The organism is uncultured Allobosea sp. (genome assembly GCF_945957345.1).
GTDB lineage: Bacteria > Pseudomonadota > Alphaproteobacteria > Rhizobiales > Beijerinckiaceae > Allobosea.
In genome coordinates, this window is the sequence record NZ_CAMFKW010000004.1 from 109,921 (window position 1) to 166,451 (window position 56,531).

Here is a 56,531-nt window from a genome sequence, read left to right on the forward strand (position 1 = left end):
GTCGCCGCGCGACGAAGTACCGGTGATCTTTGTCACGATGTTCCCGTGGATCGCCAACTGGGCGCTGACGCTGGTCAACAACACGCTGGGCGCCGCCGGCACCGCCGCCAAGACCGTCGGCGTCGAGGCGCTCTCCAAGAAGGGCGTCTACTATCTCGGCCTGTCCAATCTCGGGAACGGCGCGCCGCTGAGCAGCATGACCTGGGGCTGCATCACGATCTTCGCGATCACCGACAAGCCGATGCGCGGCGCGGTCGCGGCGCTGGTCGGCGGCTTCCTGACGCTGTTCGGCGTGATCCACGCTCCGGCGGTCGGCTTCGCGCAGCCGCAGGCGATGCCGCTGGTCTATGCCTATTGCATGATCGCGGGCGTGTTCGTGCTCAAGCACTACCTCAATCTGCGTGAGACGGACCGCTCGATGCAGGCCGACTCCGGCGCTGCCGCCCAGGCCAGCAAGGCATGAGCCTGCGGCGCGCGCCCGCTCGCACGGGGTGGACTCGCGCCGCCATTGCCCTTCATGCCCTTCGCAGCGTCCGTCCGGACGCTGCACCACCGATCCACAGGAAGACCCGATGAACGCCCCGTCCGCCAACCCGCCTCTGATCGCTGCCGCCGACAAGGGCGACATGGCCGCCATCGAGCGCCTCCTCGCGGAGGGTGCCAAGGTGGACGCCAAGGACGAGGCCGGCCGCACCGCGCTGATGGCGGCGACGCAAAAGAACAATCTGCCGCTGGCGCGGCGCCTGATCGCGGCCGGCAGCGACGTCAATGCCCGCGACATCACCATGCTCTCGCCCTATCTCTGCGCCGGGGCGAACGGCTTCAACGAAATCCTCAAGCTCGCCATCGCCTCGGGCGCCGATCGCAACAGCGTCAACCGTTTCGGCGGCACGCCGCTGCTGCCGTCGAGCGAGAAGGGCTTTTTGCGGACCGTGCGGGTCTGCCTGGCGGCGGGGATCCCGGTGGACCGCGCCAACGACCTTGGCTGGTCGGCCCTGCTCGAAGCGGTGATCCTCGGCGATGGCGGCAGGCTCTATGGCGACGTGATCGAAGCTCTGGTCCAGGCCGGCGCCGACAAGAACCTTAGGGACCGCGACGGCAAGTCCTCGCTGGAGCATGCGCAGGCGCTCGGCCAGGAACGCGTCCTGAAGATTTTTCGCGGAGAAGGCGCTGCGGCTGGAGCGGGCGCAACGGCGATCCGCCAGGCGAAGCAGGCCGAGAAGGCGGAGCGCTACGAGGAAGCGCTCGCCATCGTCGAGGCCGCGCTTGCACAGCATCCCGGCGATCCCGACCTGGCCTATTACAAGGGCTATTACCTCTACGAGCTCGGTCGCAACGAAGAGGCGATCCGCGCCCTCGAGGCCGTTCTGGCCGCGAACGCCGAGGCGATCGAGTTCCATTTCTACATCGCCTATGCCTGGCGGGCGATGAAGCAGCCGGAAGCCGCGCTGGCGGCCTTCGACGCAGGTATCGCGAAACAGCCGAAGGCGCGGTTCCTGCGCTATCACAAGTCGAATTACCTGCGCGAACTCGGCCGCCACGAGGCTGCCGTCGCCGTGATGGACGAGCTGCTCGCGCGCGATCCCGGCCGTTATGATTTCGCCTTCCACAAGGGCAACAGCCTGCGCTCGCTCGGCCGTCATGAAGAGGCGATCAGCGCTATCGAGATCGCGATCGCGTCCGATCCCGGCAACCCGCTCTACCGCCAGCACAAAGCGCAGTCGCTGCGGCTGCTTGGGCGCGAGGCGGAGGCGCAGGCTGTGCTCGCTGCGGCGGGTCGGCCTCCGGCCGCCCGCGCCAGCTAAGTCCGACCGGTCCGGCCGCGATGCGCGCGCATGTCACCGTGCAGGCAAGGTCCGGCGACGGCGCCTTCCTGGCGCGCGTGAACGGGGCGGCCTTCGTCGGCGTGGTCCACAGCGCCTTCCGCCGGGCGGTCAATATCGCGTGCCTGGCCGATGGCGAATTGCACACGCTCGTCACGGACGAACTGGATGACGGGCCGAATTCGCTGGTTGTCGCGGCGGATGATTTCCTCGCCATGGGCATCTGCCAGGGTGATAGTGTCAGGGCCGGAGGCGGCGGCCTCGCCATAGCAGGGAAGGCAACGGTCAGCGTCGCGGGAGCCACGACTTGGCGCACGCCAGTGCCGGATAAGCATTGCACGACCGGTTTGCTGCGCCGTCGGCTGCTGGAAGCGGAGGCGGCGATCTGGCGCAACGGCACCCCCGGCGGCTTCATCGAGGGCATGGCCGATACCGAGATCGCGCGGCTGACGACCCGGATGCTGCATGAAGGTGCGGACGGGCTCGTGCTGGCGCTGGGGCGGGGCGATACCGAGGCGGCCCTGGCGCATGCCGGCCGGCTCCTCGGCCTCGGGCCGGGGCTAACGCCTTCGGGCGACGATTTTCTCACCGGGCTGCTGGCTTCCCGCGCGCTTTGCCGGCGGCTGGGGGATACTCGCAGCGATGCCTTCGCGCTCGGCGTGATCAGGCTCGCCAAGACCGCGACCAATCCGATCGGCTATGCGGCGATCGCCAAGGCGGCGCGCGGCGAAGTCCGGGAGCGGGTGGCGCGTCTCGTCATCGTGCTCGGCAGCGCGACGGCGGAGCCCGTCTCGCCCGCGCTCGCACAGGTTCTCGCGATCGGCTCCTCATCCGGGACCGAGATCGCTTTCGGCGTCATCCGCGGGCTGGCGTCGCTCATTGACAACGGAGACTGGAATCATGGCCATCAAGACCGCCATTAAGCGGAACACGTATTTCGACTCGGTCTCGCTGATGTCGGTGACCGGGCGGGCCAATGCCGTCGCCGGTGTCGACCAGGCGATGATCGGCATGGGCACCGCCATGAACAAGGAGGTGCTCCAGAACGTCGGCATGCTGACGCCGGAGGCGGCAGAGGCCCAGAGCGGCGACCTGATGATCGTGGTGCGCTCGGCGTCCGACGAGATCGCCGAACAGGCACTGGTCGAGATCGACGAGTTGTTCAAGCAGAAGGGCGGCAGCGAGAGCGGCCGCAAGATGAACTACGCGACGATCGAGTCCGCCGTCGCCCATGTGCCCGGCGCCAATCTCGCGATCATCGCGGTGGCCGGCGAGTTCGCCAGCCGCGAGGCGCGCCGCGCTCTGGAGAGCGGCCTGCATGTCATGATGTTCAGCGACAACGTCTCGATCGAGGACGAGGTCGCCCTCAAGACGCTCGCCCATGACAAGGGCCTGCTGATGATGGGGCCGGATTGCGGCACCGCCTATATCGGCGGCATCGGCCTGTGCTTCGCCAATGCGGTGCGCGCCGGCAATATCGGCATCGTCGGCGCCTCCGGCACCGGCAGCCAGGAGGTTGCGGCCCGTATCCATGATTTCGGCGGCGGCATCACTCAGATCATCGGCACCGGCGGCCGTGACCTCAACGAGAAGGTCGGCGGCATCATGATGATCGACGGCATCAACGCGCTCGCCCGCGATCCGGCGACCGAGGTGATCGTGCTGGTCTCCAAGCCTCCCGCGAAATCGGTGCAGGACAAGGTGCTGGCGGCTGCTGCGGCCTGCGGCAAGCCGGTCGTGGCCTGCCTGCTCGGCGGCCCGGAGGAGGCCGTCACCAAGGCCGGTCTCCAGTTCGGCAAAACCACCAAGGAGGCCGCGCTGAAGGCGGTCATCCTCGGCGGCAAGAAGGAGGGGGAGATCAACAAGCGGGCGCTCAACCTGCCGCTGATCGCCGAGACCCGCGCCAAACTGAAGCCGGAGCAGCGCTATATCCGCGCGCTGCTCTGCGGCGGTACGCTCTGCGAGGAGATGATGCTGATCGCCAAGGAGAGCTACGACAACGTCTACAGCAACATCGCCAAGGACCCGGCGCGCAAGCTGAAGGACGTCTCCACCAGCATCGAGCATACCTTCATCGATTTCGGCGACGACGACTTCACACGTGGTCGGCCGCACCCGATGATCGATCCCTCCCAGCGCCTTGCGCGATTAGTGCAGGAGGCGCGCGACCCGTCGGTCGGCGTCATCGTGCTCGATTTCATCCTCGGCTACGGCGCCCATGAGGACCCGGCCGGCGTGATGATCCCCGCCCTGGTCGAAGCCAAGCAGATCGCGGCGGCGGAAGGCCGCCATCTCGAGATCCTCGGCTATGTCCTCGGCACGGATCTCGACAGCCAGTCGCTCGCCGAGCAGACGGCCAAGCTTTCGGAAGTCGGCGTCACCATCGCCAGCAGCTGCACCAATGCCGGCCTGTTGGCGCGCGGTTTCGTCTCCAAGGAGAACTGATCATGTCCAGCATCAACGACCTGTTCAGCAAGGTCAGCGTCATCAATGTCGGCCTCGAAATGTTCAAGGACGACATCGAGAAGCAGGGCGGCACCGCCGTCCATCTCGACTGGCGCCCGCCGGCCGGCGGCAAGCCTGAACTGATCGACGCGCTCGAAGCGCTGGCGCGCCCGGAGATCGCGGCCCGCATCGCGAAGGCGAACCAGGAGGCTGTCGAGCGCATCCTGAAGTCGCAACCCGTGCTGGTCGGCTTCGGTCCGGCGCTGGAGGTTGTGCCCGGGATGACCAAGACCACCATCCTGCATGCCGGCCCGCCGATCACCTGGGAGCGGATGTCCGGCCCGATGAAGGGCGCGGTTACCGGCGCGCTGGTCTTCGAGGGGCTGGCCAAGAACCTGGAGGAGGCGGCGGCGCTGGCGGCTTCCGGCGAGATCACCTTCTCTCCCTGCCACGAGCATAACTGCGTGGGCTCGATGGCTGGCGTGACCTCGGCCTCGATGTTCATGCACATCGTCAAGAACAAGACCTATGGCAACGTCGCCTACACCAATCTCAGCGAGCAGCTCTCCAAGATCCTGCGCATGGGCGCCAATGACGAGACCGTCATCGCCCGATTGAACTGGATGCGCGACGTTCTCGGCCCGATCCTGCGCGAAGCCATGCAGATCGCCGGCGAGATCGACCTGCGCCTGCTGCTCTCGCAGGCACTGCACATGGGCGACGAGTGCCATAACCGCAATGTGGCGGGCACGACGATCCTGATCCAGAAGCTCGCGCCCTTCATCCTGGAGACCTCGTTCACGACGGCCCAGAAGCGCGAGGCCTTCGATTTCGTCGCCAGCAGCGACTACTTCTCCGGCCCGACCTGGATGGCGATGTGCAAATGCGCGCTCGACGCTGCCCATGGCGTCGAACATTCCACCATCCTGACGACCATGTGCCGCAATGGTGTCGAGTTCGGCATCCGCATCAGCGGCGTACCGGGCTTCACCTGGTTCACCGGCCCGGCGCAGAAGGTCATCGGTCCGATGTTCGCCGGCTACAAGCCGGAGGATTCCGGCCTCGATATCGGCGACAGCGCGATCACCGAGACCTATGGCATCGGCGGCTTCGCCATGGCGGCGGCCCCGGCCATCGTGCCGCTCGTCGGCGGCACGGTCGACGAGGCCATCGGCTTCTCGGTCCGCATGGCCGAAATCACCACGGCCGAGAACCCGAACGTCACGGTGCCCCTGCTCAACTTCAAGGGCGTGCCGACCGGCATCGACATGCGCAAGGTGCTGCAGACCGGGATCATGCCCGTCATCAACACCGCCATCGCCCATAAGGAAGCCGGCATCGGCATGATCGGCGCCGGCATCACCTATCCGCCGATGGAGGCTTTCGAGAAGGCTCTGCTAGCTTTCGCGCGTCAGGAAGGCATCACCGACCAAAGCGTCGCGGCCTGAAGACTGCCGCGGGCCGTCTCCAAGCGGCCCGCGTTCCACGCCAACGAACAATACAGCATGCGTCGCGACCTGCCGGCCGGCGCGTGGGAGGAGGATTCATGACTTCGATCGACGCCGTTCCGGATCGCCTGATCATCGCCATCGGCGGCAACGCCATCCATCCCGAGGGCATCCGCGGCACGGCCGAGGAGCAGGAAAAGCTCGCCGCCGAGACGGGCGCGGCCCTGCTGCCGCTGATGGAGCTCGGCTCGCAGCTCATCATCACCCATGGCAACGGGCCGGTCGTCGGCAAGATGCTGCTGCGCCATGCCATCGCCCGTCAGCGCGTCGCGCCGATGCCGCTCGACATCTGCGTCGCCCATAGCCAGGGCGGCATCGCCTATCTGCTGACGCAGGCGCTGGAGAACGCGCTGCGCGCCAAGGGCAATCCGCGCGAGGTGACCTGCGTGCTGACGCAGGTCGAGGTCGACCCGAACGACCCAGCCTTCCAGAACCCGTCGAAGCCGATCGGCTATTTCTACTCCGAGGAGGAGGCGAAGGCGCTGAGCGCCGAGATGGGCTGGCTGATGAAGGAGGATTCCGGCCGTGGCTACCGGCATGTCGTGCCCTCGCCGCTGCCGCAGCACATCGTCGATTTCGACCTCGTGCAGATCCTGGCGGAGCGCGGCGCGGTGGTGATTGCGGGCGGCGGCGGCGGTGTGCCGGTCGTGCGCCAGCCCGACGGCCAGAGCCATGGCGTCGAGGCCGTGATCGACAAAGACCGCACCACCGCCAAGATGGCGAATCTGCTGGGGATCCAGGACATGATTATCCTGACCGCCGTGCCGCGCATCGCCGTGCATTTCGGCAAGCCGGAGCAGCGCTTCCTCGACCGCGTCAGCCTGTCGGAGATCAAGCGCCTGCATGAAGAGGGGCATTTCCCGCCCGGCAGTATGGGGCCGAAGGTCGATGCGGCCGTGCAGTTCATCGAGGGCGGCGGCCGGCGCTGCATCGTGGCGCGCATTGAGGACGCGGTTGCGGCGCTGCGCGGCGAGGCCGGCACCCAGATCGTCTCCGACGAGGCTTTCGCGGCGGCGGCTTGAGGTTTTTCCGGGCCTCTCGCGCCTTCAAAGAACGCAGTCATCCCGGGCGAAGCGAAGCGCAGACCCGGGATCCATGCCAGAACCTTTATCGGAAATGTTCCGGCATGGATCCCGGATCAAGTCCGGGATAACGGCGTGTTTCCGAGGGAGATGAACTGGCTTCCGTAAAATGTGCTGAAAAGGGCCGCCGGGATAACCGGTGGCCCTTTTTTACGCGCCCATGTACGGAGGCAGGATCGGCCCGTCAGGCGATCGGCTGGGTCAATTCGCCATGGCGGGCGACGATCCTGCCGCGCTTGACGACCGTGCGGTCGGCCGGGCGCTCGACGATGGCCTCGCAGACGGTCTCGCCTGGCAGGATCACGAAATCAGCCTTGCAGCCAACCGCGACGCCGTAATCCGCGATCTCCATCACCTTGGCGCCCTGATAGGTGCAGACGTCGAGCGCCAGCTCCATCTCCTCGTCGCGGCGGAAATTGTTGCGCAGGCCGACCAGCGTCGCGCGCTCCAGCATGTCGCCCATGCCATAGGGATTCCAGCTGTCGCGCACGCCGTCCGAGCCGCCGGCGATGACGATTCCGGCCTTGAGGCAGGCCATGACCGCGGGAGCCGGCGAGGAGGCGGGCGCCGTGGTGACCAGCGCGACGCGCTCCTTGGCGAGCTCGTCGATCAGGCGGCGGGCATGGTCGACATCGGGCATGCCTAGGCAGAAGGCGTGGCTGATCGCGACCTTGCCCTGCATGCCGAGCGCGCGGATGCGCTCCAGGATCAGGTCCATCGAGAAGGCGCCCATCTCGCCGCGCTCATGCAGGTGGATGTCGAGCGGGCGGCCGTATTTCTGGGCGAGGCCGAAGATCGCATCGAGATGGCCCTTCGGGTCGCGGTCGACGGCGCAGGGATCGAGGCCGCCGACGACTTCGGCGCCCATCGCCATCGCCTGGTCGACCAACTCAAGCGTGCCGGGCCGGATCAGCAGGCCGGATTGTGCGAAGGCGACGATCTCGACATCGATCACGTCCTTGAGCCGCTCACGCATGGCCATGACGCCCTCGATGCCGGCGAGGCCGGTCTCGGTGTCGATATCGACATGGCTGCGGATATGGGTGGTGCCCATCTTGACCATCTGGGCGACGAGGCGACCGGACTGGCGGTCGGCGTCGATGCCGAATTCGCGGCGGTTGCGGCGCTCGGTCTCGATCTTGTCAATCAGGGCGGGGCCGGCGGTGTGCTTGTGCCAGCCCATGCCCCAGAAACTCTTGTCGAGATGGGTATGGGCCTCGACGAGGCCGGGGATCATCAGGCGCCCGCCGGCATCGCAGCTCGTGTCGCCGCCGTTCGCACCGGCGCCGATCGCCGCGATGCGCCCGTCGCGGACCAGCACATCGGTCGCGGCGCCGCCGGCCGGGCGGACATTCCGGATCAAGAGGGTATCGGACACGAGGCGTCTCCTTCTTCCAGACCGGCCTATGCCGGCTTCTCAACGTCGATGACGGCTTTGACTGCCTGACCATAGGATCAGATCGTCGCAGCCGTCGGCATAAAAGACGCCCCGCCGGTGTCGCGCGGCGGGGCGAGTTGTCCACGGAGAGTGGGGCGTACCGAGCTTGACTCCCCGTGGAGGCATTCGGGCCACATACCCGCTTGCGTAGGTATGCGGCGGGGGAAGGGCATAGGGCCGGTCTCAGCCCTTGGCCGTCATCGTGAAGAAGAGCGGCCGCTGGAGCTGGATATCCGTGATGTTGCTCCGGTAGCCGCTGACGGTGGCGAAGCCGCCGAGCGGGATATAGGGCACGTCGATCAGCGCCTGCTTCTGGATCTCCTCGCAGATCTTCTTCTGCGTGGCTTCATCGGGCGCATCGAGCCATTGCTGGCGCAGCTCCTCCAGGCGCGGCGCCGTCGGCCAGCCGACCCAGGCTTCGTTGCCGTTGCCGCGCAGGCCGATATGGCCGACCGGGTTGAAGTTGCTCATGCCCGACAGCGCGGTGAGGAAGACGTTCCAGCCGCCCTTGTCCGATGGCTCCTTGCTGAGGCGACGCTGCATCAGTGTGCCCCAGTCCATCGCCTGGATGTCGACGTTGAGGCCGACCTGCTTCAGCGTGTCGGCGGCGAGCAGCGTGCAGGGATGCGTCCAAGGATAATCAACGGGATCGAGCACCACGACGCGCTCGCCATTGTAGCCGGCCGCTTTGATCTCCTCGGCGGCCTTTTTGATGTCGCGCGGGCTAGTGAAGACGTCGAGCCCGACATCGGTCGCCATAGGCGAATCCGGGCTGAAGAAGCCGACGCCGGACTGCCAGAACTCCTTGTTCTCCTCGCCGAAGGTGCCGGCCATGATCGCCTTCTGGTCGAAGGCCTTGAGCAGCGCGCGCCGGATCGCCGGGTTGTTGAAGGGCGGCTGGAGATGGTTGAAGCGCATCACCGCGAAATTCGGCGTCGTGCGCGGCAAGAGCTTGATATTGGGATCGGCCTTGAGCACCGGCAGAAAATCGGCGCCGACCATCTCGATCATGTCGATCTCGCCGGCCTGGAGGGCGGCGGCAGCGGTCGAGGCGTCGGGGATGATGTTCCAGACGATGCGCTCGAAATGCGCGATCTTGGGGCCTGCGGTATAGGTCGGCGGGAACGCGTCGCTGCGCGGCTTGTAGCCGGCGAATTTTTCGAAGACCGCCTTCGAGCCGGAAACCCACTGGTCTTTGGCGAAGCGATAGGGGCCGGAGCCGATGCTCTCGCGGATCTGCTCGGTCGGCGACGTGTTGGCGATGCGCTCCGGCATGATCGCCGGCATGTTCGAGCCGCTGGTGGCCAGCGTCATCGGCAGCAGCGGGAAGGGTTTCTTGAGCTTGAACTGAAGCGTGCGGTCGTCGACCGCGGTCATCGTGTCGACCACGCCGAGCAGGGCCGCACCCATGAAGTCGCGCTTGCCCCATCGGTTGATGCTGGCGACGCAATCCTTGGCGAGAACTGGCTTGCCGTCATGGAACTGCAGGCCGTCGCGCAGCTTGATCGTCCATTGCAGCTTGTCGTCCGAGATGGCGTGGCCCTCGGCCATCTGCGGGTGGACGTTGTAGTCCTTGTCGAAGCCGTAGAGCGTGTCGAACACCAGATGGCCGTAGACCTGGACGATGGTCGAGGTGCTCCAGACGGGGTCGAGGATGTTCAGGTCCGCCTCGGGAATGTAGCGGAGTTCCTTCTTGCCGGCGGCATACGCCGGGGCAGTAAAGAACGGGGCCAGCTGCGTAAAGACAGCCGACCGCGCGGCGAGCTTCAGGAAATCGCGCCTATTCATGTTTCGTCCCTGGTGTTGCCGAGTGATTTGTCTGGCTTCGACCGGGATCGCGAGGCTATGCGTCGGCAGCTTCGACTGTCGACGGCATAGGCATCGTCAAAGGGAGTCGAAGTATTATGCCCCGGAATTGTTATATTGTTCGGGCATTATGATGAGACGCTCTCTCGGATTTTCAAATTAAATCATCCAATTATTATCATGCAGGAATCGAATGATGCGGCGTGGCGACCCGCGTTGTCATTCCGGGTTCACGCCTGCGGCGCGCCCCGGAATGACAAGGGTGTGGCTTGCACCGGCTATAGCCAAATATCGATAGCGCCCTAGAAAGTCGGCGGGGTGCAGGCGCTGACGATCTCGCAGGGAACCGGGCCGACGCAGCGGAAACGGTGCGGGCGGGTGCTCTCGAAATAATAGGCGTCGCCGGGGCCGAGGATGCGGCGTTCCTCGCCGACGGTCAGCTCCATGCGGCCGCTGATGACGACGCCCCCTTCCTCTCCCTCATGGGTCAGCATCACGCGGCCGGTATCGGCGCCGGGCTCGTAGCGCTCCTTGATGATCTGGAGCGCGCGGCCGAACAGGTTTTCGCCGACCTGGCGGAAGGAGATGCCGCCCTTGCCGATCTCGACCAGCTCCTCGGCTTGGTAGAAGACCTGCCGCGGCTTCTCCGGCTCGAAGGCGAAGAACTCAGAGAGGCTGATCGGAAGGCCGTCGAGGATGCGCTTGAGCACGCCGACCGAGGGGTTCACCTCGTTGGCTTCGATCAGCGAGATCGAGGAATTGGTCACGCCGGCTTGTTTGGCGAGCGCGCGCTGCGACAGGCCGCGCTGCATCCGGACATATCTGAGCCGGGCTCCGACATCGATATTCATCGCAGGCCTGTTCCTGATGTTCTCGATTTCAAACGTTTCCCAGATCGCCTCAAATTTTTCAAGGTGTTAAGCAATCACTGAAACAGACTTGTTGCGAAGACGAAAACATGAGCACTGACGGGCGACACAGGGAGGCCGTCATGACCGTCAACACCAAGCCGTCCGCGCTGCAGAACGCCCGCTCGCTCGATGCTTTCTGGATGCCGTTCACGGCGAACCGGCAGTTCAAGCAGGCCCCGCGCCTGCTCGCCAGCGCCAGCGGCATGCACTACGCCACAGAGGACGGCCGCAAGGTCCTGGACGGCACGGCGGGCTTGTGGTGCTGCAATGCCGGCCATGGCCGCCGGCAGATCAGCGAGGCCGTCTCGCACCAGATCGCCGAGCTCGATTTCGCGCCGGCTTTCCAGATGGGCCATCCGATCGTGTTCGATTTCGCCGAGCGGCTCGGTGCCATCGCGCCGGGCGAGGGTGCGGCGAAGCTCGACCGCGTGTTCTTCACCGGCTCTGGCTCGGAATCGGTCGACACCGCGCTCAAGATCGCGGTCGCCTATCAGCGCGCCATCGGCCAGGGCACGCGGACCCGCCTGATCGGGCGCGAGCGCGGCTATCACGGCGTCGGCTTCGGCGGCATCTCGGTCGGCGGCCTCGTCAACAACCGCCGCGTTTTCCCGCAGCTGCCGGGCACCGACCATCTGCGCCACACCCATGATCCCGCCCGCAACGCCTTCACCCACGGCCTGCCCGAGCATGGCGCCGAGCTTGCCGACGATCTCGAGCGGCTGGTCGCTTTGCATGGTGCGGAGACGATCGCGGCCGTTATCGTCGAGCCGATGGCCGGCTCCACCGGCGTGCTGCTGCCACCGAAGGGCTATCTGCAGCGCCTGCGCGAAATCGCGACGAAGCACGGCATCCTGCTGATCTTCGACGAGGTCATCACCGGCTTCGGCCGTCTCGGCACGCCTTTCGCCGCCGATTACTTCGGGGTGATGCCGGACCTGATGACCACGGCCAAGGGCCTGACCAACGGCGCGGTGCCGATGGGCGCGGTCTTCGCCAGCCGCAAGGTGCATGACGGCCTGATGACCGGGCCGGAGGGCATGATCGAGCTGTTCCACGGCTACACCTATTCCGGTCATCCGGTCGCCTGCGCGGCAGGCCTCGCCACGCTCGACATCTACGCGGCCGAAGGCCTGCTGACGCGGGCGGCGACGCTGGCGCCGGCCTGGGAGAATGCGATGCATTCGCTGCGCGATGCCCCGCATGTGGTCGATATCCGCAATCTCGGCCTCGTGGCCGGCATCGAGCTCGCCTCCCGCGACGGTGCTGCCGGCGCCCGCGCTTATGAGGTCTTTGTCGACTGCTTCGAGAAGGGGCTGCTGATCCGCGTCACCGGCGACATCATCGCGCTGTCGCCGCCGCTGATCGTCGAGGAAGGCCAGATCGGCGAGATGGTCGAGACGCTGCGGGCCGCGCTGAAGCGGGTGGCCTGAGCTCGCCGATTTGGCGAAGTCGCCGGGCATCGTGTAACCCCGCCGGACCGGGCCGATGGCGAGTGCCCGGCGGCAAGACGGGAAAGACATGTCCGACGACGATTACATCTATGACGAGGCGACCGGCGAATGGCGCCCGGCCTCGGAAGTGAAGTAGACGGCAGCGGCAATCGCTGCGCCGGTCGTGCGCGATGCCGCAGGCAACGTGCTCGCCGACGGCGATTCCGTCGTGCTGGTCAAAGACCTCAAGGTGAAGGGTGCCAACCAGACCCTGAAGCAGGGCACGGTCATCCGTTCGATCCGCCTGACGGAAAACGTCGAGGAGATCGACTGCCGTCACGACACGATCAAGGGGCTCGTGCTGCGGACGGAATTCGTCCGCAAGCGTTGAGGTCTTGGATTGCGCCTACCAGGGGCGCGGTCCCTCCATCGTCGAGACATGGGCCGAGACGACCTTCCAGCCCAGATCCGGAAAACGCACCCAGCTCTGGCTCTGCCTGCCGACGACATCGTGCCCGCGCACCTTGAACTCCGGGTTCACAGTGGCGATGTCGCGGCCCAGCGTCAGGATTTCCAGCCGGATCCGCTTTTCCTTGATGCCGGGGCCGGGCGGCCGGGCGACACGGTGGCCATGGATTTCCTTGAAGCCGTAGCCGTTCTCGTGCAGCGCGTAGCGGATCGTGTAGGGGCTGTTCCAGAACGAGGCGTCGAGGACATCGACATTCTTGTCGATCAGCGCCTGCTCGTAAGCCTCGAAGAGGGCGCTAATCTCCGCCACGATCTCGGGAATGTTCGGGGTCAAGTCGGTCATGATGCGGCCTCCATGGCCTGTGCGACGGCGATCAGGCTGGCATCGCTGCCTCGCGCGCCGATGATGGACAAGCCGATTGGCGCACCGTCGACGAGGGCGCCGGGCAGGTTGACCTGCGGATGGCCGGCGAGCCCGCCCTGGGCGCAAAGGCTGGTGATGCGGTCGCGCATCGGCCTGAGAACCGGCATCGGCAGACCGCGCAAGGGCGCGGGGAAGGGTGTCGTCGGCAGGCACAGGATGGTGCTTGGCGGAAGCAGGTAGCGCAGGCGGGCGCGAGCCTCCTCGCGCATCAGCGCGGCCCAGTTCTGCTCGGATGCCGGAACCTGCGAGCCGGCAATCAGCCCGGCCGCGACGGTGAAGGCCATGCGCGGGTTGTCGCGCTCGATCCAGGGGCGGAAGGTCTGCCAGGCCTCCACCGGCTGCAAGCTGCGCTGCGCTCGCGCCCAGACGGAGAGGCCCTGCGGCGCCATGATCTCGTCGCGCGGCGTGGTGCCAAGTACGCGAGCGAGCCGCTCGACCATCGGCTGCAGCGCCTCTGCCACCGCCGGGTCGGCGAAGCCGAAGGCGTCGACGGCGACGAGCAGCTTCGTCGGCAGCGGACCGGGAGCTTCGCCGAGCAGCGCCGTGCCGACGCGGGCGAAGGTCGCGGCATCGCGGGTGAACCAGCCGGCGGTGTCCGAACTCGGCGCCTGCGGCATCAGCCCGGTCAGGTCGAGCCGGCCATGGGTCGGGCGGATGCTGTAGAGTCCGCAGAAGCTGCCGGGCACGCGCATCGAGCCGCCGGTATCCGTGCCCAATGCAGTGTCGCAGAGCCCGGCGGCGACGGCGGCGGCCGAGCCCGAGGAAGAGCCTCCCGGCACGCGGTCGGGCGCGGCGGTGTTCAATGGCGTGCCGTCGAAGGCGTTCTCGCCGAGGATGCCGAGCGAGACCTCGTCGGTGATGGTCTTGCCGACCAGCTCGGCGCCGGCATCGAGCAGGGTCTGCACCGCCCAGGCATGACGCTCCGGGATGGGATTGAACATGGCCCAGTCATGGTTGCCGCCGCCGGTTGGCGTGCCTGCGACGTCGAACAGGTCCTTCACCGCGAAAGTGAGGCCCGCGAGCGGCCCGCCTTGCCGGCCGGAAATGCGGATGCGCGGGCCGGGCACGAAGGCGTTGACGCGATCCTCCATCACGGGCTCGGTGATCGTGCTTCGCCTGGGGAGGTCGGTCGGGTCGGCATCGGCACGGCGTCTGTTCCTGTTTGCTGTTCGACTCATGGACGAAGAGCAGCCTAACAGGTTTGCCGCGGTAGCAAACGGCAGGGCACGGGCTCGCCGCACGCCGATCATGGAAGGTTTCGGCTATGCCTCCGGGGCCTTGGGTCAGGGCGCGCGTCGTGCCCCTGCACGCCTGACTGCATCCTGTTCCTGCGCGATCAGGAAATCGGCCTGAGCCTGCGTCTCGACCGCGGCAGCGTCATGCTCGCGGCGGATCGATGCGATCGCGTTTGCCGCGCTTGCCCCGTTCTCGACCAGCAGCAGCGCGGCAATGGTGCCGGTGCGGCCGAGGCCGGCGCGGCAATGGATCGCCCAACTCTGGCCTTCGCGAAGGCGGCGGGCCAGGTCTAGTCTGCGCCAGCCGGCCATGAAACCCGCATCCGGCACGCCGTAATCTGGGATGGGGAGATGGATCCATTCCAGCCCGGCCGTGCGTGTGGCGGCGGCGAAGCCGTCCGGAAGCTCTTTGGCTTCCACGAGGCTGAGGACGCCGGTCGCGCCCATCTTCGCAAGCCGCGACAGATCTTCCGCCAAAGCCGCCTGCAATGCGGCCTCATCGAGCGTCTCCTTGCGCCGGCCGGGGCAGGGTCCGAGCAGGAGCGCGCCGGCGAAGCCGGACAAGTCGAGACGGGAAACGGAAGGCGCCGGGGTGTGCAAACAATCCTCCAGAGGGGGGGCAGCAAGGCATTCTACCTGCCGCATCGTCTTCGCGCGAAACGACACTTGCGTTGTGTGGCAAGGCCTCAGGCCTCGCCAATTGACATGATGATATAGCTGTGTACAGCTATATCATCATGCTGTCCACACGCGACCCTGCCAGTGAGATCGGATCCGTGTCCGCGCCGGTCGGCCAGGCCTTCGCGGCAGGTGCGCTCAAGCCGCCGAGTCCGCCACCGCCGGGCGCGCCCTTGCGCGAGCGCCTGCAAGGGCTCGCCTGGCCGCTGGTCGTCCTGCTCGGGCTCGTCGGGATCGGTGTGCTCGGAGCGCGGAACGTCTCAGCCAATCTCGCGGCGGCGGGGATGGAGATCGATTTCTCCTTTCTCTGGCAGCAGGCGGGCTTCGACGTCAGCGAGAGCCTGATCGCCTATACGCCGCGCGATACCTACGCGCGCGTGCTTCTCGTCGGTATCCTCAACACGCTCATCGCTGCGGCGGTGACGCTGGTGCTGGCAAGCGCGATCGGCCTCGTCGTCGGCATCGCCATGACCAGCGCGAACTGGCTCGTGCGCAACCTCGCGCGGCTCTATGTGGAGTTGCTGCGCAACCTGCCGAAGCTCCTGATCGTGATCGCGCTCTATGTCGCGCTGGTCCGCGGCCTGCCGCATATCAAGGCGGCCTGGATCGGCCCGTTCGGCGCCATGCTGAGCAATCGCGGGCTCGCCCTGCCGTCGCCGGTGATCGGGCATGGCGGGCTCGCCTTAGGATTCGCTGTCAGCTTCTGGCTCGTCGGCTGGGCGTTCTGGGCGCGGGCGGTGAAGCTGCATCAGGACGCGACCGGGCAGCGCCGGCCGGTCGCCCTGCCGGTGCTGGTGGCGGGGCTTGTGCTTTATGCCGGACTCATTCTGTCGGGAGTTGCACAGATCGGCTGGTCGGTGCCGAAGCTCACCGGCTTCAATGTCAGCGGCGGCATCGGCTTATCCCTGCAATTCGCCGCGCTCGTCCTGGCGCTTTCGGTTTATCATGGCGGGCAGATCGGTGCGATCGTCGAGGGCGGCATCCTGGCGACCTCGCGCGGCCAGCATGAGGCGGCGCTGGCGCTGGGCCTAAGCCGGCTGCGGACGATGCGCCTGATCGTGCTGCCGCAAGCCTTGCGCGTCATCACGCCGCCGCTCGGCAACCAGTATTCCAACCTGCTGAAGAACACCTCGATCGCGCTGGCGATCGGCTATTCCGACTTGCTCAGCGTCGTCAGCACCTCGGTGAACCAGACTTTCCGGCCGATCGAATTGATGGCGCTGGTCGCGCTGTTCTTCCTGGTCGCGAACCTGCTGATCTCGGCCGGGGTCAACTGGTGCAACCATGTCTTCCGCATCAGGGGGCGCTGAGATGAGCTCGCTCGCCGAGGCTGTCCCCGTCGCTGGGCTGCCGCAGAGCCGCCGCCTCGTCGCAGCCGGGCGTTGGCTGCGGTCGAACCTGTTTTCGAGCTGGTGGAACGCGCTGCTCACCGGCCTCGTCCTCTACGGAATCGTGACTTTCGTGGCGAAGGCGCTGAGCTGGGGTGTGGTCGAGGCCGTGCCCTTCTCCGGCAGCCGGGCCGAGTGCGCAGCAGCGAGCGGCGCCTGCTGGGCCTTCCTGCGCGAGAAGGTCCATCTCGTCCTGACCGGGACCTATCCCGAGCCCGAGCGCTGGCGCGCCTATCTCGCGAGCGGGGTGATGATCGCGGCCATCCTCGCTTTCGCGAAGACGCCGATCGGCGTCGCCGGGCGAGCTGTGCTTGTGGTGGTCTCCGGCACTTGTTCCTATCTGCTGCTGCGCGGCGGTGTTGCCGGCCTTCCCGTGGTCGAGTCCCATCGCTGGAATGGCCTGCCGCTGATCCTCTTCCTCTCGGCCTTCAGCATGGCGGCGGCCTTTCCGCTCGGTGTCGCGCTGGCGCTGGCGCGCTGGTCGGGCCAGCGCGGGCTTTCCTTGTTCGCCGTCGGCTATATCGAGGCCGTCCGGGCGATCCCGATGGTCGCGGTGCTGTTCGCCGGCATCTTCATCCTGCCGCTGCTTCTGTCGCGCGGCGCGGCGATCGAGCCGGTCGCGGCGATCCTGATCGTGCTCACCCTATTCTATGCGGCGTATTTCGCTGAGGACGTGCGGGGTGGCTTGCAGGCCCTGCCGAAGGGCCAGACCGAAGCGGCGGCGAGCCTCGGCCTCTCGTCGGCGCAGCGCATCCGACTGATCGTGCTGCCGCAGGCGCTACGCACGGCGATCCCGGGCATCACCAATTCGATCATTGGCAGCTTCAAGGACACCTCGCTCGTCGCGATCGTTGGCATGCATGACCTGCTCTCGACCGCGCGCATGGCCTATGCCGACCCGCAATGGCAGGCCTACTCGCTGGAGGCCAACCTGGCGATCGGCCTGTTTTACTTCATCAGCTGCTGGCTGATTTCCGAGCGCGCCCGGCGGCTGGGCCATGGCGCCGTCAAGGCGCACTGATTGCGGCTATCGACAAAAGAATTGGCCAGCCTTGCGAGCGATGCTCTAAGCACAAGGCAGGCAGGAAGAGAGACGATGACGGTCGATATCGCCGGTTCGGATACGCGCCAGCTGCGCCAGTTGGTCCGCTCGCGCAATGACGTGATCTTCGAGATCGTGCGCGACCGCATCTGCCTGCGCGAGTACGACGAAGGCCATGTCATCCACGAGACGGCGCTGGCGACGGAATTCCGCGTCAGCCGCACGCCGATCCGGCAGGTCTTGCAGCGCCTCGTCTACGAGCAGCTCGCCGAGACCCGCAACGGTGTCGGCACGATCGTCTCCTATGTCGGCCCGCAATCGGCCGACATGCTGCGCTTCCGCATCGGCTTGACGCGCCTGATCGCCGACCTGATCCCGCTCCAATTGCCCTCGACGCTCGGCTCCGATTATGCCCGCTTGCAGGCGCTGGCCGGGCTGCTCAAGCCGGACTCGTCCCTGAAAGAGGCATGGGACGTCTGGCGGACGCATCACGAGGTCCGCAACGCCTTGATCGGCGACGAGGCGCTCCGGCAGATGGACGACACCATCTTCTTCCGCACTGCCCGAAGCTGGATCGGCTGGCTGAAGCAGGAGCCTGCGGCAATGCATGCGCTGCTGGTCGAGGAGATCGCGGCGGTTGCCGGACAATCGGGAAGCCTGTCAGCGCCGGAGCTGTTCCGGCTGCATGCAGCCCATCTTGAACGGATGCTGGCGCGCTACGGCGTGCAGGAGAGCAAATAGGCGACCTGCTCCTCGCTCTCGATCGCGCCGGGCCTTGCCGTCCGCACGGCCATGATCGCGGCTTCCGGCGTCGAGCTTGTCGCGATGAGTAGCCTTGCCGCCATCATGCCCGAGCGGCCATAGCCCGCGAGGCAGCAAAAGGCGATCCGGCCCCCCTGGCGTAGCTCGCCGGCGAGGTGCTCGATCAGGGCGGGCCAGTCGAGCCGCGGGTCGGGCGCTGAGAAATCGGCGATCGGGGCGCTGAGCAGGGTGATCGATCGTGCTTCGGCGGCGTGGCGCAAATCCTCGATCTCGTCGGGATCGCATTCGCCGTCATCGAGCAGGATCACCAGCAGCGCCGTCTGTCGCGCCGCGAGCGTGTCCAGCACTTCCTCCTGCAAGGCGCCGTCGATGAAGCGCTCGCCGCGCGAGGCGATGACGAGGCCGGGTAGCGGCAGCATGCCGATCGCCCCGGCAAGGCCCGGCGGCTCGACCCAGGCAATCCCCTCAGCCATGCGCCCCTCCGCCCGGCTCTCCCGCCATCGGGAGATGCGGTGCCCGTCGCTTTCATGAAGCGGATTGCTGCGAGGATTGTCCACTCTGGAACGCATGACAGTGTTGAGCCATCGCAAACAAAAAGCCCTCCCGGATCGCTCTGGAAGGGCTCGGTTCAGGTATCTCGGTCGAGAGCTTTACCGAACCGGATAGGAGAAGATCAGGCCGCCGTCGCGGGCGAGGCGGTTCGGCGACTGGGCGCGGTCCATCGCCAGCGGGGAAGCCTTGCCGATATGCTTCTCGAAGACCTCGCCGTAATTGCCGACCTGCTTGATGATCTGGAAGGCCCAGTCGGGGCGCAGGCCAAGCTTCTTGGCCATGTCGGCGGTCGGGCCGTTCGGCGCGATCAGGCGCTGGGTGTCGACCGGCAGGTCCTTGAGCGCGGCGAGCTTGGCTTCGACGTTCCCGGAGGTCAGGCCGAATTCTTCGGCCGCGACCATGATCTGAACGCCCCAGAACAGGGTCTTCTGCAGCTCGGTATCGGGGCGGGAGACGAGCGCGAGCGGCTCGGTCGCCGAGCGCTGGGGAACCAGCACGTAGTCGTCCGGCTTCGGCGCCAGCAGACGGTCGGCAGCAAGCGCCGAGATCGAGCTCGCGACGGCGTCGCACTTCCCGGAGAAGAAGGCCTGGAGGCGGGCGGTCTTGTCGGCGATGTTCTCGACCTTGTAGGGCAGCTTCGCCTCGCCGAACCAGTCGGCGAGGTAGAGCAGGGTGGTCGAGCCTTCCTCGGCGCAGATCGTCGCGCCCGACAAGTCGGCGAGTCTGGTCATGCCGAGGCTCTTGGGCACCATGAAGCCCTGGCCGTCATAGAAGGTGGTGGTGACGAAGGCGACGCCGGGGTCGGCATCGCGCGTGCCGGTCGCCGTGATGCCGCGCGAGGCCATATGGGCGCTGCCGCTAATGATCGCCTTCAGGCTGTCGGAGAAGCCGATGCCGCGCAATTCAGCCTTGGTGGCGTCGCCGAAGATCGCGACGGCGGCCATGCGGCAGAACTCGACATTGAAGCCCTGGAAACGGCCGGCGCTGTCGGGAACCGAGAAGCCCGGCGAATTCGGGTTCACCAAGCAGATGATCTTGCCGTCTTCCTTGACCTTGTCGAGCACCGGGCCGGCGTGCGCCGCCGGCGCGATCAGGCTGAGGGTTGCCGCGGCAAGGGCCGCACGAACGATGCTGAGTGCCATCCCGATCTTCTCCCGTTATCGAGCTATAGAGCTGTATACAGCAACTCAGACATACGTCAAACGCTGCGCTTGCGTCGGCCGTCGGGTTTGGGGAAGGTCGGGTGTCGTTGCCGCTGAAGGTGTCAATCTATTCTGGATCGTCATAACAATGCGCCGCGAATGCATTAGCCAGCGGCGCTTCGGGCATGCCATCCTGCCGGTCTCTAGGGAGCGTCATGGCGCTCCGGTTCGGCGGAGCCCGGTGTGCCAGACGATCAGAGCGCCCTCTACGAGGCGGTTGAACCCTATCGGTCCTTGCGGCTGCCGGTCGGCGACGGGCATGAGCTTCATGTCGATCTCAGCGGCAATCCCGACGGCATTCCCGTCGTCTTCCTGCATGGCGGGCCGGGCGGTGGCACCAAGCCCGCACAGCGCAAGACCTTCGACCCATCCGCCTTCCAGATCGTGACCTTCGACCAGCGCGGGGCGGGACGCTCCAGCCCTCTGGCGCAACTCGCAGGCAATACCACCCAAACGCTGATCGCCGATCTCGAACGCATTCGGGAGCATCTCGGCATCGATCGCTGGCTGGTCGCCGGCGGTTCCTGGGGGAGCTGCCTCGGCCTCGCCTATGGCCAGGCCCATCCCGAGCGCTGCCTCGGCTTCCGCCTGCACGGCATCTTCATGGCCGAGCGCGCCGAGATCGACTGGTGGTTCCACGGCTCGCGTACGATCTTCCCGGATCATTGGGAGGTTTTCGCCGCTTTCGTGCCGGAAGCAGAGCGGGGCGATCTCCTCCGCGCCTATTATCGTCGCCTGACCGGCCCTGATCGCGAGCAGCAGATCGCAGCGGCGGTCGCCTTGCGGACCTTCTCCGGGAAGACGCAGACCTTCCTGCCCGATGCCGAGCATGTCGCGGCCCTGACCGAGCCGGACGCCGCGCTGGCGCTCGCGCGCATCTTCACGCATTACTGCGTCAACGGCGCCTTCCTCGACCCCGGCCAGTTGCTGCGCGACGTCTCGCGCATCCGGCATCTGCCGGCGGAGATCGTGCAGGGGCGCTACGACATCGTGACGCCGATGTGCACGGCCTGGAAGCTGAAGACAGCCTGGCCCGAGGCCCGCTTCACCATCGTGACCGAGGCCAATCACGCGGCGACGCCGAGCGCGCCGGCCCTGTCGCTGGCGCTGCGCGATGCGACCGATCGCCTGCGCGACTCCATGCTGGCCCTCGCGGCCTGAAGGAACGACCATGTACGAAGCCGCCAGCCAGATCCGCCTGGGCATCGAGCCCTATCTCGAAATCCGCAGCGCCAAGAGCCCGGCCGTCGCGCCGGATGGCGAGTTGCTCGCCTATCTCAGCGACGAGAGCGGCACGCACCAGATCTGGCTTAAGCCCCTCGCTGGTGGGGCGCCTTGGCGCCTGACCGACATGCCGGAGCCGGTCGGCGCGATCGCCTTCAACCCGAAGAACCGCGACCTGCTGTTCACGATGGATTGCGGCGGCGACGAGCGGCACCAGCTCTGGCTCGTGCCGGGCGCCTCCGGCGTTCCCCAGCCGCTGACTGACGATCCGACCGTGGTGCATGTCTGGGGCTGCTGGGCGCCGGACGGGCAGCGCATCGCGTTCGCGTCCAACGCGCGTGACCGCGAGCACATGGACATCTATGTGATGGACATGGCGACGCGGGCGGCGCGGCGCGTCTTCGAGGGCAGCGGATATCGCGAGGCTGTGGCCTTCTTCCCGGATGGACGCTCGCTGCTGGTCGCCGATGCCACCCATGCGATGAACGATCAGGACCTCTACCGGCTCGATCTCGAAAGCGGGGCGCGCGAGACCCTGCTGCCGCATGAGGGCCGCGCCCGCTATGCCGCGAACCGGATGAAGAAGGACAGCAGCGGCTTCTTCACGATCACCGACCAGGGGCGCGAGTTTCTCAGCGTTGGCTTCCGCTCGGCGGCTGACGGCGCGCTGAGCTGGATCGTCGCGCGCGACGGGCAGGATATCGAGGCGGTGGCGCTGGCGCCGGACCAGAATCGCCTGGCCTATGTCGCGAATGACCGCGGCTGGAACCGCATCTTTGTGCGCGATATCGCCGGCGGGACCGAGTTCGAGGTCGAGGGGTTTCCGGCCGGCTCGATCGGATCAGTCGCCTGGCTGCCGGATGGTTCGGGGCTCGTCTTCCCGCTCGACGGCTCGGCCTCCTCGCCGGATATCTGGCGCTTCGATATCGCGACGAAGCAGGTCAAGCGCCTGACCGATGCCTCGAAGGCCGGGCTCGATCAGGCTACATTTGTCGAACCAACGGTTGCTAGCACCAAGAGCTTCGATGGTCTCGAAGTGCCGTTCTTCGTCTACCGGCCGCGCGGGAAGGCGCCGGAAGGCGGCTATCCGGCCGTCGTCGTCGTGCATGGCGGGCCGGAGGCGCAGTGGACGCCGATCTTCCGGGCCGACCTGCAATTCTTCCTGAGCCAGGGCATCATGGTGATCGCGCCGAACGTGCGCGGCTCGACCGGCTATGGCCGCAGCTACCACCATCTCGACGACAAGCATCTGCGCATGGACAGCGTCGCCGACCTCAAGGCGGTGAGACTGTGGCTGCGTGAGCAATCTGACGTGAATGATGACCGCATCGCCGTCTATGGCCGCTCCTATGGCGGCTTCATGGTGCTGGCGGCGCTGACCGAGCAGCCGGAGCTGTGGAAGGTCGGGATCGAGTTCTACGGCATCGCCAATTTCCTGACGCTGCTTGAAACGACCGGGCCGTGGCGTCGCTATCTGCGCGCGGTGGAATACGGTGATCCGGTCGCGGACCGCGAGAACCTGATCCGCTTCTCGCCGATCCACAAGCTCGACCGTATCCGCGTGCCGCTCTTCGTCGCGCAGGGCTTCGACGATCCGCGCGTGCCGCCGGGCGAGAGCGAGATGGTCTATTCGGTGCTGCGCGGCCTCGGCCGTCCGGTCGAGTATCTGCGCATCCCGCATGAGGGCCATGGCTTCGCCCGGATCGAGAACCGGCGCACCGTCTTCGGCGGCGTGGCCCGTTTCCTGCGAGAGCATTTGTAGAAGGAATAACCAGCCATGCAGAATTCCGAGATCATCTGGGAGCTGGTCGATGCCAAGCGGCAGCCCTTCGAGGCGCTGAGCGACCGCGTCTGGGGCATGCCCGAGATCGCCTATACCGAGTATCGCTCGGTCGGCGAGCATATCGCGATGCTCAAGGAGCAGGGTTTTCGTATCACCGAGAATGTCGCAGGTATTCCGACGGCGGTGATGGGCGAGGCAGGCGAGGGCGGCCCGGTCATCGCGATCCTCGGCGAGTATGATGCTCTGCCCGGCTTGAGCCAGGAGGCCAATATCGCCGAGCCGAAGCCGGTCGAGGCCGGCGGTCACGGCCATGGCTGCGGCCACAACATGCTGGGCTCGGCCGCATTGCTGGCGGCGACCGCGGTGAAGGACTGGCTCGCCAGGACCGGCCGGCCGGGGCGCGTGCGCTATTTCGGCTGCCCGGCGGAAGAGGGCGGCGCGGCCAAGGCCTTCATGGTGCGGGCCGGCGCTTTCGACGATGTCGATGTCGCCATCAGCTGGCACCCGTCCTCGATGACCAAGGTCGACGACGCCATGTCGCTCGCCAATACCCGGATGGACTTCCAGTTCACCGGCCGCGCCTCGCATGCGGCGGCGGCGCCCCATCTCGGCCGCTCGGCGCTCGATGCAGTGGAATTGATGAATGTCGGCGTCAACTACATGCGCGAGCATGCGCCGTCCGACGCGCGCATCCACTATGCCTATCTCGATGCCGGCGGCATCGCGCCCAACGTCGTGCAGGCCTCGGCCAAGGTGCGCTACGCCATCCGGGCGCGTGACCTCGCCGGCATGCTGGAACTCAACGAGCGCGTGAAGAAGATCGCCGAGGGCGCGGCCTTGATGACCGAGACGACGGTCTCGATCTCGATCATGAGCGCGGTCTCCAACATGCTCGGCAACACGCCGCTCGAAGACGCTATGTTCGCGAATATCGACCGGCTCGGCCCGGTGCCGTTCGATGCTGCCGACAAGGCGTATGCGGCGCAGATCCAGGCGACGCTCGGCCCGGCCGATATCCTCAACGACTATCGCAAGACCGGTATCGCGCCGCGCGAGGACACGCCGCTCTGCGATTTCGTCGTGCCGCAGGGCACGCGCGGCGTGCCGATGATCGGCTCGACCGATGTCGCCGACGTGAGCTGGAAGGTTCCCACCATCCAGGCGCGGGTCGCGACCCATGCGATCGGCACGCCTGGCCATTCCTGGCAGATCACGGCGCAAGGCAAGGCGCCGGCGGCGCACAAGGGCATGGTCCATGCCGCCAAGATCATGGCGGCGACGGCGGTCGACGTGATCAGCGACGAGACGCTGCTGGCGCGCGCCAAGAAGGACCATCAGGAGCGGACGACGCGGACGCCTTATGTCTGCCCGATCCCAGCGGATGTGAAGCCGCCGATCAAGCCACGGCCCGAGGCCGCCTGAGTCGACATCGCCGGGCGCGGCTGCAAGGTTGCGCCCGCAAGGCCGACACCTATTCCAACAGATAACAATCAAAGAGCGGGATCGAAATCATGACCAACCGAAACGACGTGACCGGAACCAAGCGACGCTCCGCCGGGCGCAGGCTCCTCTCCGCCGCGGCGGTTGCCGCTCTCTGTGCCGGCGCGGGTGCGGCCTTCGCCGCGACGCCGAAAAACGCGCTGGTGATGGCCTGGAACGTCGACGCCATCAGCACCTTCGACCCCGCCCAGGTCGGCGAGGTCGTGACCAACGAGATCCTGCAGAACACCTGCGACACGCTGGTCGATTTCGACCCGGCCGACGAGCGCAAGGTCGTGCCGAGCTTCGCCGAGCGCTGGGACGTCTCGCCGGATCGCAAGGAGATCACCTTCCACCTGCACAAGGGCGCCAAATTCCCCTCCGGCAATCCCGTCACGGCCGAGGATGTCGCCTGGTCGCTGCATCGCGTGGTCAAGCTGAACTTCGGCAATGCCGCGACGCTGACGGAGTACGGCTTCACCAAGGACAATGTCGAGCAGACCATCGTCGCGGGCCCGAACGACACGCTCGTCCTCAAGTTCGACAAGCCCTATCCGACGACGCTGATGCTGCAGGCGATCGCCGCCAACCGGGTGTCCATGGTGATGGACAAGAAGACCCTGATGGCGAACGAGCAGGGCGGCGATCTCGGCAACAAGTATCTGGCGACGCGCACCGCCTGCGTCGGTCCCTACAAGCTGACGCGCTGGAATGCCGGCGAGTCGATCGTGCTGGAAGCGAATGACGGCTATTGGGGCAGGGCGCCCGGCCTGAAGCGCATCCTGATCCGCCATGTCGCGGAGCCCGGCACCCAGCGCCTGCTGCTCAGCCAGGGCGATGTCGATGTTGCGCGCGACTTGACGCCCGAGGACCTCAAGGACCTGGAAGGCTCCAAGGACGTCTCGATCGTCAAGGTTCTCAGGCCGCAACTGTTCTACTGGGGCTTCAACGTCGCGGACGGCCCGTTCTCGAAGGAGAAGGTGCGTCTCGCGATGCGCTACCTCATCGACTACGAAGGCCTCGGCAAGACAGTGATGACCTATCTCGGCGTGCCGCGCGCGAGCTTCGCCCAGCTCGGCGCCGTCGGCGCTCTCGACGCGAAGGAGGGGCAGCCCTTCAAGCTCGATCTCGACAAGGCCAAGCAGCTCCTGACCGAAGCCGGCTATCCCAACGGCTTCGAGGCGAGCGTGCTCTTCGGCACGCTGCCGCATGCGAACCCGATCGCCCAGAGCGTCCAGCAGAATGCGGCCAAGGTTGGCGTCAAGCTCTCGCTGGAGCGCATGGCCAATGCCCAGCTCTTCAGCAAGGTGCGCGGGCGTGAATACCAGTCGGCGATGCTCGCCTGGCAGACCGGCGTGCCGGACGCCCATGGCAATGCCTCGCGCCTGGTCTTTAACCCCGACAACCGGCCGGAAGCGAAGCAGACCCAGTATCCGAGCTGGCGCTCGGCCTATCAGGATCTCGCGCTCAACAAGCAGATCGACGAGGCCTTGCTGGAGGCCGACCCCGCCAAGCGCGACGCGCTCTATGCCACGATCCAGAAGGAGGTCATGGCCAAGGGGCCGATGGCCTTCATGTTCCAGATGAACAGCGTCGCCGGCGTGCGCAAGGACCTGAAGTCGTGGACCTGGAATGGCTTCAGGACCTATTACGAGCTGGCGACCAAGTAAGGCCGCCGCGATGTCCCGGACCGCCATAGCGGCGTCCGGCCCGGGCCCAGAACCGGGGCGGATTCTTCCGTCCTGGCTCAAGGTATCGGGCCGGATCCTCGCATCCTTCGCCGTTACCCTGCTCGGGCTGGCGGCGCTGACATTCTTCATCGGCCGCCTGCTGCCGCTCGATCCCGTCGTCGCCGTGCTCGGCGACAACGTGACCCAGGAAGCCTATCAGGCGATGTACAGGCAGCTCGGTCTCGACCAGCCGCTCTACGTCCAGTTCGGCCGCTATATCTGGGGCGTACTGCATCTCGATTTCGGGATGGCGCTGACGACCGGCAAGCCCGTGATGGCGGATATCGCCCGCGTCTTCCCGGCGACGATCGAGCTCGCCAGCGTGGCGATCATGATCGGGACGAGCCTCGGCATTCCGCTCGGCGTGCTATCGGCGATGTATCGCGGTTCCCTGATCGACCAGATCGTCCGGGTCGTCGGGCTGATCGGCTATTCCGCGCCGAATTTCTGGCTCGGCCTGATGGGACTCGTGCTGTTCTACGCGACGCTGGGCTGGGTCGGCGGGCCCGGCCGCATCGATTTCACCTATGAGTTCGACCTCGAACCGGTCACCGGTTTCCTGCTGATCGACAGCCTGCTTGCCGGCAACTGGGAGATGTTCGGCAATGCCGTCTCGCACATCGTCTTGCCGGCCTCGATCCTGGCCTTCAGCTCGCTCGCCTATATCAGCCGCATGACCCGCAGCTTCATGATGGAGCAGCTGGGGCAGGAATATGTCGTGACGGCGCGGGTGAAGGGCCTGTCCTGGGCGCGTACGGTCTGGGGCCATGCCTTCCGCAACATCGCCGTGCAGGTGGTGACGGTGGTGGCGCTGTCCTACGCCTTCCTGCTCGAAGGCGCGGTGCTGACCGAGACGGTCTTCGCCTGGCCGGGCTTCGGCCGCTACCTGACCAATGCGCTGCTCGCCGGCGACATGAATGCGGTCGTCGGCTGCACGCTCCTGGTCGGAGTCATCTTCGTCACGCTCAACCTGTTGTGCGACCTGCTTTACCGGGTCTTCGACCCGCGGACCCGCTGAGGCATGGCCATGGCACCACAACCCATCGACCCGGCCAGCGGGCGAGGCCTCAGGGCCTGGCTCGCGGCGCCCGTCCCGTCCTCGCCCTTCCAGGCACGGATGCAGCAGTTGTCGCTGAAATGGTGGCGGCTCAGGGCCAATCCTGCCGCCCTGTTCGGCCTCGCGATCATCGTGCTGATCGCGCTCACGGCGCTGTTCGCGCCCCTGATCGCGACGCATGACATCTACGCGCAGGACCTGACCATGCGCCTGCAGCGCCCGTCCGCGGCGCATTGGTTCGGCACTGACGAGCTTGGCCGCGACATCTTCAGCCGGCTGGTCTTCGGCGCGCGGATCACGCTCTACATCGCGCTGCTGACCGCGGTGATCGCCGCGCCGCTCGGGCTGATCGTCGGCACGACCTCCGGCTATCTCGGCGGCTGGGTCGATATCGTGCTGATGCGCATCGTCGATATTTTCCTCGCCTTCCCGAGCCTCGTGCTGGCGCTGGCCTTCGTCGCGGCGCTGGGGCCGGGCATCGACCACGCGATCATCGCGATCGCGCTCGCGGCCTGGCCGCCGATCGCGCGTCTGGCGCGGGCCGAGACGCTGTCGATCCGCAAGTCCGACTATATCGCGGCCGTGCGTCTCCAAGGTGCGTCTCCGCTGCGGATCATCCTCGGCCATGTCGTGCCGATGTGCATTCCCTCCGTCGTGGTGCGCATCACCCTCAACATGGCCTCGATCATCCTGACTGCGGCGGGGCTCGGCTTCCTCGGGCTCGGCGCACAGCCGCCGAGCCCGGAATGGGGCGCGATGTTGGCGTCGGGTCGCGAGTTCATCCTGACCAATGGCTGGATCGCCGGCATTCCCGGCCTCGCCATCCTCGTCACCAGCCTGGCCTTCAACCTCTTCGGAGACGGCCTGCGCGACATCCTGGATCCGCGCCATGGATAAGCCGCTGCTCGAGGTCGAGGACCTCTCCGTCACCTTCAAGGGCGCGCATCGCTCGGTGCAGGCGGTGCGCGGCATCTCCTTCAGCGTCGGCCGCGAGAAGGTCGGCATCGTCGGCGAATCCGGCTCCGGTAAGTCCTTGACCGGGCGCACGATCCTGAAGCTGACGCCGAAGGCGGCGACGATCTCCGCCAGGAAGCTGTCCTTCGACGGAATCGACCTGCTTGCCGCCAGCGAACGGCAGATGCGGACGATCCGTGGCAACCGCATCTCGATGATCCTGCAGGACCCGAAATTCTCGCTCAATCCGCTGATGCGGGTCGGAGAGCAGATCACCGAGGCCTATCGCCTGCATCACAAGGTCGGCGGCAAGGAGGCGGAAGCCAAGGCGCTCGCTATGCTCGAGGCCGTGAAGATCCGCGACCCCGCGCGCGTCTTCAAGCTCTTCCCGCATGAGGTCTCGGGCGGCATGGGCCAGCGCATCATGATCGCGATGATGCTGATCCCGGAGCCCGACCTGATTATTGCCGACGAGCCGACCTCGGCGCTGGACGTCACCATCCGGCGGCAGGTGCTGAGCATTCTCGACGAGCTGGTGACGCGGCGCGGCGCCGGGCTGATCTTCATCAGCCACGACCTCAATCTCGTGGCGGATTTCTGTGATCGCGTGCTGGTCATGTATGCCGGCCGGATCATGGAGGACATTCCGGCGCGCGAATTGCGAAATGCGCGGCACCCCTACACCTGCGCCCTGCTCGACAGCCTGCCGCGGCTCGACCGGCCGGCCGACATGTTGCAGGTGCCGAGTCGCGACCCGGCTTGGCTGGACGGGCCGACCCTGCAGAGCGGAAGCCGGGCATGAGCGCTGTCGATTCCACTCCAGCGGCGAACCGCCCGGCTGCGCTGACGGTCAGCCATCTCGCGGTCGTCTTCGGCCGCGGCGCCACGGCCCTGAAGGCGGTGGACGATGTCTCCTTCACGCTCCGCCATGGCGAGGCTTTCGGCCTGATCGGCGAGTCCGGCTGCGGCAAGTCGACGGTGCTGCGCGCGCTCGCCGGCTTGAACGGCGAATATGGCGGCTCGATCGCCTTTCATGATCGCGAGGTGCCGCATAAGCGCGACAAGGCCTTCTTCCGGCGCGTGCAGATGGTGTTCCAGGACCCGTATGCCTCGCTGCATCCGCGCAAGATGGTGCAGAACGTGCTGGCCGAGCCGCTGAAGATCCATGGCTTCGACCGGCCGCAGGAGCGCATCGACGAGATACTGACCGCTGTCGGCCTCGGGCCCTCCTTCCGCTATCGCTTCCCGCACGAGCTCTCGGGCGGGCAGCGCCAGCGCGTCGCGATCGCGCGTGCGCTGATCATCGAGCCGGAGCTTCTCCTGCTCGACGAGCCGACCTCGGCGCTGGACGTTTCCGTGCAGGCGGAAATCCTCAACCTGCTGAAGCAGCTCAGGCGCGACCGCGACCTGACCTATCTGATGGTCAGCCACGATCTCGCGGTGGTGACGCATCTCTGCGAGCGCGTCGCGATGATGAGCGAGGGGCGCATCCTCGAGGAGATGAGCGCCGAGGATGTCAGGGCCGGCCGGGCGCATGAGCCCTATACGCGCGAATTCCTCGAAGCGAGCGTCGGCTATCGCCCGCTCGCGTGAGCGGCCGGGCTTCGACGGATCAGAAAATGGATGAGGCAGGCATGACGAGCGTGGCCAAGAGCAGGGAACATTGGCCGGTGAACGGCTGGGAGAGCGTCGCGCCGGAGGCGGCCGGCTGGTCGCGCGAGGGGCTCGACCGCGCCTGGCGCTATGCCGACAGCATTTCGACGGCGACATTGATGATCGTGCAGGGCGGGCGCGTCGTCGCGAGTCGTGGCGATCTCGCCCATCGCTATCAGTGTCATTCCGTCCGCAAGAGCTTCCTCAGCGCGCTGATCGGCATTCACGAGGATGAAGGCCGGATCGACCTGTCGCGCACGCTCGCCGATCTCGGCATCGACGACAAGGAAGGGCTGAGCGAGCGCGAGAAGGCGGCTACGATCTATGATCTACTGACGGCGCGCTCCGGCATCTTCCACCCGGCCGGCTATGAATCGCCTTGGATGAAGTCGATCAAGCCGCCGCGCCATTCGCAGCCGCCGGGCGCCTTCTGGCTGTACAACAACTGGGATTTCAACGCGCTCGGCACGATCTTCACGGCGCTGACCGGCGCCGGCATCCATGACGATTTCCTGGCGCGGATCGGCCGCCCGCTCGGCATGGAGGATTTCCGCCTCGACGGCGAGCGCCGCGACGGCTGGCTGCAGCCGGACGATTGCTCCGTCCATCCCGCCTATCCGTTCCGGATGTCGACGCGCGATCTCGCCCGCTTCGGTCTGTTGTTCCTGCGGCAGGGCCGCTGGCAGAACGAGCAGATCGTGCCGGCCAACTGGGTCGCGACCAGTGTCCTGCCGCTCTCCGATGCCGGCCCACGCGGCGGCTATGGCTATATGTGGTGGACCGAGCGCTCAGGCACGGGCTTCCCGGGCGTGGTGCTGCCCGCCGGCAGCTACAGTGCGCAGGGCGTCGGTGGGCAGAACTGTCTCGTCATTCCGTCGCTCGATCTCGTGATCGTCCATCGCGTCAATACCGACATCACGGGTACGGAGGTGAGCCGCTTCGCCTTCGGCTGCCTGCTGCGCCTGATCCTGGAAGCGCGCGGGCAGGGCTGAGCATACGTCAGGCGATCGCCGACACGGGCGCGCGGCGTTCGAGGGCAGAGCTTTCCGGCTGAGCCGGCCGGCTATGCTCGCTGACGGCGGCCCAGAACTGCTCGACCGGAAGACGGCCCTGCTGCCTTGCCCGGTAAAGCCGGATTTCGGCCGAGACGTACCACGAGGTATCGGCGGCCGGCACGAGCTGGCCGCTGCGCAATTCCTCTACCACTAGGCTTTCCGGCACCCAGGCGACGCCGCGCCCGGCGAGAACCATCGCCTTGAGCCCCACCGACATCGGGTTCTCATAGACGGTGACGAGCGGTGTCGGGCGCTCGGCGAAGAATAGGGCGAGCCGCCGCGCGAAGAAGGTCGAGCTGCCATAGCTCAGCAGGCGCACCGGCGTGTCGCCACAACGGAAGGCATGGAGCGGCTCGCCATTGCCGTCGGGGATCGAGACGGGAATCGCCCGCTCGCTGCCGAGGCGGCGATAAACGAAGCGTTCGGGATCGAGTTCCGGCGCCACGGCCTCATGGGCGTAGGTGAGCAGGAAATCGCATTCGCCCTGGTCGAGCAGTGCGACATTGCCGTCGAAGGACGAGCGCTGGTCGCAGAAGCGCGTCTTAAGCGGGCCGAGCCTTTCCTCCATGCGCCGGATGAGGCCGGGGAAATAGGTCAGCGACAGGGTATTGAGCGTAGAGAAGACGAGCGTTTCCGCGGCGTCCTCATGCTGCTGGCGCAGCTCCTGCCGCGCGTTCTGCACCTGTCTCAGGATTTCCTGCGCACGCGGCAGGAAGGTCCGGCCGGCTTCTGTCAGGCGGATCGGGTAGCTGCTGCGGTCGAAAAGCGGCGAGCCGAGCCAGTCCTCGAGCTGCTTGATCCGGCGGCTCAGCGCCGATTGCGTGATGTTCCGTTCACGGGCGGCGCGCGAGAAGCTGAGCGTGGTCGACAGGCTCAGCACGTCCTCCAGCCATTTCAGCTCCATTGCCGCACCTCCGCGCGCAGGATGCCATGGCCACCCCGGCCACGCCAGAAGCGGGCCGGGATGGGATGGAAGGCGCTACCGTGCGGCTTCGACCTCGCGCAGGCAGATCCTGAGCCGGTCAAGGATCATCTCGACATCGTCGGCGCTGACCGTCAGCGGCGGGCGGATCTTCAGGATATTGTCGGCCGGACCTTCGCGCCCGACGAGGATGCGCATGTCGCGCAGGCGGTTCATGACATGGGCGGCCGCATCGGTCGCGGGCTGCAGCGTCTCGCGATCCGTGACCAGCTCCAGCCCGAGGAAGAGGCCGATGCCGCGCACGTCGCCGACGCAGGGATAGTCCGCCATCAGCGCGCGCATGCCGGCGAGCAGCTTGTTGCCCATCGCCTTGGCATTGGCCGAGAGGCCTTCCTCCTCGACGATATCCAGGACTTCCGAGGCGATGCGGCAGGACAGGTTCGAGCCGCCGAAGGTCGAGAAATACTCCGGTCCTTCCGCGAAGCGCTCGGCGATGGCGCGGGTGGTGATGACTGCGCCGATCGGGTGGCCGTTGCCGAGCGGCTTGCCGAGCACGACGATATCCGGCCGCACATCCTGCTGCTCGAAGCCGAAATAATAGTCGCCGAGGCGCCCGAGGCCGGTCTGCACCTCGTCGGCGATGCAGATGCCGCCGGCGGCGCGGATGCGCTCATAGACCGCCGCGAGATAGCCCGGCGGCGGGATGATCTGGCCGCCGACGCTCGGGAAGGTCTCGGCGATGAAGCCGGCGACCTTGCCGCCGCGCTCTGCGATGGCCGCGAGCGCGCCGTCGACCTGTTCAGCGTAATGCAGCGCCCGATCGGCATCGTCCCGGCGGAAGCGGCCGCGATAATCGTCGGCGACATCGACGAGCTGCACCCAGGGCTTGCGGCCGCCCATGTTCGGCTTGTTGAACTTGTAGGCGGAGATGTCGATCGCGCCGGTGGTGTTGCCGTGATAGCCGTGATCGGGCGTGACGATGTCGTAGCCGCCGCTCGCCGCGCGGGCGAGGCGCAAAGCCAGTTCGTTCGCTTCCGAGCCGGAGTTGACGAAGAAGCAGACCTCCAATTCCTTCGGAAGCTTGGCGGTCAGGCGCTCGGCCAAAGCCATCGGCGCCGGGTGCAGATAGCGCGTGTTGGAGTTCATCCGCGCGAGCTGGTCCATCGCGACCTTGCGGATGCGCGGATGGGCATGGCCGACATGGGGCACGTTGTTATAGGCGTCGAGATAGGGCCTTCCCATCGCGTCGAAGAGATGGTGGCGCCAGCCGCGCAGGAAGGTGACCGGCTTCTTGTAGCTGAGCTTGAGATTGGCACCGAAGCGGGCCTTGCGCTCGGTGAGCAGCGCGGCTTCGTCGATTGCCTGATAGGCGACGGTCTCGTCCGGCAGGTTGAGGAGGGCTGCGGGGTTCGGGCAGATCGCCTGCCAGAGCGCCCAGTCGTCGGGATCGGCGACGCCCGGCCAATCATGGCCCATGCCGTCCAGCGTCAGCGCGAGCTGGAAATGCAGATGCGGCTCCCAGCCGCCATTCTCCTCGGCCGGGCCGAGCCTGGCGAAAGCCTCGCCCGCGGTGATTTCCTGGCCTGGCTTCAGCTTGCCTGCGCCGTCGGCGGCGAGGTGGCCGTAAAGCGTGTGGAAGACGTCGCCCGCGGGCGTGCGGTGTTCGAGGATGACGACGCCGCCATAGTCGAGATGGCCCTTGCGGTTCTCGGCAAGAGCGACCTTGCCGGCGAGGGGCGCGCGGACCGGCTCGCCGGCCGGGCCGAAGACATCGACGGCCATATGGATGGTGCGGCGGTTCGAGGCGAGCCAGCGGCCCTTGCGGAAGGCTTTATCGGTATAGACCAGCCGCGGTTCGCCATATTGGCCGAGCCACCACTCGGATGTGATGCCGAGCCCGGTGCCGAGATTGCGGGCCTCGTCGGCGCGCAGCTCGAACGGGTTTGCAGGGATCGTCGCTTCGGCGACGCCGAGCGAGCCGACCGGCAGGCCATCAAGCGCACGGCCGAGCACGGGCGCGAAGCTGCCGCGCTGTGCGGCGATCCAGCTCGCGATGCGGCCAGCGGCATCGGTGACAGGCAGGCCGCAGGCGTTGCGCAGGCGCGCGCCCATCAACTCGCCGTCGATGGCCGGGTTTTCGAGGAGGCGCCAGGCTGGAGCCTGCGAGATCGTGACATAGGGGTCGTTGGGGCGGCCCTTGGCCTCGATCGTCGAGTTCACGACGCTGACGGCGAGGCGCATCCGCACGAGCGGCCAGAACAGGCCGATTTCCTCGGCACTCAAGGGGGAGACGCCATGGTAGCCGGCGACGAAGGCCGCGAGCGCTGCTTCCGGCGTCTCATGGTCGAGGATGGCGTAAGCCGCGGCGATGGCGATCTCGCAGACGCGCGGACCATTGGTCATGTCGCCGAAATCGATCAGGCCGCTGATCCGGGCGGGCTCGCCGAGGCGCGGCTCGACGAGGATGTTGAAGTCGTTGAGGTCGTTATGGATGGTCTGGCGCGGCAGCGCGTCGAGCGCGGGTTTGAGCGCCTCGAACCCGGCGACGATTTCCGCGACCAGTTTGCGGCGGGCGCCTTCGAGTACGTCGAGATGCGGCTTGATCCAGCCGGCCTCGATCAAGTCCCATTTCGCGGCGTCCGGGGCGGCCGTGACCTTGAAATCGCGGAGCGCGAGGTCGAGACGAGCGGTCAGCGCGCCGAGTTCGGCGAGGACGGCAGTCGGCTGCGGTCCGGCCTCGCCCATCGGAATGCCGGTAAAGGCGCGCTGGACCCAGACCATGCGCTGCTGGCCCTGAGCGTCCGCGACGTTCTGCCAGAAGCGGTCGCCTTCGGCTGGCAGGAGGCGCGGGAGCGGGAGCGTGGGGTCGGCGGCGAGCGCGTGACTGATCGCGGCGCATTGCTGGTCGACGAGAGCGGGCTCGCCCTGCGGGCGCATCGCCTTGACGATGACGTCGCCCTCGCTGGTCCGGCCGCGGAAGTTGAGATCGTATTCGCCGCCGAGCTGCCGCAGCCCGCCAGCGATGCCGAACTGCTCGGCCACCCCACGCAACCAGACGTGTTCCATCATCTCTCCCCCCGCCGTGGAGCTGCATGGCTCCACGCTCGTTTCCTCAGGCCGGATCGAATCGACCGGCGCCGTCATCCATAGCCAGAAAGGCCGCCGGTTTGCTCCCGCAAAGTTTGCGGAGCGGCCGCCGCCGGGTTGCGTGGAGCGAGGGAGAGATCAGCCCTGGATCGGCTTGTTGGACAGCCAGCGCTGCTTCGCCCGCTCGATCGCCTCGCGCACTGTGTCGGGTGCGGTGCCGCCATAGCTGCGGCGGCTGCGGACGGAGTGCTCCGGCGCCAGCACCTCGAAGACCGCTGCGCTGATGCGAGGATCGACCGAGCGCATGGCGTCGAGATCGAGCGCCTGCAACGTGCAGCCCTTGACCTCGGCCAGCGCGACGATGCGGGCGGTGATGTGGTGGGCGTCGCGGAAGGGGATGCCGGCCTCGCGCACCAGCCAGTCGGCGAGGTCGGTCGCGGTCGGAAAGCCGCGATCGAGGAAGGCGCGCATGCCCTCGGGGCGCACGGTCAGGTCACGGACCATGCCGGTCGTGGCGGCGACGCAGAGCTCGACTGTCTCCAGCGCGTCGAACATCGGCTCCTTGTCCTCCTGCATGTCCTTCATGAAGGTCATGGGCAGGCCCTTGACCATTACCAGCATGGCGGTCAGCGAGCCGACGACGCGGCCGGTCTTGCCGCGTACCAGCTCAGCAGCGTCCGGGTTGCGCTTCTGCGGCATGATCGAAGAGCCGGTCGTGAAGGCGTCCGACAGTGCGATGAAGCGGAAGCCGTCGCTGCACCAGAGCGTGATCTCCTCGTTGAGGCGCGAGAGATGCACGGCCAGCATCGAACAGCAGAACAGGAGTTCGCAGATATGGTCGCGCGCGCCGACCGAATCCATCGAGTTCTCGGTCGGCCGGGCGAAGCCCAGTTCCGCCGCGGTGAACTGCCGGTCGATCGGGAAGGCGGTGCCGGCCAGCGCGGCGGCGCCGAGCGGCGAGACATTGGTGCGCTGGCGCGCGCCGGCGAGACGCTCGCGGTCGCGGCCGAACATCTCGACATAGGCCATCAAATGGTGGCCGAAGGTCACGGGTTGGGCGACCTGCATATGGGTGAAGCCGGGCATGATCGTTTCGGCGTGCTCGCTGGCGCGCTCGATCAGTGCTTGCTGCAATTCGCGGATGGTGCCGTCGAGAGCATCGATGGCGTCGCGCATCCAGAGGCGGACATCGGTGACGGCCTGGTCGTTGCGGCTGCGGGCGGTGTGCAGGCGTCCGGCCGGCTCGCCGATGATCTCCTTGAGACGCGCTTCCACGTTCATGTGGATGTCCTCGAGATCGATGCTGAACTGGAGTTCGCCTCGGTCGATCTCGCCGCGGATCTGGTCGAGCCCGGCCTGGATGCGCTCGTTGTCGGCGCCTGCGATGATACCCTGGCGGGCGAGCATCGCGGCATGGGTCTTGGATGCCGCGATGTCCTGTCGATAGAGCCTGTAGTCGAAGCCGATCGAGGGGTTGATCCTGCGCATCACATCGGCCGGGGCGGTGGTGAAGCGCCCGCCCCACATCTTGTTGGCACCGGGGTTCTGGTCGGACATGATGGGCTCTCCGGGAGCGGCTGCGACGTGCGGCTAAGGGATAGCAATCGAGATTTGGACTGTAAATTCCAAAATCGACCTTGACGTCCAAATTATGCCTATCATACTCGCGGGAGATGCGGCGGGTCGGCCGGCGCGGGATGGGCAGCATGAAGATCGAAGAATTCACACTGGAGCGGATCCAGTCGCTCTACGAGAACACTGTCGAGTTCAATCTCTCCGATAGCGGCGTCCATCCCTATTCGCTGAACGAACTGCTCAGCGCCGATGAGCGCGCCAAGCTGATGGAGGTCGAGCTCGGCTATGGCTGGACCAATGGCGCGGTCGAACTGCGCGAGGATATCGCCAAGCTCTATCGCAACCGGACCTCGGACGAGGTGATCGTCACCAACGGCTCGGCGGAAGCCAATTTCCTGATGGTGATGTCGCTGATCGAGCCGGGCGACGAGATCGTCGTCTTCGTGCCGAATTACCTGCAGATCTGGGGCTGGGCGCGGGCGATCGGCGCCACTGTCAAGGAAGTGAAGCTGCGCGAGGAACTGGGCTGGACCCCCGATCTCGACGAGGTCCGTCAGGCGATCACGCCGCGCACCAAGCTGATGACGATCTGCAATCCGAACAATCCGACCGGCAGCCTGCTCTCGCGCGAGACGATGGACGCGCTGGTCGAGATCGCCCGGGCGCAGGGCTGCTACCTCCATGCCGACGAGGTCTACAAGGGCGCCGAGCTCGAAACCGACGAGCCGCCCAGCTTCGCCGATCTCTACGAGAAGGCGATCATCACCAGCGGGCTCTCCAAGGCGATGGCGCTGCCCGGCCTGCGCATTGGCTGGCTGGTCGGGCCGGCCAAGGACATCTACACTGCCTGGCAGAACAAGGATTACACCTCGATCACCACGAGCGCGCTGAGCGAGCACATCGCCCGGATCGTCATCCAGCCGGCGAAGCGCGCCGAGATTCTGCAGCGCAGCAAGACCATCCTGCGGGAGAACCTCGCGCTCCTGACGAACTGGGTGAAGGCGAATGACGAGTTCTTCTCCTTCGTACCGCCCAAGGCCGGCGGCATGGCTTTCATCAAGTACAGCCACTCAATGAACTCGACCGAGCTTGTTCATCGATTGCGCGAGGAGCGCGGGATCATGCTGCTGCCGGGCGATGTCTATGGGATGGACGGCTATATCCGCATCGGCATCGGCGCGCCGGGCGAGCACCTCTCGGCCGGGCTGGAACGCCTGAGCGACTACCTCAAGTCGCAGCCGCGCTGACGGATCGGGCATGACGCCGGAACTCGCTCCCTACCTGCCGGTCTGCGATGCGGTGGCGCTGCTGTTCCGGCCGCATGCCGAGGTCGTGCTGCACGATCTCGGCTCGCAGAGCGTCGTGCATATCGCCGGCAATTTCTCGCAGCGCGTGCTGGGCGAACCGTCCCTGCTCGACGAGATCGGCTTCGATCCCGACGAGACGATCATCGGCCCCTATGAGAAGGTGAACTGGGACGGGCGGCGGCTGAAATCGATCAGCATCGTGCTCTCGGCCGGTGCCAGGGCGATCGGCGTGCTCTGCATCAATGTCGATGTCTCGCAGTTCCATGCATTGATGCAGACGCTCTCGGCCTTGGCGACGGTGCCGGCTGGCGTCGAGAAGCCGCAGGCGCTGTTCAAGGAAGACTGGCACGAGCGGATCAACGAGTTCGTGCAGCAATGGACGCAAAGCCGCGGGCTTGCCGTGACCAGCCTGAGCCGCGCCGAGAAGCGGGAGCTGGTTGCGGACCTCGCCGCGAACGGTGCGTTCGGTGGCCGCAATGCCGCCGCCTATATCTCGCGCATCCTCGGGCTCGCCCGCGCGACCGTCTACAACTACCTCAATCAGGCCAACGAGACCCCGGATGCTTGACCTGTCGCGTGCGGAGATCGAGGCCGCCGTCGATCTCGACCGGGCCTTCGTCGCGCTGGAGGAGGGGTTCAAGGCGGCTGCCGCGGGCCAGGTGCAGATGCCGCCGGTCGGCTATCTCGGCTTTCCCGCGCATAACGGCGACTGCCACATCAAGTTCGGCCATATCGCGGGTGATCCGATCTTCGTCGTGAAGATCGCGACGGGGTTCTACGACAATCCCGCCAAGGGGCTGCCGACGACGAGCGGGATGATGATCGCGCTTTCAGCCGAGACCGGTGCGGTCGTCGCGATCCTGCGCGACGAGGGCTGGTTGACCGATCTCCGGACGGCGCTGGCCGGCGCCATCGCGACGCGTGCCGGGATGCGGGCCGATGCGCGCCGGATCGGGATCGTGGGTGCCGGTACGCAGGCGCGGTTCCAGATCCGCGCCGCCGCGCATCTGTTGCGCGAACGCGAGCCGCATTTTGCGGTCTGGGCGCGCTCACCGGAGAAACTGGAAGCGCTGAGGCGCGATCTCGCAGGGGAGGGCATCGCCGTCGAGCCTGTGGCGGACCTGGAGGCTTTGTGCATGCAGTCCGATGCGCTGATCACGGTGACGCCGGCCGCCGCGCCGATCATCCGCGACGACTGGATCAGGCCGGGCACGCATATCACCGCGCTCGGCGCCGATGCGCCGGGCAAGCAGGAACTGGACAGCGCGTTGGTCGCACTCGCCGATGTCAGGATCGCGGATTCGCTGGAGCAGAGCCTCGACCATGGCGAATTCGCTGCCGCTGCCAAGGTCGGGCTGATCGATGCGGGCGATTGCGTCGAGCTGGGGGCGGTGTTGGCCGGCGACGTGCCGGCGCGTGGCTCGAACGACGACATTACCATCGCCGACCTCACCGGGATCGCGGTGCAGGACATCGCGATCGCGCGAGTGGTGCTGGACGGGATCGGGCGCCGAGGCGACGCGTAGCGCCGCCCTTCGGAAGCGCGTTTCAGCCCTTGTGCCGCGCCAGGAACCGGTCCATCCGCGCCAGCCCGTCGCGCAGCACCTCGGTCGGCACGCCGATGCCGATACGGATGTGGTTCTCGATGCCGAACCAGCTGCCGGCGACGACGAAGACGCTCTCCTCTTCGCGCAGCTTCTGCGAGAAGACCTCCGAGGACATGGCGAGCGGATAGCGCAGGAAGGCCATGCCGCCAGCCTGCGGGCGCCGCCAGGACCAGTCGTTATGCTGCGCCATCCATTGCGCAACGAGATCGGCATTGCTGCGCAGCAAATCGCGGCCGCGCGCGAGCAGGCGGCTGCGCGTCTCCGGGCGCATCACCTCTTCGGCGAGGATCTGGCTGAGGATGCCGCTGCCGATCGTGGTGTAGTCCTGCCGCTCGGCCGCGGACGCCACGACCGCCTCCGGTGCGACAATCCAGCCGAGGCGCAGGCCCGGGCAGGCGAAGGATTTCGACAGGCTGGAGGTGACGACGACCTTGGGATAGCTGCCCCAGAGCGTCTGCGTCTCGGCGCCGTCGATCTCGCCGCCGCGATAGATCTCGTCGACCATCAGCCAGGCGTCGTTGCGTCGGGCAGCCTCGACCAGGGCGGCGCGGCTCGCGGCCGAGAGCACGCTACCGGTGGGGTTGGCCGGGTTCGTCACAGCGATCGCCTTGGCGCCGGCGGAGACCTTCGCGAGCTGAGCGGGATCGATCTGCCAATCGCTGTCGCCCGACAATGCGAGCCGGCGGATGTCGAAGCCGAGCGCGCGGCCGAGACCGTCGATCTGCATGAAGTTCGGCAGGGCGAAGACCAGCGCGTCGCCGGGCTCGAACAGCGCCATCAGCGCGATCATCGTCGCCTCGGAGGAGCCGTTGGTGACGAGCACGTTCGCGGCGGTCGCGCCGGGATACCAGGAGGCGATGTTGTTACGCAGATCCGGGCGGCCGTCGGTCCAGCCATAGCCGAGCGGCTGCTTCAGCAGGTCGCGCGCGGCCTGTTCGCCCAGGATGTCTTCGATCGACCAGGGATGGACGCCGCTCTCCGTCAGGTTGATCTCGACGTCGTTCTCGAAGAGCGTCTGGTTCCGCTCCATCTGGAAAATGTCGAACTTCAAACGAGCCTCCCGCCATCGGGCCTGTTGCCTGCCGTCGGAGCGGCCGGGCTGTCATGGCCATCTGTGACGGTGGCGATAGGCAGGGTCAAGAGCAATTTGGACAATAAATCCAATTTGGACTGATTGTTTATGCTGCCTTCGTAGCGCACTCGTCACGAGAAAAGCTCAAGGCGAAGGGACGGCCAGCCTCGCTCCGGATTTTCTCTTCGCCTTGCCCGGAACCGCTACCGCCCTATATCCGTTGCCCCGCCATGTTTGAATCGCCCATGCCTAGCTCGAATTTCCGCTTTCCCGGTGTCCTGAATTCCCAGGAATTGCTTGTCGCAGAAGCCGTCCAGGCCAGGGCCTGGGCTGCGATCGGGCATGATGACAGGATCGATACCGAGCTGGAGACCGAAGCGCGCGACCGGTTGGGCCGTATCATCCTGCGCCTGATGTCGGCCGCCTCCGACTCTGTTTCGGACCTCACCTCGGCTGCCGTCGCGGAGTTCAAGGCGACCCGGCCGACGATCCGCGTCGAATTGTCGGGGCCGCAGGGCGGCTAGCGGCATCCCCCAAATAATCTAGCGGCATCCCCCAAATAATTCGGCCGGACGTGGGGGCTCCCACGTCGGCCGGCTGATCAAGCTGTGCTGCTTCTGGTCCGCTCGCTCAATGCGCGGCCATGTCGAGCGGCGGCTCGACATCATCGGTGATCGGGTTGGCGAAGGGGTTTTTGGCGCGGAAGGCCGCGAACTCGTCCTTGGCTGCCTTGAGCAGAGCGGGATCGTTCAGCACGTCCGAGGCGACGCCGGCCATGGCCTTGGCTGCGAGCGCGAGGCCCTTATGCGCGGCCGGGGCGAGACCCTGCGCGACGAGCTGCCAGGAATGGCCGGGCGTGCCGATCGCGTAGCAGGCGGTGCGGCATTGCACGGTCGGGACGACCCAGCTCACGGTGCCGACATCGGTCGAGCCGACGGAGGTGTCGTTGCCCGCGCCGAGCGGGTAGATTTCGTCGCTCAGCGCCTCGCCGTCCTTCGGCTCCAGGTCGAAGCGGCTATAGGCGGCGGCGATGTCCTGCGGGCTCAGCGTCTGCTGGAACTTGGCGGCGAAGGCATGGTCGGCGGCGTCGAAGCCGGGGCCGCCGATCGCCAGCAGATTGGCCTGCATCGCCTCTTCCAGCGGGCGGTTGCCGACGAGATTGGCGTCGCCCGAGAGCTGCTTGATCGCGACGGTGGTCTCGCTCATCAGGGCCGCGCCCTCGGCGATCTTCTTCACGCGGGCGACCAGCTCCCACATCTCGGCAAGCGTGGCTGCGCGGATGAGCTGGCGGGTCGTTGCGGTCGCCTGCACCACGTTGGGGGCAATGCCGCCGGCATTGATGATCGCGTAATGCACGCGCGCCGTCGAAGGCATATGCTCGCGCATGTAGTTCACGCCGATATGCATCAATTCGACCGCATCGAGCGCCGAGCGGCCGAGATGCGGCGCGGCGGCGGCATGCGAGGCGCGGCCCGAGAAGGTGAACTCAATCTCGACGCAGGCGAGCGAGAACGCGCGGTTGACGCCGTTGAACGAGGCCGGGTGCCAGCAGAGCGCGATATCGACATCGTCGAAGGCGCCGGCACGCACCATGAAGCCCTTGGCCGAGCCGCCTTCCTCCGCCGGGCAGCCGTAATAGCGCACGCGACCCTTGAGACCGTTAGCGGCGAGATAGTCCTTGACCGCGGCGGCAGCGAGCAGCGAGGCCGAGCCCAGCATATTGTGGCCGCAGCCATGGCCGTTGCCGCCCTTCTCGACCGGGGTTTCGGTCGCATTGCCGGCCTCCTGGCTCAGGCCAGGAAGTGCGTCGAACTCGCCCATGATCGCGATGACCGGGCCGCCTTCGCCGGCTTCGCCGATGACCGCGGTCGGGAGGCCGGCGACGCCGGTGGTCACGCAAAAACCCTCGCTCTCCAGCATGGCGCCGTGTTCGGCGGCCGAGCGGACCTCCTGATAGTTCAGCTCGGGCATGTGCCAGATACGGTCGGACAGGCCGAAATAGGCCGGAGCCTTGTCGTCGACGCGACGCCAGACATCCTTGCTGTTGCTCATGGAAGCTTCCTCCTGCGCGGGTCGTGCGGCCCGATTCCGTGCCGGGTTTCTGGCATGGGGCGGTGGTGGCTCACAAGCGGGCCACTGTGTCTTCCCGTGCGCGCTGCAGCGTGAAACGCTGCGGCGCAGACACGGGACCGTTCTCCTGAAACGGCGCTTTCTCGTCGCGCGGTCCCGTGTCTGCGCAGCGGCACTGCGCGCCGCAGCGCGCACAGGATGACACCCTTCACTTCACGCATTGGTGGTTTCCGGCGCTTAGCCATGTGGCCGTAGCGGAAACCGCCAAAGCCGCTCGCGTCGGCATCGAATTTTGGCTCGTTCTGCCAGCGCTTCCGTGCATGATCGGTTGCACTGGGGAGTTCGAGCCACATTCATGACAACAGATCCGCGCCTGCCGTTTCTCGCCGAGCTGGAAAAGAAGATCCTCTGGCTGGCCTCGTGGACGATCCATAACGCCAACCACATCCGCCAGAACGAGGACGGGATGAAGGTCGGCGGGCACCAGGCTTCCTCGGCCTCGCTCGCCACGATCATGACGGCACTCTATATGGCCGCGTTGAAGCCGCAGGACCGGGTCGCGGTGAAGCCGCATGCCTCGCCGATCTTCCATGCCATCAACTATCTGATGGGGCTGCAGACCCGCGAAAAACTCGAGAATTTCCGGGGCTACAAGGGCGCGCAGAGCTATCCCTCGCGCACCAAGGATATCGACGACGTCGATTTCTCGACCGGCTCGGTGGGCCTCGGCGTCGCGCAGACTTTGTTCTCCTCGCTGACGCAGGACTATGTGAAGGCGCATGGCTGGGCCAAGGACCGTCCCGAAGGGCGCATGGTCTCGCTGATCGGCGATGCCGAGCTCGACGAGGGCAATATCTTCGAGGCCCTGATGGAGGGCTGGAAGCACGGCCTGCGCAATACCTGGTGGATCATCGACTATAACCGCCAGTCGCTCGACGCGGTGATCCGCGAGGGGCTCTACGACCGGTTCGAGACGATGTTCCGCAATTTCGGCTGGGACGTGGTCACGCTGAAATACGGCTCGCTGCAGCAGGCGGCCTTCCGGGAGAAGGGCGGCGACAGGCTCAAGGCCTGGATCGATTCCTGCCCGAACCAGCTCTATTCGGCGCTCACCTTCCAGGGCGGGGCGGCCTGGCGCAAGCGCCTGATGGACGATCTCGGCGATCAGGGGCCGGTCACCAAGCTGATCGAGAAGCGCTCGGATGCCGAGCTCTCGAAGCTGATGTGCAATCTCGGCGGTCATGACCTGCCGTCGATCCTCGAAGCCTTCGAGGCGATCGATCATGACCGGCCGGTCTGCTTCCTCGCCTATACGGTGAAGGGCTTCGGGCTGCCGATCGCCGGGCATAAGGACAACCATGCCGGGCTGATGACCAAGGAGCAGCTCGACGGCTTCCGCAAGGCGAACAATATCCGCCCCGGCCACGAATGGGACCTGTTCGAAGGGCTCGACCTGCCCGAAGGCGCGGTCCGCGCCTTCCTCGACAAGGTGCCGTTTTTCTCGCAGGGGCGGCGGCGCTTCTCGGCGGCCAAGCTGCCAGTTCCGGCCAAGCTGGAGGCCGGCATCCAGCCGTCGATGTCGACGCAGATGGGCTTCGGCAAGGTGCTGGACGATCTCGCCAAGACCGGCGGGCCGCTCGCCGACCGCATCGTCACGACAGCGCCGGACGTCACCGTCTCGACCAATCTCGGGCCCTGGGTGAACCGGCGCGGGCTCTTCGCCAAGGCGTCGATGGCCGACACCTTCAAGGACGAGCGCATTCCCTCGATGCAGAAATGGGAATTCTCGCCCAAGGGCCAGCATGTCGAGCTCGGCATCGCCGAGATGAACCTGTTCATCAATCTCTCGGCGCTCGGCCTGTCGCATTCGATCTTCGGCGAGCGCCTGATCCCGATCGGCACGCTCTACGACCCCTTCATCTCGCGCGGGCTCGATGCGCTGAATTATGCCTGCTACCAGGATGCGCGCTTCATGGTGGTGGCGACGCCGTCCGGCGTGACGCTGGCGCCGGAGGGCGGAGCGCATCAATCGATCGCGACGCCCTTGATCGGCATGAGCCAGGACGGGCTCTGCTCCTTCGAACCGGGTTTCGTCGACGAGCTTGCGGTGATGATGCGCTGGTCCTTCGACTACATGCAGCGCGATGGCGAGGGCGATCCGGACGAGCGGACCTGGCTGCGCGACGAGACCGGCGGCTCGGTCTATCTGCGCCTGTCCACCCGTCAGGTCGAGCAGCCGAGCCGGGCTATGACGCCTGAGCTGGAGCGCGCCATCATCGACGGTGCCTATTGGCTCAGGAAGCCGGGGCCGAACGCCTCGGTCGTGATCGCCTATACCGGCGCGGTGGCGCCGGAGGCGATCGAGGCGGTCGGATTGCTCTCGGAGGACCGGCGGGATGTCGGCCTGCTCGCCATCACCTCGGCGGACCGACTCAATGCCGGCTGGCAGGCGGCGGAGCGGGCGCGCCAGCGCGGTAATCATGCGGCGACGAGCCATGTCGAGCGATTGCTCGGCGAGCTCTCGCGCGATTGCGGCATCGTCTCGGTGCTGGACGGGCACCCGGCGACGCTGGCCTGGCTCGGCAGCGTCCATGGCCACAAGCAGAAGGCGCTCGGCGTCGAGCATTTCGGCCAGACCGGCACGGTGGCCGACCTCTATCGGCATTTCGGCATCGACGCGAACGCGATCGTGCATGCGGCGAATGCGGCCGCGTCGGGGCGGCCGGTGCGGTATCTGAAGGCGTTGCCGGAGTAGGCGAGGGGCGGGAGGCGCCCTTTAATGAAGTGTGTCTTCCCGCACGCGCAGCAGCACTGCGTGCCGCAGCGCGCACGGGATGACAGGCGCCCTTAAAGACAAGCGCCCTTCAATCCTCTCAGAACCGCGGCGTCGCGAACGTATTCGCGAACGGGTTCGTGCCCGCTCCGATGCGGCCGGGCAGGGTGCCTTCGCCGTAGAGGTCGCCCGTGCTGGCATAGACCGGCGAGGCCGACATGTGCTGGCTGGCATAGCGGTTCAGCGAGCCGACCGGCACGACATTGCCGGGATCGAGATAGCTGCGCTTCTGGACGGTGATGCGCAGCGGGCCGCGGCGGTTCTGGGCTTCGGCGATGCCTGCCATGACAGTCGATGCCGTCACGGCGACGGCGATGAGGGCGGCAACGCGCTTGAACGGCATCATGACGGCGATCTCCGGGAGCGGACTGATCCACTCGATGTAAGCATCGAAAAACCGGCCGGAAGACTAGCACCGCCTCGTTAACAACTTTGTTAGCGCGTTTGATCAGCGCTGATGACGGGGCTTCTTCCCACGGCGCTGGCGAGGCTCGGCTGCGGGCTTCGTGGACTCGGCGGCCGCGGTCTTGACGCGCAGGGCCGGCATCGTGCCGTCGGCGTCGAGCCAGGAGACCTTGCGGCCGGTCGCGGAGAGGCGCGGCGTCGCGCAACCCGATTGGCGATGGAGTTCGCTGCGGGCGAAGGCAGCGCGCAATTCCGGCTCGGCGCCGGCATTGGCGAGGTCGAGACGGTCGATCAGGCAGGTCAATTGCTTGCGGTCGCTCGGTTTCGCGCCAGCGCACCACCAGCCGCTCATCGCGAAGGGTGCGTCAGTCCCGACCGTGCGGAAGGCGAGGCAGGCGCGGCTCTCGCTGCCGTCACCGAGTACAACATCGGCGGTTTCGAGCGGGCCGAAGCGGGTCTCGATCGCGGCCGGCGTACCGCCGCGCTCGACGGCGAGGCTGCGGATCGCAGCAGCGTGAACCAGGGTGACCGTGAAAGAATTCGGGCTCGCCGCGATGCCGTCGCCCGTCCTCAGGCGCAGCGAGAGATGGGGGGCGGAACCCGCGAAGGAACCGAAGCTCATGAGGTCCTCACGCTGGCCACCATCCTGGCTACGGCGGGCTTCGATCGCTGGTGCTTCGCGGCCAAGCTCCGGTGCCTCCAGATTAAAGATCGCGATCGGGCGGGCAATGGCGATCCAGTCTGCCTCGGCCGAGGCGAGGAGCGGCCTGCGGCCGCCCGCAATGGTCTGGGTCGTGGCCGCTGCCACGGGGGATGCCAGACTGGTGAGTTGGGACTGGCCATCGCCGTTCCCGGACAGGCCGGTGACGAGGGCCGCCGTCAGGCTGATGCCGCCGAGAGCGGCGGCGATGCGCCAGGCGAGAGCGCCCGGCAAGCCGAAGCCACGACGCGGCATGAGGCGGCGACCGATGCGGCAGGCGGCCCGGCATGCCGCTTCGACCCGGTCGGCACAGGTGATGAGAAAGGGGACGAGATCGATGGCGGTGGCACGCGCCCATGCGCTGCGGCAGAGCGCGCCGGCGCGGGACAAGCCGGACCGAAGCTGCAGCAGCAGCGGCCGAAACCTGGCCATCAATTCATCAGAACGCAAACGCAACCCGTCACTCCCGCGCGGCGAAACAGGGCCACGCATTCCTCACTCAGGCGGGCAGGCTGAACTTCGGGAGTCGCCGTGGGGTTACCGGAAAGGGGCGATCGGCCGACAGCGTGAACGGGAGGTCAACGATCACGGTTAATGGGGGCCGGGCTTGCGACTATGAGGAGGAGATTGACTTTTCGCCGTTCCCGGTGTTCTGACAGGGCGTGGTGCAAGGTTGCGCCGCCTAGCGAAGCTTTCAGCCCTTCGGGATTGGCTCTGTGACTGTCCGTCTGACGACGACGAAACTCACGACCAAAACGACGACCGGGAAAGCCGGTACGTCGCGCTGACGCTTCGCCTCGGTTCCGGGTCCATCTCCCCCCGGCGGGGAGAGATCGCCGAACCCGCCCGAGACCGGTGCGGGGCGGCCCCCAAAGGGAGACCCGAACCGCCTTATCCGCAAAGGATCACATCATGAGCTTCAAGGTCGCAGTCGTCGGAGCAACCGGCAATGTAGGCCGCGAGATGCTGGACATTCTCGCCGAGCGCGCCTTCCCCGTCGGCGAGGTCGTGGCACTCGCCTCTTCGCGCTCGGTCGGTACCGAGGTCTCGTTCGGCGACAAGACGCTGAAGTGCCGGGCGCTCGAGCATTACGATTTCTCCGACACCGATATCTGCCTGATGTCGGCGGGCGGCGATGTCTCGAAGGCGTGGTCGCCGAAGATCGGCGCGCAAGGCTGTGTCGTCATCGACAATTCCTCGGCCTTCCGCATGCATCCCGACGTGCCGCTGATCGTGCCCGAGGTGAACGCCGCCGCTGCCGCCGGCTTCACCAAGATGAACATCATCGCCAATCCGAACTGCTCGACCGCGCAGCTCGTCGTCGCCTTGAAGCCGCTGCACGACAAGTTCGGCATCAAGCGCGTCGTCGTCTCGACCTACCAGTCGGTCTCCGGCGCCGGCAAGGAAGGCATGGACGAGCTGTTCAACCAGACCCGCGCCGTGTTCTCGGCCGGCGAGGTCACCACCAAGAAGTTCCCGAAGCGCATCTCCTTCAACCTCATTCCGCAGATCGACGTCTTCATGGAGGACGGCTTCACCAAGGAAGAGTGGAAGATGGTGGTCGAGACCAAGAAGATCCTCGACAAGAAGATCAAGCTGACCGCGACCTGCGTGCGCGTGCCGGTCTTCATCGGCCATTCCGAGAGCGTGAACATCGAGTGCGAGAAGCCGATCACCGCCGAGGAGGCGCGCGAGGTTCTGCGCACCGCGCCGGGCATTCTCGTGATCGATAAGCACGAGCCGGGTGGCTACATCACCCCGCATGAGGCGGCCGGCGAAGACGCGACCTATATTTCGCGCATCCGCGAGGACTCGACCGTCGAGAACGGCCTCGCCTTCTGGTGCGTCTCCGACAACCTGCGCAAGGGCGCGGCGCTGAACGCGGTGCAGATCGCCGAAGTTCTGGTCAACCGCAAGCTGATCCAGCCGCGCAAGCAGGCGGCCTAGGTCAAGCTGTGCCGTCTGTCCCTGCCTGCAAACCGGGCAGGGTCGTCGACGATTTCCACGCGCATGGGCGGGTGACCGTCTTTGCGTGTGGCTAAGTAAGGCAAACGGGCTAAGGCTTGCGCATCTCCTGTGCGTGAATCGAGCCCTTGCCCAACGCTCCTCTTCCTGAAACGCCGGTCGTCGCTTCGCAGGATGGCAAGCCGCTGCGCATCGACAATTCAGCGCGCGGCATCGCGCTTCTGCTGCTCTCGTCGATTTTCATGTGCAGCGGCGATATCGCTTCCAAATATCTCGCGATCAATCTACCTGCGCTGCAAATCAGCTGGATGCGCTACGGCACCTTCGCCGCGATCATGCTCGTCACCATCGCCTTCACCGGCGGCTTCCGCAGGATGAGCACACGCCGGCCGGGCCTGCAGCTGCTGCGGGCTTTGGGCGTGACCATCTCCTCGATCCTGTTCGTTGCGGGCTTGCGCGACCTGCCGATGGCGGACGCGACCGCCACCTCTTTCGTCTCGCCGCTCTTCGTGACGGCGCTCTCCATTCCCATCCTGGGCGAAATCGTCGGCTGGCGGCGCTGGCTCGCCACGATCGTCGGGCTGATCGGCGTGCTGGTCGTGGTGCGTCCCGGCGGTGCCGGCTTTCATGGCGCCTCGTTCTTCGTTCTCGGCTCGTCGTTCTTCTGGGCGTTTTCGCTGATCATGACCCGGATGATGAGCCGCACCGAGATTCCGGTGGTCACGCTGGCCTATTCCGCCACGATCGGCTTCATCCTGCTGTCGCTGGCCGTGCCGTTCAGCTGGCAGGCGCTCGATCTCAAGGCGATCCTGATCGGCCTCTTCATCGGCAGCATCTCGACGATCGGGCATATCTTCCTGATCCAGGCGTTCCGCTATGCGGATGCTTCGCTGCTGGCGCCCTTCGCCTATTCCCAGCTGCTCTGGTCCTCGATCTTCGGCTACCTGGTCTTTGCCGCGATCCCGGATGTCTGGACCTATGTCGGCGCCGCGATCATCGCGGCTTCGGGGCTCTACACCGCCCATCGCGAGCGTATCCGTGCCAGGCAGGTCGCCGGCTGACGGTTGGTAACCAAGGATTGTGATCGGGGCGGGCTTGCGTCTTTGGAGGCGTGGCAGCGCAGTGATGTTGCTATAGGGTGACGTTGCGCTACCCGGCGTCTCCTTCCCAGGAACAACCTATGTCTCTCCATCTCGCACGCGCGGTTTTCGCCGCCAGCCTTTTCCTGCTGCCTGGGCTCGCAAGCGCCAAGACCTATTCGATTCCCGACCCCAATCCCGTCGCGGTCATCACGATGCCGGAGGATTGGGAATCCACCGAGATCGCCAAGGGCGTCGAATCGACCTCGGATGACGAGGCCGTCTACATCTCGGTCGAGGTGACCGAGCTGAAGGACGCCGCGCAATCCATCGCCGAAGCGGTCACCTGGCTGAAGAGCAAGGGCGTCGTCGTCGACCCCGCGACGCAGGAGAAGAAGCCGTTCTCCAACAATGGCATGGAGGGCGTTCAGGTGCAGTGGACCGGCAAGGACGAGGATGGTCCCACCCATGTCAGCCTGACGCTGCTGCAGGTCACCGAGACCAAGGGCCTCGTCGTGACCTACTGGGCCTCGCCCGAGGGCGAGAAGGAGAACCTCAAGGATCTGGCCTCGATCATCGACAGCCTGAAGGCGATCAAATAAGGCGCTTCGATCAGCGTGGGGCCGGCTCGGCGCCGGCTCCGCGTCCATAGCGCGCCATGAACATCGCGATCGCCTCGCCGACGACGCGATTGATTTCCTCGTCGCTCGGTGGCGTGCGGACGGCGTTGAACAGGCGCGGGCGCGTCAGGGTCGACTGGCAGAGATCGAGGAACTGGACGGCGGCGAGATAGGTGTCGTCGATCGCGAGCTTGCCCTCGGCGACCATGCGGTCGAGATAGCGGGCGATCAGCCGCGAGCCGAGCATCGGGCCGTTCTCGTAGAATTCCCGGCCGAGATCGGGCATGCGCTCGGCCACGCCGATGACGACGCGATGCGCGCTGACCGCGAGCTCGCCATTGATCATCCTGACGATGCAGAGCCCGAACCGGCTCAAGGCCCGCACGGGGTCGGAATCCTCATTCAGGGCCTCGATGGCGCCGCGTTTCTGAATCTCGCGCTCGCGCTGGATCAGGTCGACGAAAAGGTGCTCCTTGTCCTCGAAATAGACGTAGAGCGTGCCTTTCGAGACGTTCGCCGCGGCGGCGATATCGTTCATGCTGGCAGCGTCGAAGCCGCGCGAGGTGAAAACCTGAAGCGCACCGTCGAGAATCTGGCGGCGCTTGTCGGGATCGGCGCCGGCGATCCGGCGATTGCGGGGGCCCGTCTTTACCGGGGCTTCAGAGGTTTCCGACATTCTGTTCCCGCCCGGTCTGCGGGCGCTGCATGGCGACTGCGAAAAAAGAATCGAACCAATCAGTTCGATTTGACTTGATATGCATTATTGCTCGCGCTATTTCAAGCGCAATCGAACCGAGCGGTTCGAATTGACATGCAGGACGACCAATGTCTGCTGAGACCGCATCCGAACACCGCCGCGACCGGCTGAAGCTGGTCGATGCCAAGGCCGAGACCGCCCAGCCGGCCGAGCCCACCGCCCGCGACGCACAGGCGAAGAGCGCCCCGCCCGAGGCGGCAGAAGCCAAGGCCAAATCCGGAAAGAGCCCGCTCAAGCGCGGCGCGCTGTTCCTGGTTGCAGCGGCTGCCGTCGGCGCCGGGCTCTGGTACGGTATCGACTGGTGGCGCAATGGCCGCTTCATCGTCTCGACCGACGATGCCTATGTCGGCGCCGAAATGGCGACCGTTTCGGCCAAGCTCTCCGCCAATATCGCCACCGTCTCGGTGCGCCAGAACCAGGAGGTCAAGGCCGGGCAGCCGCTCGTCGCGCTCGACGATGGCGACTGGCGTATCGCGCTCGACAGCGCTCGCGCCAAGACCGCCACGGCGCAGGCGACGCTCGCCCGCATCGATAGTCAGGTCGAGGCGGCGCGCGCCGCCCAGATGCAGGCGCAGGCACAGCAGAATTCGGCCGAGGCGGCGGTGACGCGCACGGCTGCCGATTTCGAGCGTGCCAGCAGCCTCGCCGCCAAGTCCTTCGGCTCGCAGGCGACGCTCGATGCCGCCACCGCGGCTCGCGATCAGGCCATCGCCTCTGTCGCGAGCGCCAAGGCTGGCGTCGTGCAGGCGCAGGCCAATATCAAGGTTCTGGAAGCGCAGCGTGTCGAGGCCGCCCGCCAGATCGACGAGCTCAAGGTTGCCGAGCAAAAGGCCGAGCGCGATCTCTCCTTCATGAAGATCGCCGCGCCGATCGACGGCGTCGTCGCCAACACCAATATGCAGATCGGCGATCTCGTCGGCGCCGGCAAGCGCCTGATGTCGATCGTTCCGCTCGACCAGGTCTATGTCGACGCCAATTTCAAGGAGACGCAGGTCGGCCCGCTGAAGACCGGCGACAAGGCCAGCATCACGGTCGATGCCTTGCCGGGTGAGGTCTTCCACGGCACGGTCAGCGGCATCGCCGGCGGCACGGGCTCGGTGTTCACGCTGCTGCCGCCCGACAATGCGACCGGCAACTTCACCAAGATCGTGCAGCGCGTGCCGGTGCGCATCATGCTCGACCGCGAGTCGACGGCGAAGCATGTGCTGCGGCCGGGCATGTCGGTCGTGGTCTCGATCGATCCGCGGCCGGCCGCGCAGCATTGATCAAGCGGGTCATCCCGCACGCGCAGCGGCATGCAATGCCGCTGCGCAGATGCGGGGCAAGACGAGATACGACTGGCTCCCGCCGCTGTGAGGGCGCCTCTTTCTGATGACGGTCCCGTGTTTGCGCAGCAGCGTTTCACGCTGCAGCGCGCACGGGATGACACCCCGAGGAAAGGTAGGCCGCCATGGCCACCGCGACCCTGAACCCGGGCGCAGGCGCCAAGCCCGCCGAAGACGCCATCCCCTTACGCCGGATCTTCGCCTTCATGGCGATGGTCTTCGGCATGTTCATGGCGATCCTGGACATCCAGATCGTCTCGGCCTCGCTCGCCGAGATCCAGGCCGGCCTGTCCGCCTCCTCGGACGAGATCGCCTGGGTCCAGACGGCCTATCTGATCGCCGAAGTCATCATGATCCCGCTGTCGGGCTATCTCAGCCGGGCGCTGTCGACGCGGGTGTTCTTCTCGATCGCGGCGGCGGGCTTCACCATCTCCAGCGTGCTCTGCGCCCAGGCTTCCTCGATCAACGAGATGATCCTGTGGCGCGCGGTGCAGGGCTTCATCGGCGGCGGCATGATTCCCGGCGTCTTCGCCGCGGCCTTCACGATCTTCCCGCCCTCGAAGCGCCCGGTCGTCTCGCCCTTGATCGGCCTCGTCGCGACGCTGGCCCCGACCATCGGCCCGACAGTCGGCGGCTATCTCAGCCACGCCTTCTCCTGGCACTGGCTCTTCCTCGTCAATGTGGTGCCGGGCATCGGCGTCACCATCGCGGCCTGGACGCTGATCGATTTCGACAAGCCTGACCACAGCCTGATCAAGCGCTTCGACTGGCTTGGCCTTGCCGGCATGGCCGCCTTCCTCGGCAGCCTCGAATATGTGCTGGAGGAGGGGACGCGGCTCGACTGGTTCCAGAGCCACGAGATCATGTTCTTCTCGGTCGTGATGGTCTTCGGCGCGGTGCTGTTCTTCTGGCGGGCGCTGACGCGCGACGATCCGCTGGTCGATCTCTACGCGTTCAGGAACCGCAACTTCGCCTTCGGCTCGCTGTTTTCATTCTGCATGGGCATCGGCCTCTACGGGCTGACCTATCTCTACCCGGTCTATCTCGGCCGCATCCGCGGCTATGACGCGCTGATGATCGGCGAGACCATGTTCGTCACCGGCCTGTGCATGTTCTTCACCGCGCCGATCGCCGGGCGGCTCTCGGCGAAGCTCGACCCGCGCATCATGATGATGATCGGTTTCGGCGGCTTCGCGCTGGGGACCTGGATCGCCTCGGGCATCACCTCGGACTGGGATTTCTACGAGCTCCTGCTGCCACAGGTGCTGCGCGGCTGTTCGCTGATGCTGTGCATGGTGCCGATCAACAATATCGCGCTGGGGTCGCTGCCACCGCAGCAACTCAAGAACGCCTCGGGCCTGTACAATCTCACGCGCAATCTCGGCGGCGCGGTCGGGCTTGCCATCATCAACACGATGCTGAACACGCGCACCGACCTGCACATCACCCGGCTGCACGAGATGGTCGTGGCAGGGCGGCAGGTGGCGGAGGAGGCGATCGCCAACACCGCGCAGCGCTTCATCGACTACGGCGACGCGGCGCAGACCATGGCGCTGGCCTTGGTCAACCAGCGTGTCCACAAGCAGGCGCTGGTCATGGCCTTCGGCGACGTGTTCATCGGCCTGACCGCGATCTTCGGGAGCCTCGTCCTGATGTCCCTGTTCCTGAGCAAGCCGCCGAAGCCTGTCGCAGGCGGCGGGGGCGGCGGCCACTAGGCCGCATCCCCCGGAAGAGCACCTTCGCCGGCCGAGGCCGGTCCCGTCGGCAGGGCAGACCATGTGTTCACCGCGCGACATCGGCGCGGTTTGCATGCCGATGTGCTGTGGGCGCTGCCCGATGTCGCAGCCACGAAGATTGACATCTGAGGGATGCTTCGCCAAATATGGTAATAATATCAGTAGTTTAGATGTTTTCTAAACTACGCTGCCGAGTTTCGGCGTGTGGAAGGCGTTACGATGAGCGTTCTGGCGAGCAAGGATCAGAATCACAAGCCCGTGGCGGGCGATCATATCCCGTGGCCGCAGAAAAACCCGACGAGCTGCCCGATCAGCGCGGTGAAGGCGCGGCTCCGGACAGCGGGCCTGCGCCCGACGCGCCAGCGCATGGCTCTGGGCTGGCTGCTCTTCGCCAAGGGCGATCGTCATGTCAGCGCCGAGATGCTCTATGAGGAAGCGCTGCGGGCGCGCGAGCCGCTTTCGCTCGCGACCGTCTACAACACGCTGCGCCAATTCTCCGAGGCCGGCCTGCTGCGCCAGGTCTCGGTCTCCGGGCCGAAGACCTTCTTCGACACCAATGTGTCGGAGCACCATCATTTCTACAACGAGGACGACGAGACCGTCACCGACATCCCGGGCTCGATGATCCAGGTCGCCGGCCTGCCGGACGCGCCGGAGGGCATGATGATCGCCTCGGTCGAGGTCATCGTGCGCCTGCGCAGCGCCGATGGCGAGGAGATCGAGACCAAGCGGGCGGTGGGCCACCACGCGTGATCGTCTGCTCCTGCAACGTCCTGTCCTGCGGCCAGATCAAGGGCACGATCGCTGCCGATGGCAGCGGCCCCCGGACAGCCGGAGAGGTCTATGACTGCCTGGGCTGCAGCCCGGATTGCGGACGTTGCGCGCGTGAAGTGCGGGCCCTTTTGGCCGAAGCTCGCGCCGTCTGTGCGACGCAATGCGGTAGCTGCGCCAGCCGCGAGATCGAATGCGCGGTGCATGTTTCGGTCGGGCGCATGCTCGACGGGATCGAGCTCGCCGAGGAGAGCGTCGCGGCCTGATCGCCGGCGCTTCGATCAAAAGCTCTGAAGCTGCTTTTTGCCTCTTCACTTCCGGAAAGACCCTGTCTACATTAGTATCATTCTAATGTGGATTGCGGAGTGCACCCGATGAAGGGCGATAAGAAGGTCATCGAGTATCTCAACAAGGGGCTGCGCTCGGAGCTCACCGCCATCAACCAGTACTGGCTGCACTACCGCATGCTGGACAACTGGGGCCTGAAGGAGATGGCCAAGACCTGGAAGAAGGAATCGATCGAGGAGATGGTCCATGCCGACCGCTTCGTCGACCGTATCCTCTTCCTCGAAGGTTTCCCGAACCTGCAGACGCTCGACCAGCTGCGCATCGGCGAGACCGTCAAGGAAGTCATCGAGTGCGATCTCAAAGCCGAGGTCGAGGCCCGCTCGCTCTATCAGGAAGCGGCGAAATATTGCCGCGAGGTCGGCGACTATCCGTCCGAGGACCTGTTCAAGGCCCTGATGAAGGACGAGGAAGGCCATATCGACTTCTTGGAGACGCAGCTCGACCTGATCGGGCGCGTCGGCATCGAACTCTACACCCAGAAGCATATCGGCGGCCTGGAAGGCGACGATCACGAGCATTGAGTCGGAAAGAGGCGCGCCGCTTCGGCGGCGCGCCTCCTGTCGCTAGACATGCAAAAAGAAAAGGCCCGCCGGATGGCGGGCCTTTATTATTTCAGCGAAGCTGTGCCGGATCAGATGAAGCTGACGTCGGCGGCTTCCGGGCCCTTGCGGCCGGTGCGGATCGAGAAGCGCACGCGCTGCCCGTCCATCGGCGGCTGGAGGCCGCTGCGGCCGAGCGACGAGACGTGCAGGAACACGTCCGGGCCGCCCTTGTCGGGGGCAATGAAGCCGAAGCCGCGATCCGAGTTGAAGAACTTCACGGCGCCATCATAGGGGCCTTCCACCGGGCCGCTGTTGCGATCCTGGAAGCCACCGCCGCCGCGCGGACCACGATCACCGCCGCCGAAGCCGCCGCGATCACGATCGCCGTAGCCGCCGCGATCGCCGCCGAAGCTGCCGCGATCCCGGTCGCCATAACCGCCGCCGCCGAAATCATCGCGCGGAGGACGGGGCGAGAAAGCGCGGGGTGCCGGCGCGGTCTGCGTGGCCGTCGAGGCGTCGATCTCGTGAACAGCAACGACCTGAAGGCCGCGGCGGCCTTCGCCGAGATCGGCGACGATCGTCGCGCCCGGCAGCAGGTCCTGCTGATCGAGCGGGCCGATGGCCGAGACATGCAAGAAGACATCGCCCGAACCGTCGGAGGGCGATGCGAAACCGAACCCC

49 protein-coding genes and 1 pseudogene (2 of these 50 only partly in view) are annotated in these 56,531 nt (G+C 66.3%); 33 read left to right on the top strand and 17 right to left on the bottom strand.

Annotation, left to right across the window (positions count from 1 at the left end):
• The 6 genes from Q0Q36_RS03225 to arcC form a co-directional block, all read left to right on the top strand.
• Positions 1-463, top strand: the 3' portion of a protein-coding gene (locus Q0Q36_RS03225) for a regulator (protein WP_293795463.1). The gene continues 1,100 nt to the left of window position 1, outside the view; only the last 463 of its 1,563 coding nucleotides appear in the window; its start codon lies off the left edge, out of view; its stop codon occupies positions 461-463.
• 109 nt (positions 464-572) lie between these two features.
• Positions 573-1,805, top strand: coding sequence for a tetratricopeptide repeat protein (locus Q0Q36_RS03230; RefSeq protein ID WP_293795464.1), 1,233 nt, complete (start codon positions 573-575; stop codon positions 1,803-1,805).
• Positions 1,806-1,825: 20 nt separating this feature from the next.
• On the top strand, positions 1,826-2,746 hold the full coding sequence (locus tag Q0Q36_RS03235) for a DUF2877 domain-containing protein (protein WP_293795466.1): 921 nt from the start codon (positions 1,826-1,828) through the stop codon (positions 2,744-2,746).
• Entirely contained in the window at positions 2,724-4,268 is a 1,545-nt protein-coding gene (fdrA, locus tag Q0Q36_RS03240) for an acyl-CoA synthetase FdrA (protein ID WP_293795467.1), read from the top strand. Before Q0Q36_RS03235 ends, fdrA begins: the two co-directional genes overlap by 23 nt.
• A 2-nt stretch (positions 4,269-4,270) precedes the next feature.
• Positions 4,271-5,716, top strand: a complete 1,446-nt coding sequence (locus tag Q0Q36_RS03245) for a DUF1116 domain-containing protein (protein WP_293795468.1) — start codon at positions 4,271-4,273, stop codon at positions 5,714-5,716.
• 98 nt (positions 5,717-5,814) lie between these two features.
• The gene (gene arcC, locus Q0Q36_RS03250; RefSeq protein WP_293795470.1) at positions 5,815-6,798 is read left to right on the top strand and encodes a carbamate kinase; all 984 of its coding nucleotides are present in this window, start codon (positions 5,815-5,817) and stop codon (positions 6,796-6,798) included.
• 244 nt (positions 6,799-7,042) lie between these two features.
• Here arcC and Q0Q36_RS03255 read toward each other — a convergent pair whose 3' ends face one another.
• From Q0Q36_RS03255 to Q0Q36_RS03265, 3 genes are all read right to left on the bottom strand, one after another.
• Positions 7,043-8,236, bottom strand: coding sequence for an amidohydrolase family protein (locus tag Q0Q36_RS03255; RefSeq protein ID WP_293795471.1), 1,194 nt, complete (start codon positions 8,234-8,236; stop codon positions 7,043-7,045).
• 243 nt (positions 8,237-8,479) lie between these two features.
• On the bottom strand, positions 8,480-10,084 hold the full coding sequence (locus Q0Q36_RS03260) for an ABC transporter substrate-binding protein (RefSeq protein ID WP_293795472.1): 1,605 nt from the start codon (positions 10,082-10,084) through the stop codon (positions 8,480-8,482).
• A gap of 320 nt (positions 10,085-10,404) precedes the next feature.
• A complete protein-coding gene (locus Q0Q36_RS03265) occupies positions 10,405-10,953 on the bottom strand; it encodes a cupin domain-containing protein (protein ID WP_293795474.1) in 549 nt (182 codons plus the stop codon).
• A 140-nt stretch (positions 10,954-11,093) separates the two neighbouring features.
• Between Q0Q36_RS03265 and Q0Q36_RS03270 the strand changes: the two genes are divergently transcribed.
• Both Q0Q36_RS03270 and Q0Q36_RS03275 read left to right on the top strand, forming a co-directional pair.
• Positions 11,094-12,443: an aspartate aminotransferase family protein gene (locus Q0Q36_RS03270; protein WP_293795476.1), complete on the top strand. Its 1,350-nt coding sequence runs from the start codon at positions 11,094-11,096 to the stop codon at positions 12,441-12,443.
• An 88-nt stretch (positions 12,444-12,531) separates the two neighbouring features.
• Positions 12,532-12,834: pseudogene (locus tag Q0Q36_RS03275) on the top strand (alkylphosphonate utilization protein).
• A gap of 15 nt (positions 12,835-12,849) precedes the next feature.
• On the opposite strand, the gene Q0Q36_RS03280 reads toward Q0Q36_RS03275, so the two are convergent.
• The 3 genes from Q0Q36_RS03280 to Q0Q36_RS03290 form a co-directional block, all read right to left on the bottom strand.
• On the bottom strand, positions 12,850-13,254 hold the full coding sequence (locus Q0Q36_RS03280; protein ID WP_293795477.1) for an AtzH-like domain-containing protein: 405 nt from the start codon (positions 13,252-13,254) through the stop codon (positions 12,850-12,852).
• Entirely contained in the window at positions 13,251-14,426 is a 1,176-nt protein-coding gene (locus Q0Q36_RS03285; protein ID WP_293795479.1) for an amidase, read from the bottom strand. The genes Q0Q36_RS03280 and Q0Q36_RS03285 overlap by 4 nt, the downstream gene beginning before the upstream one ends.
• Before the next feature lie 192 nt (positions 14,427-14,618).
• A complete protein-coding gene (locus Q0Q36_RS03290) occupies positions 14,619-15,170 on the bottom strand; it encodes a phosphatase (RefSeq protein ID WP_293795481.1) in 552 nt (183 codons plus the stop codon).
• A gap of 176 nt (positions 15,171-15,346) precedes the next feature.
• Between Q0Q36_RS03290 and Q0Q36_RS03295 the strand changes: the two genes are divergently transcribed.
• The 3 genes from Q0Q36_RS03295 (at position 15,347) to Q0Q36_RS03305 (ending at position 18,419) form a co-directional block, all read left to right on the top strand.
• Positions 15,347-16,558, top strand: a complete 1,212-nt coding sequence (locus Q0Q36_RS03295; protein WP_293795482.1) for an amino acid ABC transporter permease — start codon at positions 15,347-15,349, stop codon at positions 16,556-16,558.
• A gap of 1 nt (position 16,559) precedes the next feature.
• The gene (locus Q0Q36_RS03300) at positions 16,560-17,657 is read left to right on the top strand and encodes an amino acid ABC transporter permease (protein WP_293795483.1); all 1,098 of its coding nucleotides are present in this window, start codon (positions 16,560-16,562) and stop codon (positions 17,655-17,657) included.
• 75 nt (positions 17,658-17,732) lie between these two features.
• Positions 17,733-18,419, top strand: coding sequence for a GntR family transcriptional regulator (locus Q0Q36_RS03305; protein WP_293795484.1), 687 nt, complete (start codon positions 17,733-17,735; stop codon positions 18,417-18,419).
• Here Q0Q36_RS03305 and Q0Q36_RS03310 read toward each other — a convergent pair.
• The gene (locus tag Q0Q36_RS03310; protein WP_293795485.1) at positions 18,395-18,913 is read right to left on the bottom strand and encodes a hypothetical protein; all 519 of its coding nucleotides are present in this window, start codon (positions 18,911-18,913) and stop codon (positions 18,395-18,397) included. The two genes, Q0Q36_RS03305 and Q0Q36_RS03310, sit on opposite strands and share 25 nt — an antisense overlap.
• 177 nt (positions 18,914-19,090) lie before the next feature.
• Positions 19,091-20,134 (bottom strand): transporter substrate-binding domain-containing protein, encoded by a 1,044-nt coding sequence (locus tag Q0Q36_RS03315; protein WP_293795487.1) that lies wholly within the window; start codon positions 20,132-20,134, stop codon positions 19,091-19,093.
• Positions 20,135-20,377: 243 nt separating this feature from the next.
• On the opposite strand from Q0Q36_RS03315, the gene pip reads away from it, so the two are divergent.
• The 9 genes from pip (at position 20,378) to Q0Q36_RS03360 (ending at position 31,066) form a co-directional block, all read left to right on the top strand.
• A complete protein-coding gene (gene pip / locus Q0Q36_RS03320) occupies positions 20,378-21,355 on the top strand; it encodes a prolyl aminopeptidase (RefSeq protein ID WP_293795488.1) in 978 nt (325 codons plus the stop codon).
• Positions 21,356-21,365: 10 nt separating this feature from the next.
• Positions 21,366-23,180, top strand: a complete 1,815-nt coding sequence (locus tag Q0Q36_RS03325) for a S9 family peptidase (protein ID WP_293795489.1) — start codon at positions 21,366-21,368, stop codon at positions 23,178-23,180.
• 15 nt (positions 23,181-23,195) lie between these two features.
• Positions 23,196-24,623, top strand: a complete 1,428-nt coding sequence (locus Q0Q36_RS03330; protein ID WP_293795491.1) for a M20 family metallopeptidase — start codon at positions 23,196-23,198, stop codon at positions 24,621-24,623.
• A gap of 89 nt (positions 24,624-24,712) precedes the next feature.
• Positions 24,713-26,350 (top strand): ABC transporter substrate-binding protein, encoded by a 1,638-nt coding sequence (locus Q0Q36_RS03335; protein ID WP_293795492.1) that lies wholly within the window; start codon positions 24,713-24,715, stop codon positions 26,348-26,350.
• 10 nt (positions 26,351-26,360) lie between these two features.
• The gene (locus Q0Q36_RS03340; protein ID WP_293795493.1) at positions 26,361-27,428 is read left to right on the top strand and encodes an ABC transporter permease; all 1,068 of its coding nucleotides are present in this window, start codon (positions 26,361-26,363) and stop codon (positions 27,426-27,428) included.
• Between the two features lie 9 nt (positions 27,429-27,437).
• Complete coding sequence (locus Q0Q36_RS03345) at positions 27,438-28,364, top strand: ABC transporter permease (protein WP_293795495.1); 927 nt, start codon at positions 27,438-27,440, stop codon at positions 28,362-28,364.
• A complete protein-coding gene (locus tag Q0Q36_RS03350) occupies positions 28,357-29,223 on the top strand; it encodes an ABC transporter ATP-binding protein (RefSeq protein WP_293795496.1) in 867 nt (288 codons plus the stop codon). Before Q0Q36_RS03345 ends, Q0Q36_RS03350 begins: the two co-directional genes overlap by 8 nt.
• Positions 29,220-30,014 (top strand): ABC transporter ATP-binding protein, encoded by a 795-nt coding sequence (locus tag Q0Q36_RS03355; RefSeq protein ID WP_293795497.1) that lies wholly within the window; start codon positions 29,220-29,222, stop codon positions 30,012-30,014. The genes Q0Q36_RS03350 and Q0Q36_RS03355 overlap by 4 nt, the downstream gene beginning before the upstream one ends.
• Positions 30,015-30,055: 41 nt before the next feature.
• A complete protein-coding gene (locus tag Q0Q36_RS03360; protein ID WP_293795498.1) occupies positions 30,056-31,066 on the top strand; it encodes a serine hydrolase in 1,011 nt (336 codons plus the stop codon).
• 7 nt (positions 31,067-31,073) lie between these two features.
• Here the strand turns inward: Q0Q36_RS03360 and Q0Q36_RS03365 are convergent, their stop codons facing one another.
• From Q0Q36_RS03365 to argH, 3 genes are all read right to left on the bottom strand, one after another.
• Complete coding sequence (locus Q0Q36_RS03365; protein ID WP_293795499.1) at positions 31,074-32,033, bottom strand: LysR family transcriptional regulator; 960 nt, start codon at positions 32,031-32,033, stop codon at positions 31,074-31,076.
• A 75-nt stretch (positions 32,034-32,108) separates the two neighbouring features.
• A complete protein-coding gene (locus Q0Q36_RS03370; protein WP_293795500.1) occupies positions 32,109-35,120 on the bottom strand; it encodes an aminotransferase class III-fold pyridoxal phosphate-dependent enzyme in 3,012 nt (1,003 codons plus the stop codon).
• A 156-nt stretch (positions 35,121-35,276) separates the two neighbouring features.
• Entirely contained in the window at positions 35,277-36,695 is a 1,419-nt protein-coding gene (gene argH, locus Q0Q36_RS03375) for an argininosuccinate lyase (protein WP_293795501.1), read from the bottom strand.
• 149 nt (positions 36,696-36,844) lie between these two features.
• On the opposite strand from argH, the gene Q0Q36_RS03380 reads away from it, so the two are divergent.
• The 3 genes from Q0Q36_RS03380 to Q0Q36_RS03390 are packed head-to-tail and all read left to right on the top strand — an operon-like array spanning position 36,845 to position 39,546.
• Complete coding sequence (locus Q0Q36_RS03380) at positions 36,845-37,960, top strand: aminotransferase class I/II-fold pyridoxal phosphate-dependent enzyme (protein WP_293795502.1); 1,116 nt, start codon at positions 36,845-36,847, stop codon at positions 37,958-37,960.
• A 10-nt stretch (positions 37,961-37,970) separates the two neighbouring features.
• The gene (locus Q0Q36_RS03385; protein ID WP_293795505.1) at positions 37,971-38,588 is read left to right on the top strand and encodes a PAS domain-containing protein; all 618 of its coding nucleotides are present in this window, start codon (positions 37,971-37,973) and stop codon (positions 38,586-38,588) included.
• Entirely contained in the window at positions 38,581-39,546 is a 966-nt protein-coding gene (locus Q0Q36_RS03390; RefSeq protein WP_293795507.1) for an ornithine cyclodeaminase family protein, read from the top strand. The genes Q0Q36_RS03385 and Q0Q36_RS03390 overlap by 8 nt, the downstream gene beginning before the upstream one ends.
• Positions 39,547-39,568: 22 nt before the next feature.
• Here Q0Q36_RS03390 and Q0Q36_RS03395 read toward each other — a convergent pair whose 3' ends face one another.
• Entirely contained in the window at positions 39,569-40,678 is a 1,110-nt protein-coding gene (locus Q0Q36_RS03395) for an aminotransferase class I/II-fold pyridoxal phosphate-dependent enzyme (RefSeq protein ID WP_293795509.1), read from the bottom strand.
• Between the two features lie 266 nt (positions 40,679-40,944).
• On the opposite strand from Q0Q36_RS03395, the gene Q0Q36_RS03400 reads away from it, so the two are divergent.
• Positions 40,945-41,223, top strand: a complete 279-nt coding sequence (locus Q0Q36_RS03400; RefSeq protein ID WP_293795511.1) for a hypothetical protein — start codon at positions 40,945-40,947, stop codon at positions 41,221-41,223.
• Positions 41,224-41,329: 106 nt separating this feature from the next.
• Here Q0Q36_RS03400 and Q0Q36_RS03405 read toward each other — a convergent pair whose 3' ends face one another.
• Positions 41,330-42,751, bottom strand: a complete 1,422-nt coding sequence (locus Q0Q36_RS03405; RefSeq protein ID WP_293795513.1) for an amidohydrolase — start codon at positions 42,749-42,751, stop codon at positions 41,330-41,332.
• A gap of 373 nt (positions 42,752-43,124) precedes the next feature.
• Between Q0Q36_RS03405 and Q0Q36_RS03410 the strand changes: the two genes are divergently transcribed.
• Entirely contained in the window at positions 43,125-45,524 is a 2,400-nt protein-coding gene (locus Q0Q36_RS03410; RefSeq protein WP_293795514.1) for a transketolase, read from the top strand.
• A 118-nt stretch (positions 45,525-45,642) separates the two neighbouring features.
• Here the strand turns inward: Q0Q36_RS03410 and Q0Q36_RS03415 are convergent, their stop codons facing one another.
• Both Q0Q36_RS03415 and Q0Q36_RS03420 read right to left on the bottom strand, forming a co-directional pair.
• Positions 45,643-45,948, bottom strand: coding sequence for a hypothetical protein (locus tag Q0Q36_RS03415; RefSeq protein WP_293795516.1), 306 nt, complete (start codon positions 45,946-45,948; stop codon positions 45,643-45,645).
• 102 nt (positions 45,949-46,050) lie between these two features.
• Positions 46,051-47,139: a hypothetical protein gene (locus Q0Q36_RS03420; RefSeq protein ID WP_293795517.1), complete on the bottom strand. Its 1,089-nt coding sequence runs from the start codon at positions 47,137-47,139 to the stop codon at positions 46,051-46,053.
• 480 nt (positions 47,140-47,619) lie between these two features.
• On the opposite strand from Q0Q36_RS03420, the gene Q0Q36_RS03425 reads away from it, so the two are divergent.
• The 3 genes from Q0Q36_RS03425 (at position 47,620) to Q0Q36_RS03435 (ending at position 50,353) form a co-directional block, all read left to right on the top strand.
• Positions 47,620-48,654 carry an aspartate-semialdehyde dehydrogenase gene (locus Q0Q36_RS03425; protein WP_293795518.1) on the top strand — a complete coding sequence of 345 codons (1,035 nt, stop codon included), beginning with the start codon at positions 47,620-47,622 and terminating at the stop codon, positions 48,652-48,654.
• A 146-nt stretch (positions 48,655-48,800) separates the two neighbouring features.
• Complete coding sequence (locus Q0Q36_RS03430) at positions 48,801-49,733, top strand: DMT family transporter (protein ID WP_293795519.1); 933 nt, start codon at positions 48,801-48,803, stop codon at positions 49,731-49,733.
• A gap of 119 nt (positions 49,734-49,852) precedes the next feature.
• Positions 49,853-50,353 (top strand): histidine kinase, encoded by a 501-nt coding sequence (locus Q0Q36_RS03435; protein ID WP_293795521.1) that lies wholly within the window; start codon positions 49,853-49,855, stop codon positions 50,351-50,353.
• 10 nt (positions 50,354-50,363) lie between these two features.
• On the opposite strand, the gene Q0Q36_RS03440 is transcribed toward Q0Q36_RS03435, so the two are convergent.
• Positions 50,364-51,047, bottom strand: coding sequence for a TetR/AcrR family transcriptional regulator (locus Q0Q36_RS03440; protein ID WP_293795523.1), 684 nt, complete (start codon positions 51,045-51,047; stop codon positions 50,364-50,366).
• A 149-nt stretch (positions 51,048-51,196) separates the two neighbouring features.
• On the opposite strand from Q0Q36_RS03440, the gene Q0Q36_RS03445 reads away from it, so the two are divergent.
• From Q0Q36_RS03445 to bfr, 5 genes are all read left to right on the top strand, one after another.
• Entirely contained in the window at positions 51,197-52,393 is a 1,197-nt protein-coding gene (locus Q0Q36_RS03445) for an HlyD family secretion protein (protein ID WP_293795524.1), read from the top strand.
• Positions 52,394-52,578: 185 nt separating this feature from the next.
• Entirely contained in the window at positions 52,579-54,168 is a 1,590-nt protein-coding gene (locus tag Q0Q36_RS03450) for a DHA2 family efflux MFS transporter permease subunit (RefSeq protein ID WP_293795527.1), read from the top strand.
• Between the two features lie 240 nt (positions 54,169-54,408).
• Complete coding sequence (irrA, locus tag Q0Q36_RS03455; protein ID WP_293795528.1) at positions 54,409-54,942, top strand: iron response transcriptional regulator IrrA; 534 nt, start codon at positions 54,409-54,411, stop codon at positions 54,940-54,942.
• Positions 54,939-55,226 (top strand): (2Fe-2S)-binding protein, encoded by a 288-nt coding sequence (locus tag Q0Q36_RS03460; RefSeq protein ID WP_293795529.1) that lies wholly within the window; start codon positions 54,939-54,941, stop codon positions 55,224-55,226. The genes irrA and Q0Q36_RS03460 overlap by 4 nt, the downstream gene beginning before the upstream one ends.
• 108 nt (positions 55,227-55,334) lie before the next feature.
• Positions 55,335-55,829 carry a bacterioferritin gene (gene bfr, locus Q0Q36_RS03465; RefSeq protein ID WP_293795531.1) on the top strand — a complete coding sequence of 165 codons (495 nt, stop codon included), beginning with the start codon at positions 55,335-55,337 and terminating at the stop codon, positions 55,827-55,829.
• Positions 55,830-55,939: 110 nt separating this feature from the next.
• Here the strand turns inward: bfr and Q0Q36_RS03470 are convergent, their stop codons facing one another.
• Positions 55,940-56,531 carry the 3' portion of a cold-shock protein gene (locus Q0Q36_RS03470; protein ID WP_293795533.1) on the bottom strand. The gene runs 89 nt beyond the window's last position, so only the last 592 of its 681 coding nucleotides appear in the window; its start codon lies off the right edge, out of view; it ends in the stop codon at positions 55,940-55,942.

Bases quoted from the DNA above. Each gene is read 5' to 3' on its own strand.
- Q0Q36_RS03230 (WP_293795464.1), top strand. From the start codon at position 573: ATGAACGCCCCGTCCGCCAACCCGCCTCTGATCGCTGCCGCCGACAAG.
- Q0Q36_RS03235 (WP_293795466.1), top strand. From the start codon at position 1,826: ATGCGCGCGCATGTCACCGTGCAGGCAAGGTCCGGCGACGGCGCCTTC.
- fdrA (WP_293795467.1), top strand. From the start codon at position 2,724: ATGGCCATCAAGACCGCCATTAAGCGGAACACGTATTTCGACTCGGTC.
- Q0Q36_RS03245 (WP_293795468.1), top strand. From the start codon at position 4,271: ATGTCCAGCATCAACGACCTGTTCAGCAAGGTCAGCGTCATCAATGTC.
- arcC (WP_293795470.1), top strand. From the start codon at position 5,815: ATGACTTCGATCGACGCCGTTCCGGATCGCCTGATCATCGCCATCGGC.
- Q0Q36_RS03260 (WP_293795472.1), bottom strand. From the start codon at position 10,084: ATGAATAGGCGCGATTTCCTGAAGCTCGCCGCGCGGTCGGCTGTCTTT.
- Q0Q36_RS03265 (WP_293795474.1), bottom strand. From the start codon at position 10,953: ATGAATATCGATGTCGGAGCCCGGCTCAGATATGTCCGGATGCAGCGC.
- Q0Q36_RS03270 (WP_293795476.1), top strand. From the start codon at position 11,094: ATGACCGTCAACACCAAGCCGTCCGCGCTGCAGAACGCCCGCTCGCTC.
- Q0Q36_RS03280 (WP_293795477.1), bottom strand. From the start codon at position 13,254: ATGACCGACTTGACCCCGAACATTCCCGAGATCGTGGCGGAGATTAGC.
- Q0Q36_RS03285 (WP_293795479.1), bottom strand. From the start codon at position 14,426: ATGGAGGATCGCGTCAACGCCTTCGTGCCCGGCCCGCGCATCCGCATT.
- Q0Q36_RS03300 (WP_293795483.1), top strand. From the start codon at position 16,560: ATGAGCTCGCTCGCCGAGGCTGTCCCCGTCGCTGGGCTGCCGCAGAGC.
- Q0Q36_RS03305 (WP_293795484.1), top strand. From the start codon at position 17,733: ATGACGGTCGATATCGCCGGTTCGGATACGCGCCAGCTGCGCCAGTTG.
- Q0Q36_RS03310 (WP_293795485.1), bottom strand. From the start codon at position 18,913: ATGGCTGAGGGGATTGCCTGGGTCGAGCCGCCGGGCCTTGCCGGGGCG.
- Q0Q36_RS03315 (WP_293795487.1), bottom strand. From the start codon at position 20,134: ATGGCACTCAGCATCGTTCGTGCGGCCCTTGCCGCGGCAACCCTCAGC.
- Q0Q36_RS03325 (WP_293795489.1), top strand. From the start codon at position 21,366: ATGTACGAAGCCGCCAGCCAGATCCGCCTGGGCATCGAGCCCTATCTC.
- Q0Q36_RS03330 (WP_293795491.1), top strand. From the start codon at position 23,196: ATGCAGAATTCCGAGATCATCTGGGAGCTGGTCGATGCCAAGCGGCAG.
- Q0Q36_RS03335 (WP_293795492.1), top strand. From the start codon at position 24,713: ATGACCAACCGAAACGACGTGACCGGAACCAAGCGACGCTCCGCCGGG.
- Q0Q36_RS03340 (WP_293795493.1), top strand. From the start codon at position 26,361: ATGTCCCGGACCGCCATAGCGGCGTCCGGCCCGGGCCCAGAACCGGGG.
- Q0Q36_RS03345 (WP_293795495.1), top strand. From the start codon at position 27,438: ATGGCACCACAACCCATCGACCCGGCCAGCGGGCGAGGCCTCAGGGCC.
- Q0Q36_RS03350 (WP_293795496.1), top strand. From the start codon at position 28,357: ATGGATAAGCCGCTGCTCGAGGTCGAGGACCTCTCCGTCACCTTCAAG.
- Q0Q36_RS03355 (WP_293795497.1), top strand. From the start codon at position 29,220: ATGAGCGCTGTCGATTCCACTCCAGCGGCGAACCGCCCGGCTGCGCTG.
- Q0Q36_RS03360 (WP_293795498.1), top strand. From the start codon at position 30,056: ATGACGAGCGTGGCCAAGAGCAGGGAACATTGGCCGGTGAACGGCTGG.
- Q0Q36_RS03365 (WP_293795499.1), bottom strand. From the start codon at position 32,033: ATGGAGCTGAAATGGCTGGAGGACGTGCTGAGCCTGTCGACCACGCTC.
- Q0Q36_RS03370 (WP_293795500.1), bottom strand. From the start codon at position 35,120: ATGATGGAACACGTCTGGTTGCGTGGGGTGGCCGAGCAGTTCGGCATC.
- argH (WP_293795501.1), bottom strand. From the start codon at position 36,695: ATGTCCGACCAGAACCCCGGTGCCAACAAGATGTGGGGCGGGCGCTTC.
- Q0Q36_RS03380 (WP_293795502.1), top strand. From the start codon at position 36,845: ATGAAGATCGAAGAATTCACACTGGAGCGGATCCAGTCGCTCTACGAG.
- Q0Q36_RS03385 (WP_293795505.1), top strand. From the start codon at position 37,971: ATGACGCCGGAACTCGCTCCCTACCTGCCGGTCTGCGATGCGGTGGCG.
- Q0Q36_RS03390 (WP_293795507.1), top strand. From the start codon at position 38,581: ATGCTTGACCTGTCGCGTGCGGAGATCGAGGCCGCCGTCGATCTCGAC.
- Q0Q36_RS03400 (WP_293795511.1), top strand. From the start codon at position 40,945: ATGCCTAGCTCGAATTTCCGCTTTCCCGGTGTCCTGAATTCCCAGGAA.
- Q0Q36_RS03405 (WP_293795513.1), bottom strand. From the start codon at position 42,751: ATGAGCAACAGCAAGGATGTCTGGCGTCGCGTCGACGACAAGGCTCCG.
- Q0Q36_RS03410 (WP_293795514.1), top strand. From the start codon at position 43,125: ATGACAACAGATCCGCGCCTGCCGTTTCTCGCCGAGCTGGAAAAGAAG.
- Q0Q36_RS03415 (WP_293795516.1), bottom strand. From the start codon at position 45,948: ATGATGCCGTTCAAGCGCGTTGCCGCCCTCATCGCCGTCGCCGTGACG.
- Q0Q36_RS03420 (WP_293795517.1), bottom strand. From the start codon at position 47,139: ATGGCCAGGTTTCGGCCGCTGCTGCTGCAGCTTCGGTCCGGCTTGTCC.
- Q0Q36_RS03425 (WP_293795518.1), top strand. From the start codon at position 47,620: ATGAGCTTCAAGGTCGCAGTCGTCGGAGCAACCGGCAATGTAGGCCGC.
- Q0Q36_RS03435 (WP_293795521.1), top strand. From the start codon at position 49,853: ATGTCTCTCCATCTCGCACGCGCGGTTTTCGCCGCCAGCCTTTTCCTG.
- Q0Q36_RS03440 (WP_293795523.1), bottom strand. From the start codon at position 51,047: ATGTCGGAAACCTCTGAAGCCCCGGTAAAGACGGGCCCCCGCAATCGC.
- Q0Q36_RS03445 (WP_293795524.1), top strand. From the start codon at position 51,197: ATGTCTGCTGAGACCGCATCCGAACACCGCCGCGACCGGCTGAAGCTG.
- Q0Q36_RS03450 (WP_293795527.1), top strand. From the start codon at position 52,579: ATGGCCACCGCGACCCTGAACCCGGGCGCAGGCGCCAAGCCCGCCGAA.
- irrA (WP_293795528.1), top strand. From the start codon at position 54,409: ATGAGCGTTCTGGCGAGCAAGGATCAGAATCACAAGCCCGTGGCGGGC.
- bfr (WP_293795531.1), top strand. From the start codon at position 55,335: ATGAAGGGCGATAAGAAGGTCATCGAGTATCTCAACAAGGGGCTGCGC.